This is a genomic window from Shewanella sp. BJSY2023SW005 (assembly GCF_047314585.1).
GTDB lineage: Bacteria > Pseudomonadota > Gammaproteobacteria > Enterobacterales > Shewanellaceae > Shewanella > Shewanella algae.
Window position 1 is genome coordinate 1 of record NZ_JBKORJ010000048.1, and the last position, 56,888, is coordinate 56,888.

Here is a 56,888-nt window from a genome sequence, read left to right on the forward strand (position 1 = left end):
CAGGGCGGGATCCCACTTTAAATTGAACTTTTACGGTTGGTCATGATCTGATCTGCCTTGCCCTTAATCCACAGATGACCATGACCCTTTTGAAACAACTAGAACAGATTACCGATCCCCGTAAGGACATCAATCTAAAGCATAATTTAGTGGATGTGGTGTTCCTGACACTCAGTGCTATCCTCAGCGGTGCGACTGGGTGGAAGTCCATTCAGGAATTCGGAGAAGAACAGCTAGATTGGCTCCGTCTGTACCGAAAATTTGAAAATGGCATCCCTAAAAGGCATTGTATCAGTAATATAATCAAAGCATTGGACAGCGAACTGCTCCTTCAAGCCATATTTGGCTGGATCAATGAGCAACGGCAAACGGAAGGGAAAACCGTTATCGCGCTGGATGGAAAAACCCTGCGCGGGGCGTGGAGTGAGGATGCTAAGAATGCACTCCATGTTGTCAGCGCATTTGATGTCGGCAACGGCATTACACTTTACCAAGACAGTTCACATTCTAAAGGGAAAGAAGCTGAAGTCGCCCGCAACATGATTGATGCTATGGCACTGGATAATGCCGTTCTGACGCTGGATGCACTGCATTGTCAGGTGTCTACCATGAACAAAATTAAACAGGGGAACGGTGATTTCATTATTCAGCTCAAGTCGAACCAGCCGGGATTATTTGAAGCAGTCAAAACCAGCTTCAGTAAAGCGTATGAGCAGCCAGAACTGGCTATATTTGAGCAGTTCAACATGGGTCATGGCCGCAGGGAGCGCCGAACAGTCATGCAGATAGAAGCAGAATTATCAGCGGAACTTAAGAAAAAGTGGCCGCACATCACCTCATTTATCGAAGTTGCCAGTGAACGGACAGTCGATGGAATAACATCATGTTCTTCACGCTGGTATGTCAGTTCCTTACCGCTCAATGCCGAAGAGGCCGCGAGGACTATTCGAGAGCATTGGGGGGTAGAAAATCAGCTCCATTGGGTGCTGGATGTGGTCTTCCGCGAAGATGCGCTGAAGGTAACGGATCCTGATGGCGCAAAGCATCTCGCCCTATTTAACCGAGCGGCTCTGAGTGCGATAAGGCAGCACCAAGGCAAAAAAGACAGTCTGGCAGGTAAGCGCCGCCGTGCTGGTTGGAGTCCTACATTTCGCTCAGAGTTGTTATTTGGTTAAGATATAAGCAAAGTGGAATCCCGCCCTGACCAAGGGGTAACCCAAGGCGCTTAGTGTTTCGAGATAGAAGTCGCGTGTCTTGGGGTAATCTGTGGCATAGCTGCTGAGGTGATCTATCATTGGCATCCTTCCTTTGATTGTCATGGTTCAGTGAACCGGCACGAAGAGTTCGTCTTTGATGGTCAGTTTATCTTGCTGCAAGCGGTAGACTGAGTCGAGCATAAAAACAGCACTGCCTTGCCAGCAGAATCCACCACTTCCCGAAATGCGTAATTGCTTATCGCGGCCCAGAGCCAGAGTAGAGAAGCCGCAAAAATCGCCACTGCCAAGCTTGCCGTCGGCAAAGGCCAGTTTGTGGTGTTCAGTGGCGGTTATCAGTTCGACATAAGGCGGTATCTGATCGCCGGCGTCAAATTCGGTTTCCGCGTGCCCCGGAAACAGCCGCAAGCAGGCCTGGCCCATCTGCCAGCTTGAGGGAATAGCCAGCGCATCCGCAGCACCTGCGATTGGGCAAGTTTGTTGACTGAAACTGCCGAGCTTTTGCTCTCTGTTGCTTTTGCAGTTGGCGGCGTTGTATTGCAGGGCTGCCAACACGGATTCACCCCCGAGGCGATAAAAGTGGCTGCCCCAATTGAGTTCTTCATGTTCGGCCAGAGTTATGCACTCGTTGAGTTGACCACTGCGGGACAGACCCAGCAAGAGATCGCTTATCAGCCAGTAGTAGCGGCGAACATCTTCGATGGCCGGCTCGGTTGCACCTTTGATTTGGGGGAACAACTCATAGCCACATTCTTGATGAAAGGTGGCGAGCGCCGCCGTTGCCTGTTGATACTCGCCTTTGGCATAACCTTGCTGGAAATCACTCCTGGCCTTGGCCAGAGCCTGAGTGCTGCACTCGGCAGCGCTCAGAGAGGAAAAAGCCATGGGGAGCAGCAACAGCAAGAGTAAACGCATGGGTTAATTCCTTCTTCCCAGAATGCTCAGGATCCGCAGGAATAGGTTGATGATATCCATATAAAGCGCCGCGGCGCTGTCGATGGCGTTGTCGACCGTCTTTTCCTTGGCGTTGGCCTGGCCCCAGTCATAGCCAATGTAGCCACAGAAGATCAATACCACTATCCAGTCGAGAATGCCGTGATGGGTCTTGAAGATAAACAGTTCCACCAGTTCGACAATGATCACCAATAGCAGGGCTATGGTCAGGGCGCCGGCTATGCGGGCAAAGAAGGCAGGAAACAGGGTACCCAATATCATCATCGCCAGAGTAACGATAGTCGTTATCCGCAGCGCCTCCAACACCAGCGTCGGGTCATAGCCGCTGACGACCAGGTTAATTATCAGGCCGAAGGGAACAACAACCAGGTTATAACCGAGAAAGCTGACTGCAGGCTTGTCCGATGACTGGAACAGATAGATACCCGCCATACAGCAGCCAAAGTAGCCGATAAAGAACAACCAGATTGGAATAGTGGCGATGATTTCGGGGTCGATATTCAGCACCATCAGATAGTTGACCACAAAACCCCAGATCAGGGTCAGGCCGATGACCAGGTTGTATTTGCCGGCACTGATCTGGCCCTTATCGGTGCCGTAGTTGCGTCGCAGGCTGTTGTCCATAGCGGGAAATTTCCTTTTTGCAGATTTCAGGCGAGATTAAAGCGCCACACGATATAGAAAAACACCAAGCTCAACAAGGCGCTATCGCCCAAAACCCTGTGCGACATCTTCCAACCATCAAGCGCTTGTTGTGACCGAGACTTATGCTGGCCGTCTGTGTGTTTTGATAATGATTTGTAACTTAATGATTTTGAAATAAAAGTGCTTATTTTGCTTCATCTGTCCTTGTTTAAATCCAGACTTTCTTACTAGCCTGAACTGGAGAGATATCATGCGACACTCAATTGGAGCACTGGTTCTGGGTGCAGTGCTTGGCCTGACGGGGTGTAACTCAGACAACGACAATGGCACTCAAGCCGCAGCCGAGAGTTACACTCTGGTGGTCATGCCCGATACCCAGAAGTACTCCCGCTATAATCCCGAGCGCTACAACGCTCAAACTCAGTGGATTGCCGATAACTACAAGCAACAAAATATCGTCTTCACGGCGCATCTGGGGGATGTGGTCGACCTGCCTGACTCTGAGCAGGAATGGCTCAATGCCCGCGCGGCCATGAGTATTCTGGAAGCCAATCCAGCCACCCCATACAGCATATTGGCGGGCAACCATGATGTGCTGGCTTACCGTCAGTCCGGGGTCGATATCAATAGCAACTTCGACAACGACAGGACCTTGGCGGCAGAGCCTTTCCTCAAGCATTTCCCGGCGTCTTTGCAGCAAAACAACTTTGCCAGTTTCCAGGGGACAGATGCCACCGGCTTCAACAGTTATCACCTCTTCAAGGGCGGTGAGCGCGAGTATCTGTTGCTGGCGCTCGACTGGCGTACCTCGGCGGCCAGCATAGCCTGGGCACAGTCGGTATTGGATGCTCACCCGGAAACACCGACCATACTCACCACCCATCAGCTGTTGAATGTGGCCGATGATGGCAGCAGCGCCATATTTACCGACCATGGCGCCATGCTGTGGGACAAGTTGATCAAAGACAATGACCAGATCTTCCTCACCTTTAACGGCCATCACCATGGCGAGGCCAAGATGGTGGCCAAGAACCGCTATGGCCGCGATGTGGTCATGATCTTGGTGGACTATCAATCGGGATTCTGGGGTGGCAACGGTATGCTGCAACTGGTGAGTTTCGATGAAGCCAATAAGCGGTTGCAGTTTCGTTCATTCTCACCTTGGGTAGCGGCCATCCCGGAGGCAGAGAGGCAGCCGCAGGATGTGTTGCAACGCTGGGAGTTTGAACAGCCCCTGGACTTTGAAAAGCGTTTTGCCAAGCTGAATCAGGAAGTGGAAACCGAAGGTCCGGGTAAGCTTGAAGGAACACTCGCCTACTGGATATTCGATGCCGAGCATAAGTTAACCAGTACAGACCCGACCAAGGTGCAGTTTATGGATCTTTCCGGGCGCGGCAATACCTTGAGTCTCAAGGCCAAGGCGGGCAGCAGTGGCACTCAGGAGCAATTGTTTGAACTGCTCGGTGAAGCTCCTGGCTTCGGCCACGCCACTGGGGCGGCTCGTTTCAAGGGCGGCAACACCCAGGGCGGCTATTACCTCTCCAGCCAGGCACCGACGTTGGTTTCTGCCGATCGCCAGGCGGGTGTTCTGCCGCAGTACACCATAGAGATGATAGTGCGTCTGGCACCAGAGTGGCAGGCATCGGAAAATGCCTGGGGCGCCGTCTTTGCCCATAAACCCAGCCAGAGCCAGGTGTGTGAACACCATAAGCTGGATTGTGGCGGCGGTGATCCTTCACTGGCGTTGACCGCCTCCAGTCTCAAGGAATTCCAGTGGATCTCCACCTCCAGCAATGGCGTGGGGCCCAGCAACTGGTCATGGGAAGTGGACAGGGATTATTGGTATCACGTGGCCATAGTCAACGACGGCCAATACGCCACCATGTATGTGGACAACTCCAGGGTAATGCGTACCGCCGAAGCCGAGCAGCATGGGCTGGTGAGTATTCCCGGCGGCGAATGGATGGTGGGCGCCTCCAGTTGGGACGGCGAGGTGGCCGATCTGTTTCGTGGTGATATTGCCGAGATCCGGATTGTCGACAGGGTATTGCCTGAGTCTGACTGGCTTAACGCCAAGTAAAAAAATGCTGAAAATCAAAGAGGCTGCCCAGGCAGCCTCTTGTTATTGCAGCCTCAACCGCAGACGGGGCAGTTGGGGGTTTGCGGCAGCTTCATCTCGCGAAACTCCATGGTCATGGCATCGACCATCAGCAAACGACCATAGAGCGGCTTACCAATACCACTTATCACCTTGATGGCTTCCACCGCTTGCAGGCAGCCCATCATACCGACGACCGGCGCCAGAATACCCGACTCGACACAGCTGAGTTGCTGCTCGCCGAACAGACTGCTGAAACAGTGATAGCAAGGCATCTGTTGCTGATAACCGAAGACGGAGATCACCCCTTCCATACGGATTGCGGCAGCGGACACAAAGGGCACCTTATGCCGAAAACAGCTGCGATTGAGCTGTTCGCGCACCGCAACATTGTCGGTGCAGTCCAGCACCAGATGGTGCTCGGCAACCAGTTGATCCAATTCGGGATCATCCAACACACCATTGATGGTTTCTATCTGAACATGTGGATTGAGCGCACTCAGGCTCTCTTTGGCCGATTCCACCTTGGGCTGGCCTATATTGCCATCCTGGTGCAGTACCTGGCGCTGCAGGTTGGACAGTTCGACAGTGTCGAAGTCCACCAGGGTCAACTTGCCGACCCCGGCAACCGTCAGATACTGACCGGCAGCGCAGCCCAGGCCACCGGCACCTATCATCAGCACCTTGGCCTGTTTGAGCTTCTCCTGGCCTTCAATGTCCATCGCCTTGATGGAGATCTGCCGGCTGTAGCGCAGCATCTCGGCATCTGTGAGTATCTCGTCGCTCATATCGGCCTCAGCACAGCACGCTGTTAAAGGGTTCTACCGTGACTCTGGTGCCCGCCGGGGTGTCGCCCTGCATCTGCTCCAGAATAATAAAACAGTTGGCCAGGCTCATGGAGGTCAGCATGCCCGAACCCTGTGAGCCGGTTACCGCCACTTCCAGTTCCCCGTCCTGATTGCGGCTCAGAATACCGCGCTGGTATTCCACCCGTCCGGGTTGTTTACGTATGGGGGCGGTCAATTTGGCATCCAGTAGTAGCGGGGTTGGTTGTGGCAGCCCCTGCAGTTTATGCAGCAAAGGCCACACCAGCTTGTAGAAGGTCACCATGGATGAAACCGGGTTGCCCGGCAGACCACAGAACACCGCCTTGCCTATATGGCCGAGGGCAAAGGGTTTGCCCGGCTTGATCGCCAGTTTCCAGAAGCTTATTTTGCCTTCCTCATCGAGGATCTGCTTGGTGAAGTCGGCCTCACCGACCGAGACCCCCCCTGAGGTGATCACCATATCGGCGCTGGCCGAGGCGTTGCGAAATGCCTGACGGATAGCCTCAGGATCATCTGCAATAACGCCGAGATCCTGCCACTCAACACCGGCACGGCTGAGCAGGCCCTGAATCGAGTAGCGGTTGGAGTCGTAGATCTGGCCGGGAGCCAACTCTGAACCCACGGGGCGTAATTCATCACCGGTGGAGAAGAAAGCGATTTTAACCTTGCGGATCACTCTAAGGCTGCTGATACCTATGGTGGCCATCACCCCCATTTCGGCGGCACCTATCAGAGTGCCGGCCCTGAGGACCTTGGTGCCGGCCAGCAGCTCTTCGCCGCGGCCACGCACATTGTCTCCGGCCTGCTTGCAAGGTTCTATGGTGATCAGCTCGCCATTGGCCTCGGTTTTCTCCTGCATTTGCACCGTGTCGAAACCCGCAGGCACAGGAGCGCCAGTCATGATGCGGACACAGCCGCCTGGCTGATACTGGCCTTCAAAAGGATGGCCGGCAAAGGAACTGCCCAGTAATTTCAGGCTGGCCTTCTCGGGTAAGTCGGCATAACGATAGGCATAGCCGTCCATCGCCGAGTTATCGAACGGCGGCAGGTCTATGCTGCTGGCCAAGTCTTCTGCCAGTACCCGTCCCAGAGAATCCGACAGTTGCACGGTTTCGGTATCTTCCAACGGGGTGACCTGCTCGAGTAGCAGGGGCAGAGCGAGATCCGGGTGCATCAGCCCTGGATGGGCACAGACGTCTTGCGGCTTGGACATAGAGCAACCTTATTTGAGCTATTACTGAACCTGGTTGGCTATTATGCCACGCTGAAAGTGGATGACTATGATCTGCATGCCAGTTTTCGTGCCCTGGGCGCAGGCTTTTCCTTTTACAGTCAGCGGATTGCGGCAAATAACAAATGATAATTCAAGTTAAATGAAAAGTGTTTTCATTATAAATCATTGCGTTAGGTAAAGATTCTTGCATTTGTTGTGCCCCTTGATAACAATAGCGCCCATGAAACAGATACCAGAAACGAGAGGCAAGGATATGTTGGCACAAGCCATGATTGATAAGTTGAACGAGCAGATCAATATGGAGTTTTTCTCCTCTAACCTGTATCTGCAGATGAGCGCCTGGTGTGAAGACAAAGGCTTTGAAGGTGCGGCCAAGTTCCTGCGGGATCACGCCGATGAAGAGATGCAGCATATGCGTCGTCTGTTCACCTATGTCAGTGAAACCGGCGGCATGCCTCTGCTGGGCGCCATTGAAGCTCCCAAGGCCAATTTTGAATCCCTGTTGTCCCTGTTCGAGTACACTTACGAGCACGAGCAGCTGATCACCAGCAAGATCAATGCCTTGGCTCATACAGCCTTCACGACTCAAGACTATTCCACTTTCAACTTCCTGCAGTGGTATGTGGCCGAGCAGCACGAAGAAGAGAAGCTGTTCAAGTCGATTGTCGACAAGATCCGCCTGGTGGGCGAGGATGGCAAGGCGCTGTTCCTGGTGGACAAGGATCTGATGCAACTGGCGAGCGAAGGTGGCGAGACTGTGATGAATGCACAGATGGCCTAAGGCCACCTGGTTTTAAAAGAGAGCAGCCTTAAGGCTGCTTTTTTATGCCAGAAGCTGACGGATAAAGGACCCTCCCTGGATGAGGATCGGGGTCAGGCTCTTGGCAGACAGAGGTCTTGAAAGCAGGTAGCCCTGACCAAAATCACAGCCCATGGACTTGAGCAAGATCCATTGCGCGCGGGTCTCTATGCCCTCGGCCACCAGTTGCAAGTCCAGGCTCTTGCCCATCATGACTATCGCTCGCACCAGGCTGGCATCTGCCTCATTCACCAAGGCGTTATCGACAAAGCTCTTGTCGATTTTAATCACAGAGATAGGGAACTTGCGCAGATAGCTCAAGGAGGAGAAGCCGGTTCCGAAGTCATCCATGTGGATTGCCACGCCGAGTTGGCGAATGCTGTTGAGCACCTCCAGACAATGGGGGCTGTCGTCCAGCAGCATGGACTCGGTGATCTCTATATGCAGTCTCTCGGGCGCTATGCCGTGACGCTTGATGGCTTCGGCCAGCAAGGTGTCGAAGCTTACCCCACTGACGTTGATGCACTGGCGGCTGGAGACGTTGATCGCCATATCCAGTTTTATTCCTTCGGCATGCCATTGGCTGAGGTCTTTCAGTGCTTGTTCCAGAACCCATTCGCCTATCGGCTCTATCAGGCCATTATTCTCCGCAATGGGAATGAATTTCTCCGGTGAAACCCAGCCGTATTCGGGGTCATTCCAGCGCAGCAGCGCCTCGACTGAGGTGATTTGGCCGGTTTCCATAGAGACTATGGGTTGATAATGCAGACAAAATTCCTGATGTAGCACGGCGCTTCTGAGACGTTGCTCCAGTTGCAAACGCTCCAGCATGCTGGCGTTCATGCTGGGGGTGAAATACTGGTAGTTGTCACGGCCATTGTCCTTGGCGCTGTACATGGCGGTTTCCGTGTTGCGGGTCAGGGCATCTATGTCATCGCCGTCTTCGGGATAGACACCTATACCAAAGCTGACCGAGATCAGGGTGTTCTGGCCATCGATATCGAAGCTGCTGCCGAATAGGGCTTTAACCCTGTCGGCCACGGCTGTCAGGGCGGCATCGTTCTTGTAGTGCGGCAGGATCACGGCAAATTCATCACCCCCTATGCGGGCAACAAACTTTTGTTCATCCGGTAGTGACTCCAGCCTTCTCGCCACCTGTTGCAACAAGAGATCGCCGCGTTTGTGGCCCAGCACATCATTGATATATTTGAGCCTGTCGAGATCGATCAGCAGAATCGCCAGTTTGTGACCATGAATATGGGCCTGCAACAGCTCGTGGTGCAGCCTCTCGCTGAACATCTTGCGATTGGGCAACTTGGTCAAAATATCGAAATGGGCCTGATACCAGATGTCCTGCTCGTATTTTTTACGGTGGCTGATATCGACAAACAAACCTATGTGTTTGAGTATGTTGTTGTTATCGTCACGCACCAGGGTGATAGCCAAAAACTCAGGATAGATCTCGCCGTCTTTACGCCTGTTCCAGATCTCGCCTTCCCATTTGTTATTGGTCAGCAGGCTGTCCCACATCTGGCTGAAGAAGCTCTTGTCGTGGCGATAGGAGTTGAGTATTGAAGGATTCTTGCCCTTGACCTCTTCCAGGCTGTAACCGGTAATGCGGCTAAATGCCGGGTTGACCAGCTCAATACGGTTATCGGCATCTGTGATGACAATCCCCTCGCCGGAATAGTCGAATACTGCCGCGGCCTGTTTCAGTTGTTGATAGGATTTTTGCCTTTCGCTGAGCATTTGTCCCAGTGCCTTGGCCATGTCGGCCAATTCATCCTTGCCCTCGACCTTGATATCCAGATCCAGATTGGGATCCTTGGTCATCAAGCGCATGTTGTTGGCGATGGCATAGATACGTCTGAGCAGATTGTGACTCAGGGCCCGGCCAAGAAACAACAGCAGGCCGATAGTGATGGCGGCCGACAGCAGATAGAGGGCGATAAGGCGCAGTGACTGACCGCGTTGGGCGTTGGAAAGATTGAGAATATCATCGGAAACACTGTCTGCTATGGCATCCATCTGGCGGATCCTTTCGCTGGCCAACTGCCACCAGACTTCGGGAGTTACCGGGGGCTTGGGTTGGCTCAGGGCCTTCAGGGCATCAAGCATCTCATCGTCGGAAATCTGCACCAGGGGGTCTATCTCTTCCACCTTGGCGCCCCGGCTTTGCATGGCCGCTATCAACTGCATCTTGTGGCGATATTCGTTGAGCTTGTCCCTTATCTGGGCAATGGCCTGTTGCTGATTGGCACTCAGAGCCTTGCTCGATTTCAATTTTTCGAGGATCTGCTCCAGTGATTCCAGCTTGGCGTTAAAGCCTTGTTGGTATTGGCCATCGCCACGCAGCAGGAAATTTTTGAACTCATGCAGCAGGCCACCATACCCCAGCAAAGAGGCAAACTTGTGCGCCTGACGCGTGATGGCATCTTGCTGACGCAGCTGCTCCCTGACATTGTTCAATGCCTGACTCTTGCTGTCCTGCAGCATAGCCTCCAGGCGTTGTTTGTGTTCCACAATGGCGCTGGCGCGGAATAGATCTATGCTCTGATCCTGCTCTGTTATCAAGGCCAACAGCCGCTCATAACTGTCGGTGTCGAACTGACGCTTCAGCAACATGCCGTTGATCAGGCCGCGCTCACGCACCGCCAACTCCTGAATCCGCAACAGTGCGGCTAGGTCGGCATAGGCTCTGGCCTGCTGCACATTGCTCGACAGGGATTGCAGATTGGCAATGCCCAGCAAGAGTTCGTAGTTGAAATCGGAATAGAAATTCAGCGAGGCGCTCTCATCACGGCTCAAGAGTTCGCGCCGGTTGTTTTCCAGCGCCTGCTTGCCGAGCCGCAGAGCCTCCAGTTTGGTCTGCAATAGATGTTGGGCCGCAGGAGAGAGTTGTCTGGAAAGCTGTAACAGATGGGGAGAGTTTTGCAGGGCAGTTATCTGTGCCGATACCCGCTGCTGCTGCACCTGCAGACTGTCGGCAAAGCATTCACCATTACAGGCGATATAGGCGGCGCTGAGGCCTCTTTCCTGCTGTAGCTCATAGATGAGATCGGCCAGGCGCCGACCCACCTCGACAGCATGATAACTTTGGCTGGCCAAACGGTAGTTGTGCAGCAGTTCAAACAGGCGCACGCAACCCAGTAGACTAAGAACCAAAACAGACACTAAGGCAAACAAGAGTAATTTGCGCTTTAGGCTCAGTTGGCTTAACACCTATGGCTCTCCTTGAAATTCTACTGGCAAAGACCTGCCTGCAATCTACTCGAATACAGGCCATAAGGCTTGATAAGTAACATATTGCCTATCAGGGGGCGACCCGTTGTTCAAGGATTTCTAATCTAGGTCACGAAAATAAACCTTAAAAAGTGGAGGGTTAATGTGAGCCTTGTCGCAACAAAGTTTACCTGTTTGTTTAAAACAAAAGCGGCTATAAAGCCGCTTTTGATCAAATAGTTAAAGAACGCTTGTTTATTAGCCAGCGTTGGCCAGCAGAGATTCGCGATAGCTGACAATATCCTCGATGGAAAGAACTGGCAGGTCGTGTTTGTCACCAAAGGCAATGATTTGTGGCAGTCTGGCCATGGTGCCATCCGGATTGGTTACTTCGCACAGCACTCCGGCGGGTTTTAGGCCAGCCAGTTGCATCAAGTCCACAGTGCCCTCGGTGTGACCGCGGCGGGTCATCACACCACCGGGCTGAGCCCGCAGTGGATAGACGTGTCCTGGGCGGGCCAGGTCTTCCGGTTTGGCGTTGTCTGCAATGGCGGTCTTGATAGTCGTCACCCGGTCGGCAGCGGAAACGCCTGTAGTGACTCCGACTTTGGCCTCAATGCTCACGGTAAAGGCGGTGCCGAACTGGCTGGAGTTGTTTTCCACCATGGGCGGCAACTGCAGCGCCTTGATTTTCTCGTCGGTAAGGCAGAGACAGACAATGCCGCTGCATTCGCGGATCAGCATCGCCATCTGGGCGTTGGTCAGGCTCTCGGCGGCGAAGATAAGATCGCCTTCGTTTTCTCTGTCTTCATCGTCGACCACCAAAACACCGCGGCCTTGACGCAATGCTTCCAGGGCGGTTTCGACTCTTTCAATCGGGGTGCCAAAAGGCGCTAATAATGACTGATTCATGGTAAAAATCCTTAAATTACGGCTTGGGTTTTCCAGAATCAGGGCAAAGAAAGGAATAGTGGGCCTCTCTGCCGCTGGCAGAGATGTATCACTAAGCGGATCGCCTCGCGGCAATCTGATTCTCTTTCATCCGGACTGAGCCATCTAAATGGCAACACCGTCGGCTCTGGAATAGTCACGCTAGGTCGTGATGACACCAGATCTGCAGACCCCGCCAGAATCTGGCGGGCGCTCGCGGGCTTTCATGTCGCTGACACGATTTACCGCCGGTGGGGAATTTCACCCCGCCCTGAGAATTGACCTGTCACTTGTATGTGGCAGGCGGCAACAGCATGCGCCTGTTACATACAAATGACAAGCGACAGGGTCACATTTTCTGCGGGTGAAGGGGGAGCCTTTGAGCTTCGGACTCGGGCGCCAGGGCTTGCCGTTGGCGTCGGTCGGCGTCACTATATGCAGGCGGCCTGTAGTCGAGGGAGTAGGCCGCTGATATTAACGCTAAGGAAGAGTGATGAGTCGAGCAGGATCCCTGATGTTGGTTTTAGGCACAGCCTTGTGGCTGTGCGGATGCAGTGGAATGAATTCAGAAAATAAGCTGGTGGCACCGGTTGCCGAAAAACGTCCTCACACCATGAGTCTTCACGGTGTGACCAGGACAGACGACTATTATTGGCTGCGTGACGATGAACGTAAGGCCCCGGACGTTATCGACTATCTGGAGCGGGAAAACGCCTATACCGCCGCGCGTCTTAAGCCTTGGGAACCGCTGAAACAGAAACTGTTTAAAGAGCTGACCTCCAGGCTGGAGCAGGATGAAAGCAGCTTGCCATATCGCTGGCATAACTATTGGTATTATCGCCGTTTCGAGGCCGGGCTGGAGTATCCGGTGATCGCCAGAAGCCGTGAGCTCAATGGTGAAGAGCAGTTGCTGCTTGATGTTAACCGGCGCGCCGAGGGGCAGGAGTTTTATGCTCTGGGCGGAGTGTCTGTCAGCCCGGATGAGCAGATACTGGCCTTTGCCGAGGATACCCTCAGCCGCCGTATTTACAGCGTCTATTTTAAAGATCTTGCCACCGGTGAACTGCTTGCCGACAAGCTGACGGGCGTCGATGGCCGGGTGGTCTGGAGCAATGACAACCGTTATGTGTTCTATATCGCCAAAGACCCACAGACCCTGCTGGGATACCAGGTTTTCCGGCACAAGCTGGGAAGTCCCCAGGGCGAGGATGTGCTGGTTTATGAAGAGCAGGACGATACCTTCTATATCTCCCTCGGCAAGAGTCTGGATGAATCCCTGATTGTATTGCACCACGAGAGCACCACGACCAGTGAAGTTTCCCTGCTTGATGCCAACGCCCCGCTCGGCGAATTCCGGGCGTTTCTGCCGCGGGAAGAGGGCCACGAATACAGCATCGCCAAGCGTGGAGATGAATTCTTCATCCTCAGCAACTGGCAGGCGACCAATTTCAGGCTGATGAAAACCACGGCTGCCGATGCCGGCGACAAGCGCAAGTGGCAGCAGGTACTGGCCCATGATCCCGAGGTGCGCCTCGAAGACCTGTTATTGCTGGACGATTATCTGATAGTACAGAGCCGCAGCCAGGGGCTGAGCCATATCAAGGTCTATCCCCATACAGATCTCAGCCGGGGCTATGAATTGACCTTTGATGACCCGGCCTATGTGGTTGGTCTGGATATCAATCCCAGCCAGCACAGTCGCGAACTGAGGTTATATTACTCGAGCCCGACTACCCCCGAGAGTATTTACAGCTATCAACTGGATAAGCCGGGCGAGCGCAAACTACTCAAGCAGGAAAAGGTATTGGGGGACTTCGAGCCCGGCAACTATCAGGCCGAGCGCTTGCTGATCCCGGCCCGTGATGGTGCCCAGGTGCCCGTGACTCTGGTGTATCGCAAGGACAAGTTCCGTAAAGACGGCAGTAATCCACTTTATCAGTACGGTTATGGTGCCTACGGCCATATCATAGAGCCGGACTTCGACGCCTCTATTCTAAGCCTGCTGGATCGCGGCGTGGTCTATGCCATTGCCCATGTCCGGGGCGGAGAGATGCTCGGCAGGCCTTGGTATGATGATGGCAGGCTGTTTAATAAACGAAACAGTTTCAATGACTTTGAAGACACTACCCGGGCACTTTTGGATCTGGGTTATGCTGCACCCGGCAAAGTGGTTGCCGCCGGTGGTAGTGCCGGTGGTTTATTGATGGGCGCCGTGGTCAATCAGGCTCCGGGTCTTTACCTGGCGGTGGCCGCCCATGTGCCCTTTGTGGATATAGTAACCACCATGCTCGATGAGTCGATTCCGCTGACGACCAATGAATATGATGAGTGGGGCAACCCCAATGACAAGCCCTACTTTGACTATATGCTGAGTTACTCGCCCTATGACAACATTCGCCATCAGGCCTACCCGCATCTGTTGGTGACTACAGGGCTGCACGACTCCCAGGTACAGTATTTTGAGCCAGCCAAGTGGGTGGCCAAACTCAGGGACTACAAGACGGACGACAATCTGCTGTTATTACAGACGGATATGGAAGCCGGCCATGGCGGCAAGAGCGGACGTTTCCGGCAATTTGAAGATACCGCGCTGGAATATGCCTTCTTCCTCGGCCTGTTGGGACTGGAATGAGTGGTGATAACTGGCAGCTGTATATCCTGCGCTGCGCCGGGGGCGAACTGTACACAGGGATCACCAAGGATGTGACCCGGCGCCTGCAGGAGCATCAGAGTGGCGGCCCCAAAGCCGCCAAATATCTGCGTGGTCGCGGGCCTTTGCAACTCGTTTATCGTGAAGAGATTGGCAGCCACGGTGATGCCTTGCGGCGGGAAATGGCGGTAAAAAAGCTGAGCAAGCGCGCCAAACTGAGTTTGATTGCGAAGTCAGCGGCTATGCCGGGGTGAGTGACCTTAAAAAAGAAAAAGGAGCAGGAGCGCCAATGGTCAGGCCATTACAGCGGGCGCTTCCTGCGGTCGGGAAGAGGGTCCCCAAGGAGGGGCCTATGGCCCATCAGGAAGATAGTGACAAAGAGCCGCGGTCGGCGAGTTCCACAACGCCAGTCGACGACTGTTTCTCTTATCAGCTAAAGCAGAAAACATGCCAAAACATAATGCATTGTTTATGTTTGCTATTTTTGCAACTATCTTCCAGCAAGTGTCCGCAGTAGTGTCCTCTTTCCTTAAAAAGTGACCGATTTGGCTATTCGGGTGTCCGCCGGACACTCGGTACAATCAGGGACTGAGCCTCAGTTTGTAAGCGCCCGGAGATCGCCGGCGAATAAACCAACATCAGGCAGAATATCTGGAGATGAGATAGATGAAAGGGATGGATCATGAAAAAGAGTACCAAAGGCTGAATCAGCAGGCCTGGAATGAGCGTACCAAGTTACATCTGCAGTCAGAGTTTTATGACGTTAAGGGGTTTCTCAGTGGTCGCAGTTCGTTGCGGGAAATAGAGCTGGCGGAACTATCGGTCAAGGGCAAGTCCTTGCTGCATCTCCAGTGTCACTTTGGCTTGGATACTCTCTCCTGGGCCAGAGAAGGGGCCGCCAGTGTCGCAGGCCTGGATTTGTCTGACGAGGCCATTACCAGCGCCCGCCAACTGGCGGAGCAAGCCGCTATCGACGCCGAGTTTGTTTGTGGCGACCTCTATCAGGCGCCGGCTTTGTTGCAGCGCCAATTCGATCTCGTGTATGTCTCTTATGGCGCGCTGGTTTGGTTGCCGGATCTACATCGCTGGGCAGAAACTGTGAGCGCTTGCCTTAAGCCGGGCGGTGAACTCTACCTGGCCGAGTTCCATCCATTGCAGGCATTGTTTGACGGTTATGACTACTTCCACACAGGTAAGGCCGATGTGGAGTTGGAGGGCAGCTATACCGAGAATGCTCAGGAAGCACAGCATACCACGGTTTGTTGGTCACACTCCCTGGCTGATGTCATCAGCGCCTTGTTGGCCAATGGTTTGCAGTTGCGGGCTTTTCGCGAGTATGACTTCAGTCCCTATGACTGTTTCGAGGGCTTGCAGGAGGATACGCCGGGGCGTTTCAGGTTATATCATCAAGGCAAAGCCATTCCCTTGGTCTACAGTTTGAGAGCGGTCAAGGAAGGCTAAAGAAACAGGGCCTAAAGGCCCTGTTTAAACTGTATTTTATCTCAGGCGTGAGAATCGTTTGGTTTGCTGAACTTACCAGGCCAGCTCAAGGATTTCACGGCTGCTGTCCAGACCGAGATCGCCGGTTTCAGATAAGGCGGTCATGCCGTGAGCTTCCAGTGCGGCAACGACATCGGCGATACGCTCTTGCGGCACATCATAGTCGCGCAGACGAGTCTTGAGGCCAACCTGTTCAAAGAAGGCCTGAGTGGCTGCAATAGCTTGCTCGATACGGCTGTCTTCATCACCCGAAGTGATATCCCAAACCCGCTCGGCATATTGCAGCAGTTTGGCGCGTTTCTGTTCCTTGCGCACCCGCCAGACAGAGGGCAGGACTACGGCCAGCGTTTGCGCATGATCTATGCCGAACATGGCAGTCAGCTCGTGGCCTATCATATGAGTGGTCCAGTCTGCCGGTACGCCGCTGCCTATCATGCCGTTGAGCGCCGAGGTGGCACTCCACACCAGGTTGGCGCGGGCATTATAGTTCTCCGGCTCGGCCACGGTGACAGGGCCCACTTCAATCAGGGTCTTCAGTATGCCTTCGGCCATTCTGTCCTGAACTCTGGCATCCACGGGGAAGGTGACGTATTGCTCGACCACGTGCACGAAAGAGTCAACTACGCCGTTGGCGACCTGGATCTTCGGCAGACTGAAGGTCAGGCTGGGATCCAGCACGGAGAATACCGGGAAACTCTGTGGATGAGTCACGGGAAACTTGCCACCCTGATGGCTGACCACGGCAAAGGCATTCATTTCTGAACCTGTGGCCGGCAGTGTCGCTACCGTACCGACAGGCAGTACCTCTGTGACGGGAACCGGGTTGAAACCGTGATGCAGCAAGCTGCTGCTGTCGCCATCGAATTTTGCCGCCAGGGCAATAAACTTGGTGCCGTCCATCACTGAACCGCCACCGACGGCCAACAGAAAGTCGATGGATTCGCGCCGCGCCAGCTCGGCAGCCCTGGCCAGGGTGTCATATTTAGGGTTGGCTTCAATGCCACCGAATTCAAATACAACACGGTCGCCCAGCGCGGTTATGACCTTGTCCAGAGTGCCGAAGCGTTTGACACTGCCACCGCCGTAAGTCACCAGCACTCTGGCATTGGCCGGTACCAGTTGATCCAGTTCTGCCAGTCTGTCTTTACCAAATACTATGTGGGTAGGGTTGCGATAGTCGAAATTGAGCATGATATTTCTCTCTTCTACAGCCGAAAAACTATGGTTGCCATCTTAGTCCCCTCTGCTTGGATTGAAATACACATTGCTGGAGCATTTATGCCTATTCCTGCCTAGTTTGGTTAATTGGGGCTTGAATATGGCTATTTTGATGCTTTTTTCTGTAATGGTGCTAGTATCCAAACCCTGATGATTGGAGAGTGTTATGAGTGATATTGCAGCCTTAATGGCGGTCCTGGCGGTGGATGAAGGGGTGAACAGCACCAGCCTGCCAGGGGTGCATCTGTTTCGCAGTTCGGCCTATGGCAGCCGTGGCCCCATGTGTTATTCCCAAGGGATCATGATAGTCGGCCAGGGGCGTAAACGTGTCTATCTCGAAGATAAGATCTATGACTATGATCCGCAGAACACCTTGGTGATGACAGTGCCTATGCCGGTGGAGTGTGAAACCTTTGCTTCCGAGGAAGAACCGGTATTGGTACTCATGGTGGATATAGATCTGCAGCAACTGAACCAGTTGATCCGCATGATGGATCAACACCACAAGGTGCCCAAGGATCTCGATGATGCCCGTCAGAGCGGCTTCTTTGTTGCCGCCAACAGCGAAGACATGCTCTGCTGTGTCGAGCGTTTGCTGCTGGCTCTGCAGTCGCCGTTGGAAGCCGAGGTCTTGGGTCAGGCCATGGTGCAGGAGTTGCTGTTTCGGGTATTGGCTTCCGACAATGCGGCGCCTTTATATGCGCTGGCACTCAGTCATACCCGTTTATCCCGAGTAGAGAAGGCGCTCAAATATCTGCATCAGAACTATCGTGAAAGTGTGGAGGTAGAGCAGCTGGCCGAGTTGGTCAACATGAGCCCCTCGGCATTTCATCGCTGTTTCAAGGAGGTCACGGCCTCATCGCCCATTCAGTACTTGAAGAAGATCCGCCTCAATAAGGCCAAAGAGTTACTGCAAAGACAGCGCCTCAAGGTGAAGGAAGCGGCACTGGAAGTGGGCTATGAGAGCCCGGCCCAATTCAGCCGGGAGTTCAAGCGTTACTTCGACCAGAGTCCGGGAGAAGCTGCCAAGCTCTAAGGCTGACTCCAGAAGGTTTTGCGAACCGAGACCTCACCCGTATCCGGCTGATACTCCATGATCAGTGTCGGTTCATTTTGCTGGATAAAATACACTGAGCGGTAGATGCATGTATTGGGCGTTTGCTTATAGGTATAGGCCACGTCGACAGTGGTTGTAGGCAGATTGGCATCTTCTACATAGGCTATGCTGAGGTCGGTATCAGTGAGGCCATGCCACAACTGTTCGCAGGCGTTGAAAATGTGAGTGTCTTTGCCTGCAGTGGCATAGGGCCAGCCGTTGACACTGGAATCAACACTGCCATCACCAAAGCTGGCCAGATTGTCGATGGCGCCCTGATACCCCTTGGCCAGATAGCCACTGTGATAGAGTTTTACCGCAGATTCAAAGGCGGCATACTGGCCCCTGAACACCTGCTCCGTGGCGTCGTCGCGCAGATTGAGGAACTTGGGCGCGGCCACCACTGCCAGGATCCCGAGGATAATAATCACCACTACAAGTTCAATTAGGGTAAAGCCCTGATACTGCTTTGCTTTCATTACATCGCCCGGTTTATAGAATAGAGATATTGCCAACTGAATCGTCGCTAGCGCGGCAGTCTAGCCAAGCCTCTGACGTCTGGCAAGCTGAGAGTGGCAGCGGATATAGGGAAGGCCGCAGCCATGGAATCCTTAATGGTATTTTGCCTCGGTGCATAAATCCAAAAATATTAAAGCTTAAGATATTGTTTTACATGAAACTATAGCTTTGTTCACACTCCGGTGACCTAAAGCATGGCAATCTTCGACTAGGCTGGTTGAGCCTGTGGCGGGATGACGGGCTAATATTGATACAGAAACTATCAGGGAGGAAAACAGATGAAATGGATTGGGATCTTGTGTGGCTTGCTGGTGTCACTGCCGGTAGCCGCGGCCGAAGGGGAATACTTCTCTGAGGAGATAGTTCAGCAAGGCACTTTAGCCAATGAAACCCTGCTCAGGGATGCCATGCCGGGAGTGGCTGCCGAAGTGGCTCGTCGCGGCTGCGAGGTGCCGGAGCAGTTTTTTGCCTTTGTGCTGGCGATGCCCAAAGGCAAAGTCGGTGAGCGCTACTGGCATGAACGCTGGATAGTCGAGGGTTGTGAGCGTGAGTACCCGGTGGATATCGAATTTCGTGAAGATGGTGTCAACGCCGCCTACTGGACCATCAAGAATAAAGGCTGAACCGCTGGGTTAGCGGTTCTGGCAATCATCTCAGAAAAGACAGACCCAGGCCTTGGCCTGGGTCTGTCTTCAAAGGTTTAATACAGCTCAGGCGGCTTCTGGGTTATTTTGCGGCAACTGCGCCCGAATCTCTTCGAGACGCTGCTCATACCAGGCGGTTTCGGCCTCGGTAAAGCTTTGCAACAGTTCCTGTTGCTGCAGTACCTGATCACCCAACAAACCGAACTGGTTATGTTCTTCCAGTTCCAGCTGCAGCCATACGGCGGCATCTACCCTTTGGTCCAGTTCGAGGTAAGTTTCATACAGCTCTTCATAGGCCAGAGTTTCTCCGCCGAAGGCGGCCTTCTCCAGCCAGGGCAGCGCTTGTTGTAGTTCCTTGTATTCTCCCTTATCCGCATACAGCAGAGCCTGGCCCTTGAGGAGATCCAATCTGGCCTGGGCCAGGCTGTCTATGGGGTGTAGCACCAGATATTCCTGCTTGAGTGCTTCGGCCTGCTGTTTTTCCGATTGGCTCAGACGTACCGCCAGTGACTCTTTGGCCGCGATATACTCGGCTTCGTCCCCCATGGAAGCAAACTCGAAATGCATCAGTGCCAGCGGCAACTGGCGATTGACGCCCAGCCCTTGTTCATAGAGTTTACCGAGTTGAAAATGGGCACTAAGATCCCAAGCCTGTGCCAGGGGTTCGAGTATTGCCTTGGCACGCAGATGATCCTGACTGTCGCGGGAGTGTTCGAGCAGGAAGCCGGCCAACACTGGATCTGCCACGCTATCATCTTCATCGGCCGCGGCTTTTTCCAACCACTCTCTGGCCTTGTGCAGATCTTGAGGTAATTGGTCACCGCGCAGGTAGCGCTGTCCCAGCATCAACTGAAAGTAACTGCTGTCCTGAGCCTGCTCTATCAACAGCTGCTCGGCCTGGCGTTTATCCACCGGGCCACCTAGGCCTTGCAACATCATTTCCGCCAGATGACCGGCGCTGGCCGCTTCACCCAGCTGGTGTGCCTTGGTGAGCCAGAATCTGGCCTGCTGCAAATCGGCTTCCCCTTGCCTGGGCTCCTGCAGCAATATCCCCAGATGAAAGCAGGCTTCGGGATCATCCTTGGCGGCGGCCAACTCGAGCCATTTCATCGCCTTACTGCCGTCCTTATCGAGTATCGGGTTACGGGAATAGACCCGTCCCAGTTGGCTCTGGCTCTCAGTATCACCGGCTTCGGCTCTGGGGAGTAAGTTTTGCTCCAGCAGCTGAATATTGTCACCAAAAGCAGGGTGTTGGCGCAGCTCCAACATCAGGTCATGGAGCTTGGCAAATTCATTGTCCAATGACGAGGCCTTGGCGGCCCAATGCATCGCCTTGTCGGCATCGTTGGGCACCATCTCCAGCTCGGGACGGGTATAGAACTCATAGAGCATTTGGGCGGCGGCGGGATGATCTTTATTGGCGGCCTGTTCCAGCAGCGCTATGCCTTCATCGACGCTATTTCTGCCAATCAGTCTCAAGCCTTCATTGGCCATGGCATCAGGGTCGCCGCTTTTTACCGCATGGGCTCGTTGCCACTTTTTCAGGGCGATAAAGAAGGCCACAAACGCGATAATGATCAGTATCAGTTTCATTGTTTTCCTTAACCTTGGGAATTTGGCGCGGACACAGTAAACGCTGTCATGGCGTTTTTTGCAACAGCTATTAAAAGACCGCGGCGGTGCGCGGTCTTTGGAGTGAGAGAGTTGAACGGCGCCAGTATATCCCAGAACTGTTCTGGCTTATAAAAACGGCATAAGGCTTCCTCGTTAGAAACTCCAGGTCATCCCCAGCCAATAGCGGCGGCCGTCCTCGATATAGCCGTATTCTTCCTGGGTAATCTCTTTGTCCAGTAGATTATAGATACCGGCGCTGAGTTTGAGGTTTTCCATCAGCTGCAGGTTGGCCCCTATATCCACCAGAGTGTAAGAGGGGGCCACCAGAGTCGACGAAGAGGGGCCCGTGGTGGGTTGGCTCTCTTCACCCCGGTAGTGCACTCTGGCCCAACTGCCCCAGCGGTCGTTGATTTGCCAGTTCAGGGAGGTTTGCAGCAGGTGCTTGGGCAATTGATTCAATGGACTGCCCTGATAGCGCCCTGTCTTTTGCTCTGAGTCCGTATAGGTGTAGTTGGCCGAAAGCTGGATGTCATCATTGATGTCATAGTTGAAATCCAGCTCGAACCCCTGAGTTACCGCTTCATCCACATTCACGTAAGTGGTGGGATCGGAGCCAAACTGGTTCGGACCGTCGGTACACTGACTCTCGGGGCAGGGTACTCGGGTAATTTTGTCTTCAAACTCGTTATAGAAGACGGTCAGGGCCGTGGTGATATTGTCGCCGAAGCCTGTGTGCAGCCCCAGCTCGTAGTTGATTGAAGTCTCGGGTTTGAGATCCGGGTTACCATACATATTGCCACCGCGGCTGACCTGGCCCCAATCCGGCACAGTTTGTCTCAGGCTTGGGGCCCTGAAGCCGGTGGAAACACCACCTTTGAGCGTTGTGCTGTCGGTCAGATCCCAGACTCCGTAGATACGGGGGCTGAAGTGTTCGCCAAAGTTTTCGTCATCATCCATGCGTAAACCGGCCGTCAGGGCAAAGGTGTCGCTCATGCGCCATTCGTTTTCGGCAAATACCGACCATTGGCGTCTGCTGATGTCACTACGGTCACCTATCTGGTTACCTGTCTTGTCGCTGAGATCCTGGTAGTTGAAGGCGGCCCCAAAGGTGGTGGTATGACTATCACCAAAGCCGGTGACCAGACTGGTCTGGGCATCAGTGTTCTTGATGGTCATCTCTCGGCTTTTGTTTTCGAACTCTTCATATTTGACCCAGGTATTACTCGTGCCTATTTCCCAGCGGCCCGTGTGTGCCAAGGAGTATTTGCGGCTCTCATATTCGGTGGTGGAGGACGCCGGGCAGCCGTAACGACCGCAGGATTCACCGGGAGCGAGCGGGGCGACGGTTTTGCCCAGGGTGCTGTCCAACTCTTGAACGGCACTGCTGACTTCCAAAATGATGTCGTGGTCGTCACTCGGGGTCAGCGAGAAACGGGCACTGAGATTGTTGGCATCTCGACCGCGGTAACCGCCGGTTATCTGGTCTTCTTCACGCTTGGTGTACTGGCCATAAAGTTGTAACCCCAGCCAGTCAGGGATCAGGGCACCGCTGACAAAGAAGTTGCCCTGATAGATATTGCCGGATTCGCTGTGTTCCTGAACTGTGCTGTCCAGTCTGAGTTCTCCCTGCCAGTTTTCCGGAACCTTGCGGGTGATGATATTGATCACCCCGCCTATGGCGTCAGAACCATACAGGGATGACATGGGGCCGCGCACCACTTCGATTCTGTCTATTGCCGACAGTGGCGGAGTCCAGGCGCCTTCGACTCCCGGGCCATCGCTATTGGTGCGAGTCTCCCGGGATGACTGGCGCATGCCGTCCACCAGGATCAGTGTGTATTGGCTTCCCATGCCCCTCAGGCTAATGTCACGGCGATCGCTGCCACCGGTAACCACGACACCGGGAACATCCAACATGGCATCGGTAATATCGCGATAGAAACGGCTATCCAGCTGTTCTCGGGTAAGTACGCTGATAGAGGCGGGAGCATCCTTGAGTTGTTGCTCGTAGCCGGAGGCGGTAACCACTATGACTTCCATGTCTTGGGGCGCTTCATCGGCCTGTGCTGCAGGTATGAGGAAGAGTGCGGCAATGGCGCTGGCCAGAGGGCTGATTCGACACAAAGACATCGGCTTTAAACTCCTGAATGCATAAATGCAAATTTGGTAAATGAGAATGATTTTCAATGGCGAGAATTTACGCCGATGATACAATCCTCTCAAGCGCATTTTTCTGGAAACACAGTTAAGGAATGCTTTATGGCGACCGCCGTAACTGAGATGTTTTTGCTGTTGTGATGGGGCTTAAAGATGAATAGGCAGATGGTCAAGGCGATGCTGGTATTTGCCACCACAGTTGAGAAAGGCACCATGAATGCCGCCGCCAGGCAGTTATGCATGAGTACATCTGCCGTTAGCCAGCAGATCTTCAAGCTGGAGCAGCAACTTGGGCTTGGGCTACTTAATCGTAGCACCAGGGCGTTGACACCGACCGAGGCAGGTAAGCTCTTTTACCAGAGCTGTGTACAGATGATTGCTCTTGCCGATGAGACAGAGCTGCAGTTGAGTCGTTTGAAGGACGGTCCGGCCGGTGAGTTGCGCATAGCCGCCCCTGTTGGCTTTGGTGGCGGTCTTCTCTGTGAGCCGCTAAGGCGTCTGTTGGAAGCGCATCCCGGCATTCAATTGTCGCTGCAGCTGCAGGATGAGACTGTGGATCTGGTGGGTAGTGGCATAGATCTGGCCATCTGTATCGGGCCTTTGGCCGATTCGGCGCTGGTGGCTCATCATCTGGCCGATTGGCAGATGCTCTTGTGCGTGGCACCGGACTTTCTGTGTAGGCGAGGGAACTCAATGCCCATGCATCCTGGTGAATTGCAGAACTGGGAGCGTCTGTGCCATAAGGGGAGTATGGTGCAGGACAGTATGTTGAGTCATACCGTCAGTGGTGAGCAGCTGTCTTTGGCGCCAGGGCGTCTGGCGGTCAACAATATGCAGAGTCTGATCCGCTTTACCTTGGATGGTTTGGGTTATGCGGCCTTGCCGGAGCCTGAAGTGCGGCAGTTTTTGCAGCAGGGCACTTTGTTGCCTCTATTGCCTGACTGGCAACTGCCGCAGTACAGCGTTTACGCTCTGACCGCGGGACGAGAGGCGCAGGCGCCAAAGATCCGCGAAGCCATAGCAACCCTGAGTGCCTGTTTTGCAGAAGATGGTCCACTGGTTGCCGCTTGACTCAGGATTGTCATTGCCAGTTGGGGAAATGGCTACAGGCCAAGACGGATTATTGCTTTACCAGCGGCTGTCGTTTTCACAGGGGCGGCCATCATTGTCGCCATCCATCTTGGTGTTGGGGCAGTAACGGTTGAAGTACTCGGCTTCGGCTCTGGAGGTCATCTGGCTGCAATACTGGCGTCCATCGCAGTGGAAGCCGGCGTCCATCTCTACAGGCTTACTGGCATAGCGCGGGGCGGTTTGAGCCGCTTCGCGGATGCTGTTGCTTATGGTGTCTTGGTGAATGTCGGTCAGCTGCTGCGGTTCATTGCCGCTGAGTTTTACCCAACTCAGGTAACAGGCATAACCAAAAATAAAATAAAAAACAAAGCGTTTCATCTTTTTCCCTTAAGTATTTCGGCATCCTTGGCCAAATTGAAGTTGGCTTTGCATCTTTGAGTGGCTAAACCGCCCAAGGTGAAATTTTGCGTCGCTATTGCAGCCTGTTCCGGGGAAAAATTCAACTTAAATTTGACTTGTGTCACCCTATTACCGGGTGCAATGCAGTTTACTCTTCCGCCAAGGCCTGTAGCCTGTGCATTTCATCCTGCACCTGTTGCACATATTGGTCCCAGTAGCCCAACTGTCGAAATTCTTCCAGACAGCAGCGATAGAGCTTGAGTTTGTGCTTGTTGGCCAACTGCGGCAGTAAGCAGATTTCTCCTTGATTGCTAGCATCCATTCCTTTTACTCCTGTCAGGCGATACTGCGTGGCTTCCTGCCACTGCAGATAAGTTACTTTTTAATCAGTTGCCTGATGGTGCCGACTCGACTGATATCGGCGGCATTTGGACCCGGCCAAGCAGGGGCAAGCCCTATGCCACCAGGGGTTGCCAAGGGTGAGTTGACAATCAATTTGAATGTTTTTGGCGGATTTCTTAATGAAAAATCAGCATAAGCTTAAGTAATTCAAGGCAAATTTCTTACTGCTAAAGTACGGGTATTTCAAGAGTGGCTTCCCCTGTGGGCCTTGCTTGGCTATGCTGCGCTATTGGCTGTATTGGGGGAATCATAATGGTCACAGAGTTTTCGCAACTGCAAGGCACGGCTTTGGTGCTGGAGGGCGGTGGCCTGCGCGCCATTTATACCGCCGGGGTGCTGGATGCTTTCCTGGAAGCCGGAGTCATGTTTGATTATCAGGTAGGGGTTTCCGCTGGAGCCATCTACCCGGCTTCGTACCTTTCCAGACAGAAAGGGCGTAACCTGTTAATTCAGCAGCGTTATCTTGCAGATAAGCGCTACATGGGCATGAGGCATCTGCTGAAGACGGGCAATTATGTCAATACTGACTTCACCTATAGACGTATGGCTCACGAGTTGCTGCCGTTCGATTTTGAGACCTTCCTGTCCTCGGGGGCCGAATTCAAAATAGGTGCTTTCAACTGCCTTTCCGGTGAAACCGACTTCTTTGGCATGAGTGATTTTGGTGGCCACGACGAGCTGTTGCAGATACTGATTGCCTCAAGCAGCCTGCCTTTTATCTCCAAACCCGTCGCCATCAATGGGGTGCCTTATCTTGATGGTGGCATTGCGGCTCCTATCCCGCTGCAGCAAGCCAGAGCTGACGGCTATCAAAAACAGCTGGTTATCCTGACCCAGGCCGCGGATTACAGTAAGTCAGCCTTTAAGTTTAAATGGTTGGCACAAAAGGCCTATCGGCGTTACCCCAAGGTTGCCGAGGCTTTGCTGAGGCGCCATCAGGTGTACAACCAGGCACAACAACAATTACAACAGGCGGTTGCTGAAGGGAGTGCCATGGTGATCCAACCCAAGATGGCGCTGGACTTGTCGAGGCTGGAGCGCGACATCAACAAGGTAGAGGCTGTGTATCATTTAGGGCTGGCCGATGGCCGTGAAGCGCTACCGGCTGTACAGGAGTTCTGTTGTTTTGGTGAAAAGCAAAGGGCTGGATAGCGAATGGAGCCAATTACAAGCACCAACCTGACACTGCGCCGCTTAAGAGCGTCAGATCTTGCCGCCTTCAGCCGTTATCGGCAGGAGCCGCAGGTGGCTCGTTATCAAAGCTGGGACACCTTCAGTCTCGAACAAGCCAAGACCTTGTATGAAGCCATTCCAAAAGCTTGGGCGCTGAGCGGTCATTGGTATCAACTGGCTATTGAGCTTACCGACGGCACTCTGGCCGGCGATCTGGCCTTGCACTTCATTGATGAGCAGCAAGTGGAGTTGGGATTCAGCCTGGATCCACTCTGCCAGGGGCAGGGTATCGCCAGGGAAGCGGTATTCGCCGTGCTGGATTACCTGTTTCGGGAGCTTGGCAGGCACAGGGTGATTGCAATTACTGACACGGAGAATCGCCCTGCCTGGCGCTTGCTTGAGGCCTTGGGCTTTCGCCGCGAAGGGCATTTTATCGACAATATTTTCTTTAAGGGACGCTGGGGCTGTGAGTATCAATATGCCCTGTTGGCAAAGGAGTGGTTATCCAAATGAAACAGCAAGTTGAAGTTCTGGAGCAAACCGCCGCTGTGGAGGACTTTATCCGTTTGCGGCAGATTACCGGACTGAGCCCTAGGCCGAGAGCCGGTGTCGAAAAGGCGCTGCCCAGCAGCCTCTATGGTGTGCAACTTGTTTTCGAGGGTGAGTGTATCGCCATGGCCAGGGTGGTGGGGGACGGAGCAATTAATTTTGAAGTGGTGGATGTGGCTGTCGATCCCCGCTGGCAGGGACAAGGCTTGGGGCGTTTGTTGATGCAAAAGGTGATGGACTATCTGAAAGCTCACGCCTTCGAGGGTGCCTATATCACCTTGATGGCCGATGTGCCGCAACTGTACCTCAAATTTGGTTTCAGTTTCAGTTCACCGGCCAGTGAGGGCATGTATCTTGTCTGGCCGCCCAAGGCCGAGTTGAGTGCCTGAGTCCGGCCAAGGATCCTGAGCCTCAGCAGCGGCTCAGGGACGCAGTGCCGGCATCCGGCCACGGGTTGGTCGCACACTGGACAACAGCATATAGATACAAGTTGTGGTCAGACACAAGCCCAGATACATGGGCAGACCCTGCTGTTGCTGGAAGCCGTTGGCCACCAGAGGCCCGATAACAGAACCCACTGAGTAGCTGAGCAGCATAAGTTCGGTTGCCGCCACTATCTTGCTGCTGTCGAGGCTGTCACAGGCCAGCGTAATAGCGATAGGGTAGAGGGCGAAGGCGGCAGCCCCCAGCAGCAACAGGTTGAAGCCCATCACCAAAGTGCTGTGACTCAGCAGAATACCCACAACCCCGGCGGCGCCCAACAAACAGAAAAACGCCATCAAGAGAGTCTTGCTGAATCTGGGAGACAACCAACTGACCAGGGGTTGCACCAACATGGCTCCCAGGATCACTATGGCCATCAGTTTGCCCGTCAGCTGGTGGTCACCTGTCTGCTCGCTGAGAAACACAGGCATCAGGCCATAGATGGGGCCCAATACCAAACCTGCAACCAGACAGCCCATGATGGCAGGGCGACTGACATGCCTGACTTCTTTGAAGCTAATCTTCTGATGCTGTATTTTTTGTGGCTGACAGCGCTTGGCCAGCAGTGGCGGCAATACGGCCAACACCAGTACTATAGCCACCAAAATATGCGGCATGGCACCATCGACACCCAACTGTCCCACACCCAGTTGTCCCAGGGCGTTACCGCCATAGAGTGAGCCTGTATAGAAGCCCAAACGCTTGGCTCTCTGCTTGGCGGTGTCGGCTATCAACAACCAGGACTCCACCACTACGAAGATGCCGGCCACGGCAATCCCGGCAATAAAGCGCGCCGCCAGCCAAAACTGGCCATTAACCACCAAGGGCATGCCAGCCACTGTCGCCGCCAACAGCAATAGAAACAGGATGAAGGCACCTCTGTGTCCCAGGCGTGCCACGACAGGTGAAATACAAGTTGCCCCGAGCAACAGGCCGAAATAGAAAATACTCGCCAGCCAAGCCGCCAGATCTGTCGCTAAGCCAAAACCGTCCAATGCCAGTGGCAGCAGACTCATATGATAGCCGGAAGCCAGAGCAAACAGGGTCAAACCCGCAACAGGTACCCAGGCACTGTTGTTGTGAGCGGTGGCGTGAGGTTGGGACAACTCAGACTCCAAATAGAAAAACGACCTTTTAAACGGAGATCAGTTTAAAAAGTCTGAATGGTGAAATTTTCCGCGAATATAGGAGTCTGTAGCGCTCGGGTAAAGTGAGTTTATTTTGTTGTCTTGGAAAGAAAATTTCACCAAAGTCTGGATGTTTAATAGTCTGTTTTAACTTTGAATAAATGTAAATAAAAACTCGCTTGAACGGCAATTTTTGCTGAGTTAAAACGGTGTTTTTAGCCGTTTGGCAATATCACCTCTTGTGGCCTTTGTTGTTGGCTGCGCTGCATTTAGTGTTTGCCCTGGGGTAAGATGGGGTCATTCGTTTCTGTGGACTATTTCTATGGCCAAGATTTTGCTCGTTGCCAACCTTAACTGTGACCGAATCTTATTGCTGGATAAACCCTTGCGTACCGGAGGTAGATTCCATTATCAGGATGGTGGCCAACGCTTGGGTGGTGGTGGCGCCAACACTGGCATAGGGCTGGAATGGGCCGGTCATAATGTGGCTCTGGTCAGTCAGGTTGGGCGAGACGAGATGGGCGATTGGCTGCTGGCCGAAGCCAGTACCCAAGGGCTGGATTGTCGCAGGGTGCAGCGGCGAGCAGGCAATACCTGTGAAATGTTGTTGGTGATGACCCCGGATGGCGAGCGCACCATTATCCGGCCGCAGCGGCCGATATTTGAATTGCCGGCGCCGCCCAAGTGGTCGCAGTGGGATGCGCTCTATATCAACTCCTCTGCCGAAGGGGCGGTCAGTTGGGCGCGAACCGCGCTGGAACACACTCTGGTGGTGGCACAATTGGCCAAAGATGACAGGCCAAGACCCTGCCATGTATTGCTGTCTTCGATAACCGATATGCAAGGGCGCAGCGAGCTCAGCCCCTGGCAGTTTGGGCGTCAGATAGCCGGTGATGCACTTAAATACTTTATTGTGACTCAAGGCGAGCAGGGCGCGGTGTTATACCAGGAGAGTGGTGAGACGCTGATAGCGGCGGTTCCGGCGAAAGTGGTGGATACCACGGGGGCCGGTGATGCCTTTGCCGCCGGGCTTATCCATGGTTTGGTATCGGGAATGGCAGTGGAACAGGCCATGAAGGAAGCCGCTCAGTGGGCGGCTTTCGCGGTTGCCTCGGAAACCTCGATTCCGGGAGACGCCTTACGTCAGTACCTGCAAGCACAGCAGAATTGAGCTTGTCATAAAAATCCCGCATCAGTGTCATGCCGCCGTCATCAAGTGGGCTTAATCTTGCTGGCGATCTTTGGTTAGAGCTCAAGGGCTCTTCGGGTTTCTCCCTTCTTGTTTATTTATGTGCTAACTGGCTTGCCCTGCTCTTGAAGCAGGGCTTTTTTAATCCTGTTGCCCAAGGTTCGAGGCGATTGTCATCCCGCTGTCGCCTCTGTGTCATGAATGCGTCACCTAATAGCCCCAATATGTGCAGCGAGTCTTCTTTATGGCGCTGTGATTCGCCCGCTGATTCCCAACTGGTTTGCTGGTGCCCCGTTTCTTAACGGGGCTTTTTTTATCTGTTTTGGCAGCTTGTTGCCGGTCTGGGTAACCAGATATCGAAACTTGGGCCACCGTTTGCTGTGTCGCTGACGCTAATGTCCCCACAGTGCTGGCGAATGCTCAGGGTGCTGCGAACCACGCCTTGCATCCAGGCCCGTAAGCCGACGCAGAGCACACATGGGACTTGTTCACACCTTCCTAAGCCCCAATATGTGCAGCGAGTCTTCTTTATGGCGCTGTGATTCGCCCGCTGATTCCCAACTGGTTTGCTGGTGCCCCGTTTCTTAACGGGGCTTTTTTTATCTGTTTTGGCAGCTTGTTGCCGGTCTGGGTAACCAGATATCGAAACTCGGGCCACCGCTTGCTGTGTCGCTGACGCTAATGTCCCCACAGTGCTGGCGAATGATCTGGGCACTGATGGCCAATCCCAGGCCGTGACCGCCGCTGCCGCGATCCCGTGATTTGTCTATGCGAACGAAGGGATCAAAAATGCGCTGTTTATCTTCATCCTGGATCCCTGGGCCATCGTTGGCAATATGCAGCCAGATCCTGTCAGTGTCGCCGCTGAGCCTTATGCTGACGCTTTGGCTGGCATAGCGGTAGCCGTTGCGGATGATATTGCTGACAGCTCTATGCCAGAGGCGCAGATCTACCATGGCCTCCAGTGGTTCTACCTTGGTGAGTTCAAGGGCGATATCGGTTTCAAACTGCAGGTGGGCAATCAACTCCTGCAGCGCGGTATCCAATGATTGGCAGCTCAATTGTAATGGCGCCTGACGTCGCTCCATTCTGGCGTATTGCAGCAACTCGTCCACCATGGTGCCGAGTTCATCCAGGTCCTGATGTATGCCTTCCAGATAAGACATTTGCTCCGGGCGCACGCCGGAATCGTCCAGCATGTCCAGATTGCAACGGATCCTGAATATAGGTGTACGCACTTCATGGGCAACGGCATTGGTGAGTTGTTTGTTGCTGTCGATGAGTTTGGCTATCTTGTCAGCCATTTGATTGAATGACTGGTTCAGGTGTCCCACCTTGTGCCAAACACCTGTCTTGGCCCGTACTTTGAAATCTCCATTGGCAAAGGCACTGTGAACCCTTTCCAAGCGGCGCAGACGCCGGGCCAACAGGTAGAGCAGTACAAAGTTGATAAAAGCCAACACGGGAAACAGCACCCAGAGGGCAACGGATTCTTTGAAATAGTATTCCTGCCAGAAAGGAGCGGACTCATCACGGCTGATGGCATACACCTTATCTGAACCCTGGAACATGATATAGGAGATATCCTCTTCCATGTCTTTGACGTAATGCCGGTTGTCTCTCAGGATCTGTTTTTCTTCAGCCGACAGCTCGGCCGAGTCCAAAGAGATGACCCTCAGCTGTTTGTGCACGTTGCCTAGCACCTGCTCAAGTGAGGCCTCGGCACTGGCAACACCCTTGGCGGCCGAGATTTCAGACAACAGCTGGCTCAGTGACATATTGGTGCGGTCCAGATAGTCGCTTTCCCACTCATCGGAGGAAAAGAAGTCCAACTGAAAGACAAAAATGATGGAGGTGAAAAACAGAAACACCAGCACCAGATAGGAGAAGATAAACAGGCGCTTCATTACCACCTATCCGGCACAAATAGATAACCCTTGCCCCTTACTGTGATTATCTTGCGTGGCAAGCTGGGGTTGTCGCCTAATTTTTTACGCAAAATCACTACCTTGTTATCTATGCTGCGGTCTATTCCGTCGTACTCTATGCCGCGGGTTTCTTTGACCAGAAACTCCCGCGACAGTATTTCATCCGGATGTGAGCTCAGCAGCCACAACAGGTCGAATTCGGCTGCGGTGAGGTTGACCTCTGTCTGACTGACGGCGCAGAACTTGCGGGCATTGTCCAGATAGAGTTCACCAAACTGACGTTCACGGTTGCTCTCTGTGACCGCGCTTTCCTGCCGTCTCAGTAACATGCGGATCCTGGCCAGCAGTACCCTGGGCTGAATAGGTTTATTGACAAAGTCATCGGCGCCCATCTCCAGAGCTGCCACTTGATCCATGTCATCTTCACTGGCGGTGAGGATCAGTATCTTGCCTTGGTATTGGGCCCGGATTTCACGGCAGATACTCAAGCCATCGTTTCCCGGCAACATAAGATCCAGGATCACCAGCTCAGGTTGACGCTCGAGGATCTGCTGGCAGGCACAGTTGCCATTGTCTATCCGCTCTACATCGAAATGTTGGTTCCTGAGGTAATTGGTCAGAAGGTCACTGATCTTATTGTCGTCTTCTACGAGTGTTATGCGAGTGTTTGCCATTTCCTGCCGATAAGCTTGTGGATCAAGATAAAGCAAAATTAGCACCCCGATTACATAAGTGACAATTTGATTGGCATAAAGGGGGACTCAGTCACCCCTTTACCAGTGACCATTCAGTCTTTAACGCTGACATTACTGAGAATATAGCTGACTTCATAAACCCGGGTACCTGGATTTTCCGGCTTCTGGTTCAGGCCGGTGACTTCCACTATCACTGAGGTTTCCCTCTCAATTGAGTTGGAGCCCCAGAGCCAGCTATTGTCATTGCGACCCACACCAAAAGTATTCACCGCATCCCTGTTGGTTTGTTCGCTGTCCAGGGTGAAGAAGGCAAATCCCCCTTGCTGGCTCAACTCTGCCGCTTTGCGCAGAATGTATTTGCGGGCCAGGGCCCTGTCAGTGTTGTTATTGCCGACAAAACTTATTTGCCAGGCATTTGAGGCAATTTGGGTTGTCTCAAAGCCTTTGCCAAAGGTCCAGAAGGATTTCTGGGTGTCATAAGGGGTAGCACAGCCACTGACAACTATGGCTAAGCCTGCGGCAAGCAAGAGGTTTTTAAGCGATTTCATCCAAGGACCTCAGATTCAGAAGTAATAAGTCAGTGCCAGGTTGGCGTTCCACTGCTGTTTGCCATCAACAATCGGCGAGTCGGCAATGGCGGAATCCAGGTAGCTGTAGTTGCTGCTTTGGCTGAGTTCGAGATGTTCTCCCAGAGGCACAATCAGCTTGTAACCTGCGTTGTAGGTGAAGGCTTTGCCCGGTTGGTAGGCCTTATGCTGCTTATTGGCTTCAGCCTTGCTGACTCCGAAGTAGTACTGGGTAAAGTCACTGCTCAGGTAGCTGACGCCGGCGTAGGGAACGACACTACCCCAGCCCAGGTTTAGTGGTACGGCGTAACGGACCTGGCCGATAAAGCCGTTGTATCTGTTGGTTACGTCATGTTGTACCGAGGTGGACAGAGTACCGAATCCCAGTTGGGTATCCAGGTTGATACCCAGATCGCCACTCAGTTTACGTTCATGGATGCCGCCAAGCGCTGCCGCGTCTGAGTCTTTCAAGGCAATACCCGGACTACCCAGGTACACACTCAGGTTGAACAGATCTTTATCATTGCCGAAGAAACGGTAGTTGATATTGGCCAGTGAGGCGTTGAAGTCCTTGCCGTTATAACCCAGGTTACCGAAGGGACGCAGCTTGGAATCGACGCCTTGATAGAGTTCGCTGCCCTGATAGGCACCGGCAGAGACAAAGAAACTGTTTTCATGGCTGTAAATCTGGCCATTACGGATATAAACGTCAGTGTTGTCCGCCAAGGCGGCACTGCTTACTGCAGCCCCAACAAGGGCCAGGGCGCTGAATCTGAATGCTTTCATATTACTTCTCCTGAATACATAAGAAATCCCTGGTATTGTCCTCGGCGTCACGGCCATACAATAGCGCCGCTTTGTATGGAAATGTCCGTGATCTGTCCCGTAAGCTTGGAGTATGATCGGGCTTTGGCACCCGAAGGGAGACGTAACGTGACCAAGTGTTTGATTGACAAGATTTCTGGGCTGTATGCCGGTGATGAGCTGACATTCAGGGACAAGCTGGCAAGCGGGATAGATAACAAATCCCAGATGGAGACGCTGGAGGTTTTCGACGCCAGGGTTGCGGGTGATGCCCAGGCGGATCCCAAACATCATGGTGGCCCGGATAGGGTACTGCATCATTTTCCTCGCGAGCACTATGGCCACTACCGGCGCATGGGGCTGATAACCGCGGGGCAGGATGCGCCGGCCATGGGAGAAAACATCAGCAGTGTTGGCCTGACCGAGGCGGATATTCATATCGGCGATATCCTCAGCTTTGGCGAAGTCGAGCTGCAGGTCACCCAACCACGTTCCCCCTGTTTTAAGCTCAATCACCAATATGGCCAGCGGGACTTTGCCCTTGCCATGCAGCAAACGGGTATGTCAGGTTGGTTCTATCGGGTGCTGAAGCCTGGCATCATAAGCTGTCAGGATGCCCTGATACTGAAACAAAGGCGTACCGATATCAGTGTTGCCGAGGCGATGAAGCTGTATTTTTGCCCCGAATTTGATGCGGCCGCCTATGACAGGCTGCTCAGTTGTGAAGGTTTGGCGGCCAGCTGGGTTGGCAGCTTGCAGCGCCGACTGGAGCGGGGCAGCATAGAAGACTGGCAGATGCGCCTCTATGGCCCGGATAGTTTGGCTTTGAACTGAAAAAAGTTAGGAAACAACATGGAAAAGCAGGAAAGAGACATGGGAATGTTGGTGCACCTGGCGAGCTTTGCCGGTTACCTGATCCCTTTCGGCACTATCTTGGGGCCGTTGATCGTTTGGTTGATGAAACGGGAAGAGTTTGAATTTGTCGACGTTTGCGGCCGTAATTGCCTGAACTTCAAAATCAGTATGATCATTTACACCATCATCAGCCTGATCCTGATCTTTGTTGGCATAGGTTTGGTGCTGGTGGCTGTACTGGCAATTTTCGATGTGGTGGTGACCATAGTCGCAGCGGTCAAGGCCAGTGAGGGCGTGGAATACAAGTACCCCTTGGCAATCAAATTCCTGTGATCCCGGGCCATCCATAGGATGGCCTTGTTGCTGACAGCGGAGGAGCAATGCGAGCCTTTTTATCCGGTATCAATAACTTTTGGGTCGGTCTGGTGTTCGGGTTGTCACTGCCGCTGTTGTTAATCGTGCTGACGCTGAGCGTGACCCTTTATCAACTCACTGACTTTGCCAATGATGTTGCCATAACTCCTCTGTATCAGCGTGGAGAGCAGACTTTGGCGCGGGTCGACCAGCTGCTGGTGACTCTGGATCAACGACTCAGTGATGACGACCCAGGTTTATTGGCACCATTGAAGCAAATAGAGTTGTTGCCTGAGCTCAAGTTGTTGGCTCTCAGCGTTGCCAAGTTACAGGTTGAAGAGAACCAACCGGCTCTCTCTGCTGTGAAGGCTGAGCTGGCGACTCAACTCGATGCTTCCCTTAAGCAAAGGTTTGCGACAGCCGAGGCTGAAGCCCTGAGCCAGCATTTGCAGCAAATGCTGGAAATATTGGCCAAGGGTAAAGAGGCGCCTTTGCCGCCTCAATCCTGAGTGTTTGCCGAGGTTTCTGTAGCCAGTTGACTCAGTGCTCTTTGGCGGTAATCCAGCAAGGCAAACACCCCGAATAGAAAGGCGTTGAGATAGTCTTTAGCCTTGAGCGGCAACAACTGACAAAATATCGTGTGAAATATCAGCACCTGCAGCCCATGCATCATGGCGGTTACCCCGAGAAGTATGGTGAGTATCACGCCGATATTGCCTTCAAACGGGCTGAACAGGTTGAAAAACATCAACACCCAGGCCAATAGGGTCGCCAGTTTTCCCAACACTAATACGGCTTTCATGACTCTACTCCTCCTGGGAAACGATACAGACGGTAGCTGACCTGGCCGGCCTGCTTCTCTTTCAATGCCTCCCAGTCGGCCGGTATCGGCAACTGCTGCAATTCTGATTCCACTTCGAGATAGATAAGGGCGCCTGGGTTGAGCCATTGATGCCGGGCCAGCAGGGTTAGGGTTTGCTCGGCCAGTCCCTTGCGAAAAGGGGGATCGATAAACACGATATCGAAACGGCGATCGGCAGGGCGCGCCAAACCGGCCAATACATCGCCGTTGATGACCTCGGCACTGTCGCATTTTAGGGTTTGCAGATTCTGCTGCAGTTGCTGAGCGGCGGTTTTTTGCAGCTCATAGACTCTGGCAAAAGCGGCATAGCGGGACAGGGCTTCCAAGGCAAGTGCGCCACTGCCACCGAAACAGTCCAACACCGAGCTGCCACTGAGTTCACCTGCCAGCCAGTTAAATAGTGTTTCCCGCACTCTGTCTGTGGTTGGCCTCAGGCCTTCCAGATCCTGGATGGGTAATTTTCTCGAGCGCCATTGGCCTGCGATAATACGAACCTGACCGCTGCCCGGTCTATTTTTGGCCATCTTGCCCCCGTGATTTTGCCTGAAGAAAGAAAGTGGTAGACTATGCCACCTTAAAGCGTCGCTATTTTATAACAAACTCAGCCGAAAAGGTGAGATGAAGCTAAAGCCCTTTATCGCTCGGGAATGCCCATAACAGGCCCCGCTGCTCCAGGGAAATAGTTGCGACCTCAAGCGGGAGCCCGGCTCCTGAAGATCCCCCACGATGTTGAGCACTGGTAGCACTGATGGCAAAGAAAGGTTTTTTTTCCTGGTTTCGTAAAGACAAAAGTAATGACGAAGCCGAGCAGGCGGCCAAACTCGCCGAACAACAAGCCGCAGAAGCCGCGGCCGAGACCGAACGTTTAGCTGCTGAAAAGGCGCAGACCGAACAAGCCGAAGCTGATCGTCTGGCGACTGAAAAGGCACAGGCTGAACAGGCCGAAGCTGAGCGTCTGGCGGCTGAAAAGGCGCAGGCCGAGCGGGCTGAAGCCGAACGTCTGGCTGCTGAAAAGGCCCAGGCCGAGCAGGCAGAAGCAGCACGTCTGGCTGCTGAAAAGGCACAGGCAGAGCAAGCCGAAGCTGAACGTCTGGCTGCTGAAAAAGCGCAGGCAGAACAGGCCGAAGCCGAGCGTATTGCTGCTGAAAAGGCACAGGCTGAACAGGCAGAAGCCGAGCGTATTGCTGCTGAAAAGGCGCAGGCTGAACAGGCCGAAGCCGAACGTCTGGCTGCTGAAAAAGCGCAGGCAGAACAGGCAGAAGCCGAGCGTATTGCTGCTGAAAAGGCGCAGGCAGAACAGGCCGAAGCCGAGCGTCTGGCGGCCGAAAAGGCGCAGGCAGAACAGGCCGAAGCCGAGCGTCTGGCTGCTGAAAAAGCGCAGGCAGAACAGGCCGAAGCCGAGCGTCTGGCCGCTGAAAAAAACCAGGCCGAACAGGCTGCTGATGAAGAAGCTCAACCTGAGCCACAGGCAAAACCTGTTAAAGAGGGTTTCTTTGCCCGCCTCAAACGGGGGCTGATGCGCACCAGCGAAAATATCGGTAGCGGTTTTATCGGGCTGTTTCGCGGTAAAAAGATTGATGATGACCTATTTGAAGAGCTGGAAGAGCAACTGCTTATTGCCGACGTTGGGGTGGAAACCACCAGTCGGTTGATCTCCAGCCTGATAGATCATGCTTCACGCAAGCAGCTCAAGGACGCCGAAGCCTTATATGAATTGCTGCAGCAGGAGATGCTGGCGACACTGGAGCCTGTGAATGTGCCTCTGGTTCCGGACAATGCCGCCGGGCCTTTCGTTATATTAATGGTGGGTGTCAACGGCGTTGGCAAGACCACTACCATAGGCAAGTTGGCCAAACAGTATCAGCGCGAAGGCAAGTCTGTCATGCTGGCAGCCGGTGATACCTTCCGCGCCGCTGCGGTTGAGCAGCTGCAGGTTTGGGGCCAGCGCAACGATATTCCTGTGATTGCCCAGCATACAGGTGCCGATAGCGCCTCTGTGCTGTTTGATGCCCTGCAGGCCGCCAAGGCCAGAAATGTCGATGTGTTGATTGCCGATACCGCAGGTCGTTTGCAGAACAAGAGCCATCTGATGGAAGAGCTGAAGAAGGTGGTTCGGGTGATGAAGAAACTGGATCCGGACGCTCCCCATGAAGTGATGCTGACCCTGGATGCCAGCACGGGCCAGAATGCCATCAGTCAGGCGCAGTTGTTCCAGGAAGCCGTCGGGGTTACCGGTATCAGTATCAGCAAGCTGGATGGTACCGCCAAAGGCGGAGTTATCTTTGCCATTGCCGATAAATTTGGTATTCCTATTCGTTACATAGGCGTGGGAGAGCAGATAGACGATCTGCGTACCTTCAATGCCAAAGACTTTATCGAAGCCCTGTTCAGTCAGGAGAAGGCGGATAACTGATATATGATTCGATTTGAGCAGGTCAGCAAAATTTACGCCGGGGGCCAAAAGGCACTGTCTGATGTGAGTTTTCATCTTCAGCGGGGTGAAATGGCCTTTCTTACCGGGCATTCCGGGGCCGGTAAGAGTACCTTGCTCAAATTGATCACAGTTATCGAGCGCGCCAGTGCCGGCCGGGTATGGATCAACGGCCATGATATCGCCGGTATCAAGCGCGGCCATGTGCCTTACCTGCGCCGCGATATCGGGATGATTTTCCAAAGCCACCATCTGTTGATGGACCGCAGCGTGTTTGACAATGTGGCGCTGCCCTTGGTTATCGAAGGTTTTACCCTGGGGGAGATCCGCAAGCGGGTAGCCGGTGCTCTGGATATGGTGGGTCTCTATGGTAAAGAGCGCCATAACCCCATCATGCTTTCGGGCGGTGAGCAGCAGCGGGTAGGCATTGCCAGGGCGATAGTCAACAAACCCCCTCTATTGCTGGCCGATGAACCTACGGGTAACCTGGACCCCAAGCTGTCCATGGATATTCTCAGGCTGTTTGAAACCTTCAACGATGCGGGCACCAGCGTGCTGATTGCCACCCATGATCTCGGTCTTATCGCCAGAATGAAATACCGCACCCTGACCCTGAAGCAGGGGCGGATGATAGGTGGTGAAGAACTGGGGACTAGCCCCATGAGCGCTAAGGAATAAGCTATGTCTGCCCAGCCTTCATTGACCCGCAGTAAACTCCCGCTTTCCGGCCGGATAGTGATGTTCTTTATCCGCCATATACAGCATGCCATGGCCAGCATGGGTGAGTTGTGGCGCAACCCTATCTCATCGCTGATGACCATGGCTGTGCTGGGTGTCAGCCTGAGTTTGCCGGCCGCCTTGCAGGTGCTGGTAAAAAATGCCGAAACCATTACCCAATCCTGGAGCAGCGCGGCACAGATCTCCTTGTTTATTGAGGGGAACCGCTCAGAGCAGAGTATTCAGAGCCTGCTGGCACGGATAAAGGTCTACCCGGAAATCGACGAGGTCGACTATATCAATCGTGACGAGGCACTGGCGGAGTTCCAACAGCTGTCTGGTTTCGGCGAGGCGCTCTCCTATCTGGAAAGCAACCCTTTACCGGCGGTGATCAGCGTGATCCCCACCGAAAAGTATTCCAGCCCCGCAGGCGCCAGAGAGCTTTTGACCAAGCTGGAGCGTGAGCCTGAGGTGAGCTTTGGCCGTCTGGATATCGAGTGGCTGGAGCGCTTACAGGCGCTGGTGCGCTTGTTGGAACGTACCGTGCTGGCGTTGGCGGCACTGCTGATCCTGGCAGTGGTGCTGGTCATAGGCAACACGATTCGCTTGGCTATCATGAATCGGCGCAGTGAAATTGAGGTCATGAAGCTGGTCGGGGCCACGGAAGCCTTTATTCAGCGGCCCTTTCTCTACACCGGCATCTGGTATGGTGTTATCGGCGGTATACTCGCCTGGGTGATAATCAACCTCTTGGTCTGGTATCTGGATGGGGCGTTGGCCTCGCTTTTGGGCCTGTATGGCAGCCAACTTGAGATGCAGTCCCTGACCTTTGTTGAGCTGCTGCAGATGATGGCACTGGCGTCATTTTTGGGTTGGCTGGGGTCTTTCCTGTCGGTGCGCCAACACCTGCGAGCCATAGAGCCTCACTGATGTAAAAATGAACTTATCTTCACTTGCATTGTCCTATTTTCGGGGTAAAAATAACCCCGGATGTTGGATACGGCGTTGACAATATATGTCAATTGACCGATAGTGCATCGGCTCATCAGCGTTTTTTTCGACCCGAAATGAGCATCAAAGCAGTAAGAAACAGGAGCGTGAATGACTGATCAAACGCAATCAATGGCACTGATGGTTCCCCAGGGGAGCAGCAGTCTCGAGGCCTATATCCATTCGGTAAACAGCATGACCATGCTGGACGCCGAGCAGGAGTATGAGCTGGCGAAGCGTTTGCAGGAAACCGGTGATCTGCAGGCGGCTAAGCAACTGATTATGTCGCACTTACGTTTTGTGGTGCATATTGCCCGCGGCTATGCGGGTTATGGTCTGCCACAGGCAGACCTGATCCAGGAAGGCAACATAGGCCTGATGAAGGCGGTCAAACGTTTCGACCCTGATGTGGGTGTGCGTTTGGTGTCTTTCGCCGTGCACTGGATCAAGGCAGAAATTCATGAATATGTGCTGAAGAACTGGCGCATAGTCAAAGTCGCCACCACCAAGGCACAGCGTAAGTTGTTCTTCAACCTGCGTAAGGCCAAGAAACGCCTGGGTTGGTTCAGCGATGAAGAGGTCACTATGGTGGCCGAAAATCTTGGCGTATCCAAACAGGATGTGACCGAGATGGAGTCGCGAATGGCGGCGCAGGATCCGGCCTTCGACCTGACCAATGATCACGATGATGATCATGACTTTGCCCCGGCGCTTTATCTGGAAGACCACTCTTCCGACTTGGCGGCCCAGGTAGAAAATGACAACTGGGAATCCAATGCCCAGAACAAGCTGTTGTCGGCGATCAAGACCTTGGATGAACGCAGCCAGCACATTCTGCGGGCCCGTTGGTTGGACGATGAAAAGACCACACTGCAGGAGCTGGCCGATACCTATCAGGTGTCTGCCGAGCGGATCCGTCAGTTAGAGAAAAACGCCATGAACAAACTCAAGGCTTGTATGGACGTATAACGCAGTCAGCAAACTATTCAGTAAAACCCGCCTTCTGGCGGGTTTTTTGTTTTCGGCCGAGGATGTGCCGGGTAAACCATACAAATTATATGGTTAAGAAATGCTTAACGGATTAGATATATACTCCTTGTTCGAGTATAAAAATTAGTCAGCGTATGATGTGAGAGTAAGTCTACTGTAATGCTTGTACCAATATGGAGATAACACCTATGACCGGAAGTAAGCCCTTGGGCAAATGTCCAGTAATGCACGGCGCCAACACATCCATAGAGCAAGACATCATGAAGTGGTGGCCCAAGTCGCTCAAGCTCGACATCCTCAGCCAGCACGACAGCAAGACCAATCCCATGGATCCCGATTTCAACTATGCCGAAGCGTTTGCCAAATTGGACTATGCCGGCCTGAAAGCCGATCTTAGGGCACTGATGACCACGAGCCAGGACTGGTGGCCGGCAGATTGGGGCCACTATGGCGCCATGATGGTGCGCATGGCCTGGCATGCGGCCGGTTCTTACCGCATTGAAGATGGCCGCGGTGGTGCAGGTACCGGCAATCAGCGTTTTGCCCCTCTCAATAGTTGGCCGGATAACGTCAACACAGACAAGGCTCGGCGTCTGCTATGGCCTATCAAGAAGAAGTACGGTAACAAGATTTCCTGGGCAGACCTGATCATTCTCGCCGGTACAGTCGCTTATGAAACCATGGGGCTGAAAACTTTCGGCTTTGCCGCCGGACGGGAAGATATCTGGCATCCGGAAAAGGATACCTATTGGGGCTCGGAGGAGGAGTGGATGGCCACCAGTGATGGCCCCAACAGCCGCTATTCCGGGGAGCGCGAGTTGGAAAACCCATTGGCAGCCGTGATGATGGGGCTTATTTACGTCAACCCTGAAGGGGTTGATGGCAATCCGGATCCGCTGAAGACGGCCAAGGACATGCGGGAAACTTTCAAACGCATGGCAATGAATGATGAAGAAACCGTGGCGCTGACCGCAGGTGGCCACACTGTGGGTAAGTGTCACGGCAATGGCCGCGCCGAAAATCTCAGCCCGGAGCCGGAAGCGGCCGGCTTGGAAGAGCAGGGACTGGGCTGGCTAAACCACAAGAGCCGGGGCATTGGCCGCGATACTGTGGTCAGTGGCATTGAAGGGGCTTGGACAACCCATCCTACCCAGTGGGATAACGGTTTCTTCAAGATGCTGTTGCAGCATGAGTGGGAGCTGAAAAAGAGTCCAGCCGGTGCCTGGCAGTGGGAGCCTGTGGATATCAAAGAGCAAGACAAGCCTGTGGATGTGGAAGACCCGTCCATACGCCACAATCCCATAATGACAGATGCCGATATGGCGCTGAAGGTCGACCCTGAATATCGTAAGATTGCCGAGCGTTTTGCCCAGGATCAGCAGTATTTCAGTGAGGTGTTTGCCAGGGCTTGGTTCAAGCTGACCCACAGAGACCTGGGGCCAAGAAGTCGCTATCTTGGGCCGGATGTGCCGACAGAAGAGCTTATCTGGCAAGACCCAATCCCTAAAGTCGACTACAGCCTGACAGCCAAGGATGTCGCCGACCTCAAGACAGAGATCCTGGCCTCCGGGCTGAGTGTGGCCGAGTTGGTGGCTACCGCCTGGGACAGCGCTCGCACCTTCCGCGGCTCTGACTACCGTGGTGGCGCCAACGGCGCGCGTATCCGTCTGCAGCCGTGCTGCGACTGGCATGGCAATGAGCCGAAGCGGCTGCAAAAAGTACTCAAGGTGTTGGAGGCTATCCAGTCAGGTTGCGGCAAAGAGATCAGCCTGGCCGACCTGATAGTGCTTGCGGGCAGCGCCGCAGTTGAGAAGGCCGCGAGGGATGCCGGGGTCAATATCGAGGTGCCATTCCTGCCGGGGCGTGGGGATGCAACCCAAGAGATGACGGATGTGGAATCGTTCGCCGTGCTTGAGCCTTTGCATGATGGCTTCAGAAATTATCTGCAGGCCGATTATCGGGTGACTCCCGAGCAACTCTTGCTGGATCGCAGCCAACTTATGGGGCTCACGGCCCCTGAAATGACAGTGCTCATAGGTGGTATGCGGGTGCTGGGTGCCAACTTCGAGGGGGCATTACAGGGCGTGTTTACCGATAGGGTCGGTGTTTTATCCAATGACTTCTTTGTCAATCTCACCGACATGCGCTATCAGTGGCGACCGGTTGCCGAAAACCTCTACGAGATTGTTGAGCGTCACAGCGGCGCGGTTAAGTGGACCGCAACCCGGGTGGACTTGGTGCTTGGCTCCAACTCGATTCTGCGTTCTTATGCGGAAGTCTATGCCCAGGATGACAACGGCGAAAAGTTTGTTCGGGACTTCGTCAAGGCCTGGGTCAAGGTGATGAATGCCGATCGCTTTTAACTGAGAGCCAATAGACAGTATATGCCCGAGAGACATCTGGGGGTTGGAGTAGTGCAGCGTATGTAGCTGTATAATTCCAACCCCAGTTTTTTTGGCGTTGTACGGACTTAAAAAGGCTGCAACCTGACGTCAGGGTGGAAATCTGCCGCAGGGAGCAGAAAACGCCGGTTGCAGTAAAACTATGAGTCAGCAAGACTCTAGCCGCAGGAAAGGGTTGGTTGCCTCAAATGAGGTGGGACTTATTGTGGATTTTTGGCTTGGCCTTAAATAGAGGCTTTTTCCCAAAGCTATTGGCGAATTTGCGACGTTTACCAGGCGAAATGGTTAAAGCCTGCGGGGATGGCAGCAGAATTGTGACTCAGGTTCTGGCATAATGCAGCGCTAATTTTTAAGTGTTCTTCTTCAAGGAATGAAATGAAGCAGTATCTTTCCCTCTTCGGCCTGTTATGGCTTTTGTCCGCATGCACCCCCAATTCCCATGTTGAATTTGACCCCAAAAAAGGCGATCAAGTTGATTACTGGGTACAGGCCAAAGCCACTATAGATATAGGTGGACGTCAATTTACTCAGGACAGCAACTCCCTGATGCGTTATGAGGTGATTGAGACCTCGCCGGCGCTAAAGCTGGAGCTGGTACCTAAGTATATGGCTATGTCAGGCGGCGGCCGGCCTTTCAGTAGCTTTGGCGCTACCGATGACAACCCCGAGCTGCAGAAGATGTTTTCCAAAGGCTTTGAAGTCACTCTGGATAACGACTCAGGAAAACTGCTGGGGTTTAAGGCCAAGGACGATGAAACCTGGCAAAAAATATTGGCACGCTCTGGCCCTGAGCTAATCAAACTTTTGGCCCCGGGAATGGATGCTCCCGGCGTGTTGCAGGAGATCCCTGCCAAAGAGGGTAGTAAGCTGACTCTTGAGGGGTTCAACGGCCAGCAAGCCGAATTACTGGTCACCAAAGTGACTCCCGAAACCGTAGACACTGAGTTGACGGCCGAAAGCGATGAGAGCCGCCTGTATGGGCATATGCGCTTGGCTCGCGATAGCGGCTGGTTGCAGAAAATGGTGTTGGTGCTGGAAACTAAAGTCGAACTCAGGGGCCGACAAGGCAGCGACCATATGTTGCTTGTCATGGAGCGTAAAGATCTGCTCGATCAAGTAGGTGATCTGAGCAATCGAATTGCCCCCGATTCTCTGGATAACTGGATTCCCATAGTGACCGCGCCGCCCAAACCTGTTGACGGGCAGGAGATCAGCGCCGAAGCCCTATTCCAATACGGCAAAGGGGCATATAGCGTCGAATCTAAACATCTCCAATTGGAGTTATTGCTCGCCGAGCATGAAAAAGAAGTACTGGGAGAGATCACTTATCGAGACTTCAAGGCATTGGACGCCGAAGATAAACCTATTGAAATGGAGTTTGCCGCTTTAGGCCAATTTGGCCCCTATCAGCAAAATGACAAGCTAGTCACCAGTACCGCCATTGCACCTCTGGGCTGGAACCAGCGAAACCAGTTTGAAAAAATATCCTCCTTCAGCGCCATGGCAGATTTTATGCCACTCGAACTGGTATCGATTTCCGGCCAATGGCAGTCGGGACAAAAGCAGCAACTGGCGTTTGACGGCGGTATTGTCACCATTACACCGATAGCGCAGCAGCCAGATGAATATCAGCTGCATTTCAGCGGCACAGATGGCTATTTGTTGCCATTTTTTGATGGGCTTGAAGGTGAATACCGTTACCAGACGCCAGAAATCGGCCCCAAATGGCTCAATAGTTTGGATCGCAGCATACTATTTAGCGGCGAGAATGGGTTTAGGGTGAAGTTGACCAACCAGCCATCAGAGGTGACCTTCTTTGCTGTTAAGAAGCAGCAACAAGTGAGCTTCAGCCGCGAGGTTAGCTGGGTAAGCCGCGAGGCCTTTGCTGCCGATTACACCCTGCCTCCAATGGATAAGAATTACCTTTACAATGACACCGGCGAAGACTCTGCCGATTTTGACCCTATGAGTTTCTCGACCCAGGACGATACGCCGCAAGGTGCCAAGTTGACCCTGCCACAGGACTGGGCCGGTGTCTGCCAATTGCAGATAGAAGGCGATTTTAAACAAGGGCCGTCATCCTTGGTGTGGAAAGCGAAGTATGACAAATGGAAGCCTGCGCAACTCCAGTACCAACTGAGTACAGAAGATGGTCTTCGCCGTTATTTCTATGGCCTGGAAATACCCAGTCATCTGCATTGTGATGGACGCCCGGTATGGCAGCCAATTGACTATACCCCGAGTGAGCGCGCCTGGCTGGTGCCTCTCGAAGTATTCGGTGAGCTGGATCTGCAGCAATCCACGCGGCAGTTCCTTCAGCAGTACCATCTCTATAGTGCCGACGGAGTACAACTGCCTTTGCTGGATATACACGCTCACTATCTCAATACAGACCATGCGTCCCTGAGCGAAGCCGTTATGGAAGACAAATACCTAAGGGTTGCCGATAGAGTGGAGCGTATCAGCAAACTCGAATATCAGGGCGAACCCCTGGACATTCGTTGGGTCAACAGTTTCCCGCCACTGCCTTAAGGACAAGAAAATGCGTGTATTGATATTACTTTGTTGCCTGATGAGCTGGATGGCAAGCGCCGAGACAGTGTGGTTGAATGATGATTGGCAAGTGGTCGACTGTGAGCAACAGGCCAGTTTTTATGTCAAAGATCCTCAAACTCAGGATCAACACGGTTGGCAAACCACCATCTATTATGTCGGCTCGGATACCCCCAGATTCAAGGGCAGCTTTGCCAAGCCGGGTATTTTCCAAAATGCCCTAGGTAGTTACCAGTTCTTTCACAATAACGGCAAGCTGTCTTCCGACGGCAACTATAACAGTAACAGCGAGATGGAAGGCCCAATCCGCTTCTATGATGAAGACGGCATCCTGACCATGGAGGCCAGTTTTGTTGATGGTAAGCAGCGGGGCACTCAGAAAAACTTCTACAGTAACGGTCAGTTAGAGGAAGTCTATGAGCAATTGGGCGACAAACGCGTCGGTAAAGACAGCCACTATTACCAGGATGGCAGTCTGCAGGCGCAACACTCGCTGGTCAATGGGTTGCCGGAAGGGGAGCAACTGGAGTACTACCCCGGGGGGCAACTGCGTGAGCGCAGCCTGTATCTGGCGGGTAAACTGACCGGTGAGCGCAAACGTTATCACCGCAATGGCGAGCTGTCTTACATTGATACCTTTGGCCCTAAAGGCCAGCAGGGTAAAGCCTATGAATACTGGGATACAGGCGCCAAAGAGGCCGAGTATGTTTATGTGGATGGCCAGCGGCAGGGGCCGGCCAAACGTTGGCACAAGAATGGGCAACTCAGTTGGGAAGGCAGTTACCTGCAGAATCGAGAACATGGGGAAAGCCGTCACTACGATGCACAGGGGCAACTGACTCGAGTTGAACACTATCAGCAGGGCAAGAAGGTGGGCGAGCAGCAAACCTTTTATGCCAATAGCTCGCAGCTGCAGCATTTAGAGCGCTTTGACAATCAAGGCCGATTGGTCTTTGAGCAAAAATTTGCCATTGACGGCAGCAAGACCATGGAATTCAGCGCCCGTTTTGTCAAAGACAAGCAGATCCTCGACAGGCAATACTTTAAAGAGGGCAAGCTTAGCTCAAGAATGCAGCAGGATATGACCCGGGTGTGGACTCTGTTTCAGAAGTTTGATGCCAGTGGGGTTGTCATTGAACTCGAGGAGAAACTGAAAGGTAAGCGCGAGGGGCTGACTCTACAAAGTTATCAAGGGATTTGGGACGATGAGCCCTATATAGAAACCAGTTACTACAACGAAGGTAAGCTCCATGGTGCCTATGAGAAGAAACTGGTTAGCGGCAAACTGTTGGAGCAAGGCGAATACGCCAATGACAAAAAGGTGGGTACCTGGACCTACCTGGATGCCGGTAATCGCAGCACTGAAGAGTATGACAGCCAAGGGCGTCTGCATGGTGAGGTGAAAAAAATCCAGGTGCATGATGGTCAATTGTTGCAACTGGCACATTACCGGCACGGGCAGCTTGAAGGCGAATACCAGACCTACAATGAAAAAGGCGAGTTGCAAGCCAAAGGAAATTATAGTCAGGACAAACGGCATGGCCAGTGGCAGTACCAGGAGCCCTATGAAACCCAAGTGTCCCTCTGGCAAGGAGAGTACCATCACGGCAAAAAAGTCGGCACTTGGCTGGCCCACTCTGCAGCAGGTTATGAACTGGGGCGGGAGCAGTATGACGCCAAGGGGCAGGAACAAGGCAGCTTTTACTATTTCACCGAAGACGGCTTATTGAAAAAGGTCGCCCGTTATCAGGACGGGAAAGAACATGGTGATACCGTGTCTTACATCATGGGTAAACCCTACTATATCCAGATGTTCAAACACGGCGAGTTCTTGGGGAGTCGTGATGTCGATGACGATGAGTCGTCGAAGGGAGAGGGCGACTGCGATAACTCTACCTCATCGCTGCTGTTTGGTTGCTAATGGATATTTTATTGTTTAAAGAGTGAATCCGCTCATTGGTCAGGCGGTATTCCGCCGCCATAAATCTATGTTTAAGGCCGCATCTGCGGCCTTTTTTATGTTTAGGTAAGCCTGATCAGAAAATTCCGATGACAACAAGGATGTTTCTTAACGACCTTGTTTTCATGTCCCTATACAGTGCAACCAAGATCTCTTGGGGGACTGCTTATGGATTTCAGAACATACAGAGAGTTAGCACTGACAGCCGAGCCAGGCTGGGGCATCGCGTTTTTGAAACAAAATAAGTATGAAATTTACCATCAGACTCTTTACTGGCTGATGGATGCCGGTTTTCCTGTTCCACTAAGAGAACTGCGCATCGAACGCTTGGCCGGCTGCGACATTATCTGTTGCCGTATTCTCCCTTCTCGCCTGGAAAGATTTCTTGAAAAACAGGAAATCGCTCTTTACAAGAGCGACAAAGAAGCTCGCTGGGTATTACCCAATCCGATATCAGCCCCCCAATATCGACGTTGGCAGGCGTCAGTACTCTTGAACTCTCTCAAATGCCTTTGAGCTGCAACTTCGCTAAGTCATTATTATCTTCTTTGCTCTGACAACCGGTGATTTAAGTGCTTTCATCATCTAAACATAGTTTGAAAAAGTAGTAACAAATCTCATTGAGAAAAATATGATGCACCTTGTGAAAGTTGATGCTTGAAGTGGCTGCGAACATATGACTCAAGAAGGCATAAGTAGCAACCGTTCATTTGAATCGTTATTAGGTTTTCTAGAAATACTTTAGTTAGTTATATTTCAACTAGTACAATTCAGTTACTACAAATAGTAAATTCTTCATTGTTCAACCCGAAACCTATGCTCCGCAATGTTACCTAATTGTTATCGCTGCGTTTCATGAGTGTGTTATCAGCCTATTGACAAGGCTCCAACACTGTAAATGTTAATAGATATTTAATGATACATATCTTTACATTTAGTTGCTTGGTTATTATGATGTGAAATCTCAAGGACGAAAAAAGACTCAGGATTTAGATGTCGAGCCAATTTATCTCTGGTATTCATTGCCTTTCATTGATTGCCCGCTTTCACCATATCCCAGCGGATCCTAATTCATTAATTCGAGAATTTAAATGCAGTAAAGCTAATAAAGAAACTCCATCATTAGCTAATATTAATTTAATTCGAGCTGCTAGAAGTCTAAGCCTAAAAGCCAAGTTTATAAACGACACCCCTGATAAATTATCTGAACATGTGCTGCCGGCTGTAGGGCGTCATGTGGATGGTCACTTTTTTATTATTGCAAAAGTATCTGATGATAAAGTACTTGTACAAGATTTATCGAAATCTAATTCAGGTCTGGTCACTTACTCAAAAAGCGAAATAAATGAAATTTGGACTGGTGAATTACTTTTGCTGTCAAAACGGAGTTCATTGCTAAGCGGCGTGATGACAGATAGTGCTAAATTCGGATTCTCTTGGTTTGTTCCTGCGTTACTGAAATATAGAGGGTATTTCAGTGATGTCTTTATAGCATCATTTTTCATTCAGTTAGTTGGACTAGCTTCTCCTATCTTCTTTCAAGTTGTTATCGATAAAGTATTAGTACACAAAGGGATGGTCTGTCATTTCTGCGTCAGGCAAGGACTAGGTTTAAAATTCGTGCCGTAGCGCTCTATAGTGATGTGGATAGAGAGCTGCGCCGGGCTGTATCACAGATGATCAAACTATTGGGGTTTCAATACTTAGGGGATTTGGCCAAGTCTCCCACAATTGAAAACCTGAGCTCAATGATTTGCCGTTATCGCGAGTTGAACGAACCTCGTCAGCAAACGCTTGAGCCTGAAAGACAAACAGACTGGGTATCTTTGAATTTCAAAGACTTCAAGGATGCAGTTATGGATCAGCAGTTTGTCGGCTTTTACCAGCCTAAGTTCCACGTATCTGATTTGCAGATTGAAGGCGCCGAAGTTTTGGCGCGCTGGAATCATCCCGTATTTGGTCTCTTGAGTCCGGCACTGTTTATTGAACCTTTGATCCGCTATGGGCTGCTGGATGAAATGTTTCTGCAGCTATTTCGCCAGGGGATAAGGCTGCAAAAGCAATTGCTGGAACAAGATTATCGCTTGTCGCTGGCCTATAACCTGGATATCTCTCAACTGAACTCCACTGAGCTGGTATATCAGATCTCCAAGTTGATCCGTGACTACAAGTTGCCACCGAAATTGGTCACCATAGAGATCACCGAGTCCGGGCTTATTTCGGCGCCGGCCCTCAATATGGAAAACCTGATCCGTTTACGTATGTTGGGCTGCGAGCTGGCCATTGATGACTTTGGTGCTGCTTATTCATCTATGGCTCGCCTGTGCGAACTGCCTTTTTCGCAAATGAAACTGGATGCCTGTTTTGTGGCTGGCCTGGATAGCGAGCCTAGATGCAAGGCAGCGATTTCCAGTGTAATTGCATTATCTGACTCGCTCGACATGCAGTTGGTGATTGAAGGTATTGAGACCGAGGCCCAGCTCAGATTGCTGCAAAATCTTGGCTGCAACCTGGGGCAGGGATTCTACTTTTCCAAGCCCTTGAGTGAAGCCGATTTTTGCAAGCGTTTTTTGAATAGCCAGACCCTAAGGCTTCGCGGCTGAACTGACAGTCGCAATAAGCTGTTTACGCTGCACCTTGAGTCCCTCTGCAACCTCTTGCGGCCAGGGGTAATAGTGCCTCGGGCGTTTAAAGCGGGCCAGCTTGTCTGCTAGGAAGTCGGTCAACTCGGCTTCACTCGGTACTTCTATGCTTCGATAACGCAAAATGGCGGCCGGTAGTAAACCAAACTCGGGGTTATCTTCACCAAAGACGATGGCATCCAGGATGGCAGGATGCCTTTTCAGCGCCGCTTCTACCTCTTCCGGTTGAATATTCTCGCCGCCGCAGATAAACATATTGTCGACCCGCCCCTGAATATGCAGTAGCCCATTCTGGCTCCAAAAGCCTTTGTCCTTGGTGCAGAACCAACCGTCTTGGGTCTCTTTAACTATGCTGCCATCCGGCTGCAGGTAGCCCATAAACAGGGTCTCGCCCCTGACCCAGATAACTCCTTGTTCTATTTTGAGTTCGCGCCCGGGTAACAGGCGGCCACTACTGCCGTCGCTGCGGGCCATTCCCGTGGTGATCTGCGAGCCCATCTCTGTCATGCCGTAACTGGTAAAAGCTTTCACCTTCAAGGAGGATAGCCGGTCAAGCAGGCCTTGGCCTATGGCGCCGCCGCCGAGTAGCAGGCACTTTACCCCAATAAGGCTTTCGGGGCTGTCGTCCAACAGGCGTTGCAACTGGGTGGCCACCAATGAGAGATGAGTGATGGCATCACGCTTTAACTGCGCCGCCATAGTCAGCTTATTATCCGGCAGTACCACGGCCGCCGCAGCCAAGGCGCAGCGATTGAGGATTGCCAGACCACCGATATGGAACAGCGGCAACGAGAGTAACCAGGCATCATCACTTGCCAAGGGGATCAACTGCCGACTGCCATTGGCGTTGGCGATATGGTTGTTAAGGCAGTGGATTGCGGCCTTGGGGCTGCCACTGGAGCCCGAGGTAAGAATGATATTGAGCGGCGTATCGGCCGAGACAGTGGCTATCTCGGCAGGGGTAGCATTCGATTCGAGAATGGCAAAATCCGCCTGCACTCGGGTGATAACCCGCGTTTGCCAAAGCTCATTCCGGGCGTTATCCGGACACCAGATAAAGCGGATATGTAAACGTTCAAGCAGCTCCTGGAGCTGACTATCCGGAAACTTGGGTGACAGCGGGCAAAAGAGTAGCCCCAGATCCAGACAAGCCCAATACAGCAACATCAGCTCACGGCAGTTGGCGGCCACACAGGCCAATTTATCCCCGCGCTGCAACCCCAAGGCTCGAAGCTCGGCGCCGAGCGCCAACACCTGCCGGCTTACTGCCTGATAACTATGGCTGATACCGCCCTCTACCAAGGCGATGGCATCTGGAGTCTGTTGGCCACTGAGGTGAAGGGGCGAGTAGGTCATGCGCTTTCCTGTTAATGAGATTGCTGGTTACAGAGGCTGTCAGAGCTTGGCAGTTACAGACAGGGCCACTGACCCAAGAGTTCCAGCTCAGCAAAGTCCAGACAAGGTTTGTGCCCTTGGCCGACAATAATATCGCGTCCGAAAGGCGCCTGAGTATCCAGTCCGGGGGCTTCGTTGGGGGTTAAGAGGGCTCTGACCGCCTCCAGATCGGTAATTCCCAGAGAAGATTCCAGGCTGGAGCTCAATAGGGCACGCACGCCGGCCGCTTCGGCCTGTTCGATCAGGGTTTGCAGTCTGGTTAAGCTGCCGAGCAACATGGGTTTAAGCACCAGCGCGGTCAGGCCGCTCGCGAAGTCATTGCAGTCAGGTACAAACTCACTTTGCAGCAGACTTTCATCCAGGGCATAGCGTATCCCTGTGGCCTTGAACAGGGCCGGGTTATCGTCGGCGCGGCGGCAGGGTTCCTCAATATATTCAATGCTGGCCTTGGGCAGACAAGCACAAAAATCCACTGCTTGTTGATACTCAAAGCCCTGATTGGCATCCAGCCTGAGTTTGAGATGAGGTTTGGCGGCCAATACAACATGGATCAGTCTGAGCTCCTGCTCCATGCTGGTCTGGGCGACCTTGATCTTGGCTCTGAGAACCGTATCGGGAAGCGCCGCCAGCCTTTGTTGCAGCAGCGCCAGTGGCTCTTCTTCCCTGTGATAGATGAGTGGAATGGTTTCAAAGGCCGGCCAACGCTGTGGCAGTTGTCCTTTGAGTTTGGCATCGAGCAGACTTAGCCCCCAGGCGAGTGAGGGATACTGACAGGCATCGGCCGCCTGACTCAACTCCAGCTCTTTGGCTGCCAGTGCTGGCATCAGCGCCAAGGCTGCTTCTGTCACCTCCGCCAGCGATTCACGGCTGAAACCCAGCAGTGGCTCGCCGTTGGCATCCAGGCCGCTCAGAGGAGCGACTTCTACAAAATGTTCTTCATTGCCGTAACAGGCCTTGATAACCAGCCCGGATCTCTGCTCGATTCTTTGCTTACCCACAGGTAGTGAGGTTTCCAGCGGCAGCCTATAGCGGGCCAGTGACAGTGAGTCTGGATGCATCATTCACCCCTTGAAATCGCGTTCAGGGCGCCTTTGAGCGCCGTGGCAAAAGCGCCGGGTTGGGCCTGATGGCTATTATGGCCCGCATCGGCAATGGTATGCAGCTTGAATCCGGCTTGTGGCTGCCAGGCCTTGGCGAGAGCGCTAAACTTGGCATCCTGCTCTCCTAGGTAGTAGTGGCTTGGGCAGGCAAGCTTGGCCGGCACCTGGCGCAGATCCTGTTGCAGTGCCAGTGAGGTGGCCTGGTAACAGTTGATTAGGCCAAGCGGCTGCTGATGGCGGCGTTTTTCGATTAAACGTTCACGCTCGGCGCTTGATAGGTCGGCAAATACCGCTTGCTGATACCAGAGGGCCAGCACTTGTTCAATCGGCATAGTGTTAAAACGTTCGGCCCACAGCTTATCGGCCATCGCCCTCTGCTGACGTTCATCATGGGATAACAGGCCCGGGTGACAGGACTCAAGATGCAGGCTCAGCAGCGCCTCGGGCCAGGTTTGAGCCAGATGCAGTGCGATACGGCCACCAAGCGAGTATCCCAATAAATGAAAGCGTGGGATGCCTGCCTTGAGCAGTGTATGACGCAGCAAGGCAACACAGTCACTGAAGCCTGGACTCGCTATCGAGATATCACCGCTGCGGCCATGGCCCGGGAGATCGACCGCAATACAGTAGTAGTCCTGACTCAGGTGCGGCAGCAACTCGCGCCAATCATAGCTGCTGCCGAGAAAACCGTGCAGCAGCACCAAAGGTGGCTGGGTTGCTGAACCCTGAGTCGTTGTGGCTAACATCAGCTTTGCTTTACCCATTGGCCTATGCTGGCTATCTGGTCGCTGGCCTGGGTTTGGCCGATGCAAACCTCAATAACCGAGGCGCCGCTATAGTTGAGCGCTTCACTGTAGGCATCCATAAAGCCCTGGAAGTCTTCTACCCTATTGTAGGGCAGGCCAAACATGGCCGCGCCATAACCAAACTCCAGCCCGTGGCTTAATCGGTAATAGTGAGCCCTTACTTGCTCGTCCGGTACCGGCAGGATATTGAAGATATTGCCGCCATCATTGTTGAGTATCACTATCACCAATGGCCCCTGAGCTTGGCGTGCAAGCGCCAGAGAGTTGAGGTCGTGCAGCGCCGATAGATCGCCGAGCACCAAGGTGGTGGCCTGGCCCTTGTGGTTGGCGACGCCGCAGGCACTGGCCAGCAGGCCATCTATCCCCGAAGCGCCGCGGTTGGTATAGGTGATGGCGGCGCAGCAACTGATGGGCGCGAACATATCATAAAGTCGCACCGGCAAACTGTTACCGATAAAAAGCTGCTGCTCGCCGGTGCGGATTGCCGCTATGGCCCTGATCACCTGGGCCTCACCGAACTCGCCGTTATCGATTTGGCGTACAAAGAGCTCATTGAGCGCCTCATTCTGGGCGGTGAGCTCCAGCGCCCAATTGGCGGAGGACGAGCGTGGCCACTCAAGCGCGGCTATCTGCTGTAGCTCTGCCAGCCAGATCTGCTTGGGTTTATGGCTGGGATCCAGGCGCATCTGCTGCGGCAATACTTGCCAATATTGGTGCCAGTTCTGCTGTTCCAGATAACTTATCAAGCGTTTCGACAGTAGGCGTCCACCAAACACCAGTGCCCGGTCGGCCTGTTGCAGCAGGGCTCGGCCCTTGGGGTTGAGCAGCAGTTGGTCGACATTGCCTATCGCGGCAGGATGTTGGCGCAGCTGAGACTGGGCATCTGTCAGCAGCGGCCAACCGAGTTTGCTGGCCAGTTCGACCAACTTTTGTGGATTATCGGCACTATCTAGGGTGCCGGCAATGATAACACCCTTGCCGTGAACAAAACGCGCCATGGTATCCCAACTGGGGACTTGTCCCATGCCTACAGCTGCATATTGGTTATAGGGTGTGCTTGCCTGTTGCCAGATCGCCAAAGGTTGCAGGTAGTGCTCTATGGCCTGGCTTCTGGGGGCATCCAGGCTGCTTGGGTACAGCGGCTCACGATACATACAATTGATGTGGACCGGCATGCTTTGGTTGGCCACGGCTTCATCAATCTGAGTCAGCAGTGCCTGAGGGGCTATGGCCAGATCCGGTGTCGGCAGGTTCAACTGCTTGGCATATTGGCCGAAAATCGCCGGTTGGAGTATGGCTTGGTTGGCGCCGCAAGCTATCAGCTCAGGCGGTCTGTCGCCGGAGAGCACGACCAAGGGGACTTGAGTCAACCAGGCCTCAACGATGGCCGGATACAGGTTGGCAACGGCCGTACCCGAGGTGGTGATAATGGCCACCGGAGCCCGACTGGCCTTGGCGAGCCCGAGCGCCATAAAGCCCAGTCCACGCTCATCGAAGTGCAGGTGTTGTTTTAGTTTGTCCTGGCGGGCGGCTGCCAGCGTCAGGGGCGTGGAGCGCGAGCCCGGCGCCATGCACACATGCTGAGCCCCAAGGCGTGCCAGTTCTTCAAGTATGAGGGAACCCCAAAGGAGATTGAGTTCGGCGTGAGAATTGATTTGCATAAACAGCTTACCCAGTATCGAATGCTCATTAGTGTACCGCTTTTGGCAGCGCTATTGTATGAACTCTTGGGCAAATCTGTCTGTATACCTCAAGGCGAAAGATCGGCTGAGATCGGGTTCAGATTGATGTGGCAAGCCTACAGCAAGGTTCCGCTCACCAAACGCAGTTGTGAGCGAATCCATTCCAGATCCGGGTCTTGCTGGCCGCTGGGGCTGAGCAGTGTCAGAGTCAGTGGCTCAGTGACATTGAACAGCCGGGTTGTTTCCATTTCTGACAGTTTGCAAAGGTGTAGCAGGGGTTCTTCGCCCAGCAGATCGAATACTGCCTTATAGGACACCAAAGCCACCGCCTGTGAGGCTTCCAGATAGGCACTCAGGGAGGAGATGCCGGTGATGGTCATCTCGACATTCAAATCCAGATTGTTGATCCGGCAGTAGTCTTCAAATGGGCTCAGGCTGTTGGGCCCAAGGCCCAGGTCTGTATTGATATAGGGATACTCGGCTATGGTTTCCAGTGTCAGTTCACGGGACAACAGCGGATGATTCTTGTTGCAGATAAGGTAAAGGCTATCCAGCTTTCTCAAGGCTTCTATCTGTAACTTATTGCCGATTGCCAGCAAATCCTGCGGGTAATGGCAACTGCAAAGCCCGGCACTGATGTTGCCGTCTATTATTCCTTGCAATGAGTTGCAGCCCCAGGAGTTCAAATTGATATGCAACTGCTTGTTCTGTTGTTTAATGGCCTGCATCAAGGCTTTTGGGTAGGCGTAGGATATCAGCCCGGGGGTGACCAGCTCGAAGTTTTTGTTTCCTGCCAAGGTTGGGTTTCCAAGATGATTGAAGCCCTTGGCACAGTCGACTATTTCTTTGGCAATAGGGTAAACCTTAGCTGCAAATTCATTTGGAATAAGGCCATACTTCTTTCTTAAAAATAGCTCGTTACCAAAAATAGATCTGGCAGTTTTTAAACAACGGCTTATTTTTGGTGCGGGTACATTTAGAATTTTTGAAACATGTGTTGCAGACTTGTTCTCATATAAGCTAACAAGAATGGAAAGACTAAGAATATCCAGTTTTTCAAAGTCAATATGGTTCATCTGCAATACTCCTTTAGTGGTACCCTCGATATCTATATTAACCAGTTTTTTCAGAAAAAATAATTTTATTCGAAGCTATTTTTGATTCTGTATTCTAGATCACTAAATGCTGGGTTTTAGGTTAATTAAAGGTTGTATGTGAGAGGGATTCTCATTACGCCTGCATATTTCAAATAGTGAAATAGTGTATTTTCAAATATCGTTTTATCTAAATTCGATTTCTTATTTTTAGCAGTTTATTTTCTAGAAAACAGCAATGTAGTCAGTGTCTTATGTTTTGTTTTTTAAGTCTTTCTCCGGATGGTTATTTGATGATGATCAAAATTTATATTGCTGTAGATAGTAATAATTCAACTGCGCAATAAG

General features: G+C 52.9%; 51 protein-coding genes and 1 riboswitch. Of the genes, 26 read left to right on the forward strand and 25 right to left on the reverse strand.

From position 1 onward, the window contains the following. Nucleotides 1-80 precede the first annotated feature (80 nt). A complete protein-coding gene (locus ACMHXI_RS14340) occupies nt 81-1,175 on the forward strand; it encodes an ISAs1 family transposase (RefSeq protein WP_109248997.1) in 1,095 nt (364 codons plus the stop codon). On the opposite strand, the gene ACMHXI_RS14345 is transcribed toward ACMHXI_RS14340, so the two are convergent. Genes ACMHXI_RS14345 through ACMHXI_RS14355 form a run of 3 tightly spaced genes read right to left on the reverse strand, consistent with a single transcriptional unit; the run spans nt 1,164 to nt 2,792 of the window. Continuing rightward, nucleotides 1,164-1,295, reverse strand: a complete 132-nt coding sequence (locus ACMHXI_RS14345) for a hypothetical protein (protein WP_413735275.1) — start codon at nt 1,293-1,295, stop codon at nt 1,164-1,166. The genes ACMHXI_RS14340 and ACMHXI_RS14345 overlap by 12 nt on opposite strands. A gap of 27 nt (nt 1,296-1,322) precedes the next feature. After that, entirely contained in the window at nt 1,323-2,129 is an 807-nt protein-coding gene (locus tag ACMHXI_RS14350; RefSeq protein ID WP_345850941.1) for a hypothetical protein, read from the reverse strand. A gap of 3 nt (nt 2,130-2,132) precedes the next feature. Next, complete coding sequence (locus ACMHXI_RS14355; RefSeq protein WP_025009202.1) at nt 2,133-2,792, reverse strand: Bax inhibitor-1 family protein; 660 nt, start codon at nt 2,790-2,792, stop codon at nt 2,133-2,135. Between the two features lie 271 nt (nt 2,793-3,063). On the opposite strand from ACMHXI_RS14355, the gene ACMHXI_RS14360 reads away from it, so the two are divergent. After that, entirely contained in the window at nt 3,064-4,893 is a 1,830-nt protein-coding gene (locus tag ACMHXI_RS14360; RefSeq protein WP_208185237.1) for a LamG-like jellyroll fold domain-containing protein, read from the forward strand. Nucleotides 4,894-4,946: 53 nt separating this feature from the next. On the opposite strand, the gene moeB is transcribed toward ACMHXI_RS14360, so the two are convergent. Together moeB and moeA are read right to left on the reverse strand one after the other, a co-directional pair. Then, nucleotides 4,947-5,699 carry a molybdopterin-synthase adenylyltransferase MoeB gene (gene moeB / locus ACMHXI_RS14365; RefSeq protein WP_208185236.1) on the reverse strand — a complete coding sequence of 251 codons (753 nt, stop codon included), beginning with the start codon at nt 5,697-5,699 and terminating at the stop codon, nt 4,947-4,949. 7 nt (nt 5,700-5,706) lie between these two features. Further along, nucleotides 5,707-6,951 (reverse strand): molybdopterin molybdotransferase MoeA, encoded by a 1,245-nt coding sequence (gene moeA, locus ACMHXI_RS14370; protein ID WP_109247477.1) that lies wholly within the window; start codon nt 6,949-6,951, stop codon nt 5,707-5,709. Between the two features lie 274 nt (nt 6,952-7,225). Here moeA and ftnA point away from each other — a divergent pair, with 274 nt between their 5' ends. Further along, nucleotides 7,226-7,753 (forward strand): non-heme ferritin, encoded by a 528-nt coding sequence (gene ftnA, locus ACMHXI_RS14375; protein WP_028780740.1) that lies wholly within the window; start codon nt 7,226-7,228, stop codon nt 7,751-7,753. Between the two features lie 42 nt (nt 7,754-7,795). On the opposite strand, the gene ACMHXI_RS14380 is transcribed toward ftnA, so the two are convergent. After that, on the reverse strand, nt 7,796-10,993 hold the full coding sequence (locus tag ACMHXI_RS14380; protein ID WP_413735278.1) for an EAL domain-containing protein: 3,198 nt from the start codon (nt 10,991-10,993) through the stop codon (nt 7,796-7,798). 258 nt (nt 10,994-11,251) lie between these two features. Continuing rightward, nucleotides 11,252-11,905: a 3,4-dihydroxy-2-butanone-4-phosphate synthase gene (ribB, locus tag ACMHXI_RS14385; RefSeq protein WP_025009206.1), complete on the reverse strand. Its 654-nt coding sequence runs from the start codon at nt 11,903-11,905 to the stop codon at nt 11,252-11,254. 114 nt (nt 11,906-12,019) lie between these two features. After that, nucleotides 12,020-12,206: riboswitch (FMN riboswitch) on the reverse strand. A gap of 210 nt (nt 12,207-12,416) precedes the next feature. On the opposite strand from ribB, the gene ACMHXI_RS14390 reads away from it, so the two are divergent. The 3 genes from ACMHXI_RS14390 to ACMHXI_RS14400 all read left to right on the forward strand — a co-directional run bounded on the left by ACMHXI_RS14390 (nt 12,417) and on the right by ACMHXI_RS14400 (nt 16,034). Next, the gene (locus ACMHXI_RS14390; protein WP_413735280.1) at nt 12,417-14,555 is read left to right on the forward strand and encodes a S9 family peptidase; all 2,139 of its coding nucleotides are present in this window, start codon (nt 12,417-12,419) and stop codon (nt 14,553-14,555) included. Then, nucleotides 14,552-14,827 (forward strand): GIY-YIG nuclease family protein, encoded by a 276-nt coding sequence (locus ACMHXI_RS14395; protein WP_025889227.1) that lies wholly within the window; start codon nt 14,552-14,554, stop codon nt 14,825-14,827. Before ACMHXI_RS14390 ends, ACMHXI_RS14395 begins: the two co-directional genes overlap by 4 nt. Nucleotides 14,828-15,239: 412 nt before the next feature. Further along, nucleotides 15,240-16,034 carry a class I SAM-dependent methyltransferase gene (locus ACMHXI_RS14400; RefSeq protein ID WP_413735282.1) on the forward strand — a complete coding sequence of 265 codons (795 nt, stop codon included), beginning with the start codon at nt 15,240-15,242 and terminating at the stop codon, nt 16,032-16,034. A 72-nt stretch (nt 16,035-16,106) separates the two neighbouring features. Here ACMHXI_RS14400 and ACMHXI_RS14405 read toward each other — a convergent pair whose 3' ends face one another. Then, a complete protein-coding gene (locus tag ACMHXI_RS14405; protein ID WP_071237355.1) occupies nt 16,107-17,264 on the reverse strand; it encodes an iron-containing alcohol dehydrogenase in 1,158 nt (385 codons plus the stop codon). Nucleotides 17,265-17,457: 193 nt separating this feature from the next. Here ACMHXI_RS14405 and ACMHXI_RS14410 point away from each other — a divergent pair, with 193 nt between their 5' ends. Beyond that, nucleotides 17,458-18,327, forward strand: coding sequence for an AraC family transcriptional regulator (locus ACMHXI_RS14410; RefSeq protein WP_115389467.1), 870 nt, complete (start codon nt 17,458-17,460; stop codon nt 18,325-18,327). On the opposite strand, the gene ACMHXI_RS14415 is transcribed toward ACMHXI_RS14410, so the two are convergent. After that, nucleotides 18,324-18,866: a type II secretion system protein gene (locus ACMHXI_RS14415; protein WP_028780749.1), complete on the reverse strand. Its 543-nt coding sequence runs from the start codon at nt 18,864-18,866 to the stop codon at nt 18,324-18,326. The two genes, ACMHXI_RS14410 and ACMHXI_RS14415, sit on opposite strands and share 4 nt — an antisense overlap. Before the next feature lie 318 nt (nt 18,867-19,184). Here ACMHXI_RS14415 and ACMHXI_RS14420 point away from each other — a divergent pair, with 318 nt between their 5' ends. Next, nucleotides 19,185-19,529, forward strand: coding sequence for a hypothetical protein (locus ACMHXI_RS14420; protein WP_025009220.1), 345 nt, complete (start codon nt 19,185-19,187; stop codon nt 19,527-19,529). Nucleotides 19,530-19,616: 87 nt separating this feature from the next. On the opposite strand, the gene ACMHXI_RS14425 is transcribed toward ACMHXI_RS14420, so the two are convergent. Both ACMHXI_RS14425 and ACMHXI_RS14430 read right to left on the reverse strand, forming a co-directional pair. After that, nucleotides 19,617-21,143 carry a tetratricopeptide repeat protein gene (locus ACMHXI_RS14425; protein WP_208123941.1) on the reverse strand — a complete coding sequence of 509 codons (1,527 nt, stop codon included), beginning with the start codon at nt 21,141-21,143 and terminating at the stop codon, nt 19,617-19,619. Between the two features lie 174 nt (nt 21,144-21,317). Beyond that, the gene (locus tag ACMHXI_RS14430; protein ID WP_101059597.1) at nt 21,318-23,294 is read right to left on the reverse strand and encodes a ligand-gated channel protein; all 1,977 of its coding nucleotides are present in this window, start codon (nt 23,292-23,294) and stop codon (nt 21,318-21,320) included. Nucleotides 23,295-23,474: 180 nt separating this feature from the next. Here ACMHXI_RS14430 and ACMHXI_RS14435 point away from each other — a divergent pair, with 180 nt between their 5' ends. Then, nucleotides 23,475-24,392 carry a LysR family transcriptional regulator gene (locus ACMHXI_RS14435; RefSeq protein ID WP_413735286.1) on the forward strand — a complete coding sequence of 306 codons (918 nt, stop codon included), beginning with the start codon at nt 23,475-23,477 and terminating at the stop codon, nt 24,390-24,392. Between the two features lie 57 nt (nt 24,393-24,449). On the opposite strand, the gene ACMHXI_RS14440 is transcribed toward ACMHXI_RS14435, so the two are convergent. Together ACMHXI_RS14440 and ACMHXI_RS14445 are read right to left on the reverse strand one after the other, a co-directional pair. Next, a complete protein-coding gene (locus ACMHXI_RS14440; protein ID WP_025009224.1) occupies nt 24,450-24,770 on the reverse strand; it encodes an excalibur calcium-binding domain-containing protein in 321 nt (106 codons plus the stop codon). Between the two features lie 169 nt (nt 24,771-24,939). Continuing rightward, nucleotides 24,940-25,113 carry a hypothetical protein gene (locus tag ACMHXI_RS14445; protein ID WP_156018539.1) on the reverse strand — a complete coding sequence of 58 codons (174 nt, stop codon included), beginning with the start codon at nt 25,111-25,113 and terminating at the stop codon, nt 24,940-24,942. A 353-nt stretch (nt 25,114-25,466) separates the two neighbouring features. Here ACMHXI_RS14445 and ACMHXI_RS14450 point away from each other — a divergent pair, with 353 nt between their 5' ends. From ACMHXI_RS14450 to ACMHXI_RS14460, 3 genes are read left to right on the forward strand one after another with little or no spacing between them, the layout of a single operon-like run. After that, nucleotides 25,467-26,345: a patatin family protein gene (locus ACMHXI_RS14450; RefSeq protein ID WP_101059704.1), complete on the forward strand. Its 879-nt coding sequence runs from the start codon at nt 25,467-25,469 to the stop codon at nt 26,343-26,345. Between the two features lie 3 nt (nt 26,346-26,348). Next, complete coding sequence (locus ACMHXI_RS14455) at nt 26,349-26,879, forward strand: GNAT family N-acetyltransferase (RefSeq protein WP_107005815.1); 531 nt, start codon at nt 26,349-26,351, stop codon at nt 26,877-26,879. Then, nucleotides 26,876-27,304: a GNAT family N-acetyltransferase gene (locus ACMHXI_RS14460; protein WP_028780755.1), complete on the forward strand. Its 429-nt coding sequence runs from the start codon at nt 26,876-26,878 to the stop codon at nt 27,302-27,304. The genes ACMHXI_RS14455 and ACMHXI_RS14460 overlap by 4 nt, the downstream gene beginning before the upstream one ends. Before the next feature lie 33 nt (nt 27,305-27,337). On the opposite strand, the gene ACMHXI_RS14465 is transcribed toward ACMHXI_RS14460, so the two are convergent. After that, nucleotides 27,338-28,504 carry an MFS transporter gene (locus ACMHXI_RS14465; RefSeq protein ID WP_025009228.1) on the reverse strand — a complete coding sequence of 389 codons (1,167 nt, stop codon included), beginning with the start codon at nt 28,502-28,504 and terminating at the stop codon, nt 27,338-27,340. A gap of 343 nt (nt 28,505-28,847) precedes the next feature. On the opposite strand from ACMHXI_RS14465, the gene ACMHXI_RS14470 reads away from it, so the two are divergent. Continuing rightward, the gene (locus ACMHXI_RS14470) at nt 28,848-29,696 is read left to right on the forward strand and encodes a PfkB family carbohydrate kinase (RefSeq protein WP_208123938.1); all 849 of its coding nucleotides are present in this window, start codon (nt 28,848-28,850) and stop codon (nt 29,694-29,696) included. A gap of 617 nt (nt 29,697-30,313) precedes the next feature. Here ACMHXI_RS14470 and ACMHXI_RS14475 read toward each other — a convergent pair. The 4 genes from ACMHXI_RS14475 to ACMHXI_RS14490 form a co-directional block, all read right to left on the reverse strand. After that, nucleotides 30,314-31,621, reverse strand: a complete 1,308-nt coding sequence (locus ACMHXI_RS14475; RefSeq protein ID WP_109247484.1) for an ATP-binding protein — start codon at nt 31,619-31,621, stop codon at nt 30,314-30,316. Beyond that, a complete protein-coding gene (locus ACMHXI_RS14480) occupies nt 31,621-32,316 on the reverse strand; it encodes a response regulator (RefSeq protein ID WP_413735291.1) in 696 nt (231 codons plus the stop codon). Before ACMHXI_RS14480 ends, ACMHXI_RS14475 begins: the two co-directional genes overlap by 1 nt. Nucleotides 32,317-32,429: 113 nt before the next feature. Further along, nucleotides 32,430-32,885, reverse strand: coding sequence for a CC0125/CC1285 family lipoprotein (locus ACMHXI_RS14485; protein ID WP_044735471.1), 456 nt, complete (start codon nt 32,883-32,885; stop codon nt 32,430-32,432). A 15-nt stretch (nt 32,886-32,900) separates the two neighbouring features. Further along, a complete protein-coding gene (locus ACMHXI_RS14490) occupies nt 32,901-33,689 on the reverse strand; it encodes a MipA/OmpV family protein (protein ID WP_044735470.1) in 789 nt (262 codons plus the stop codon). 147 nt (nt 33,690-33,836) lie between these two features. Here ACMHXI_RS14490 and ACMHXI_RS14495 point away from each other — a divergent pair, with 147 nt between their 5' ends. Genes ACMHXI_RS14495 through ACMHXI_RS14505 form a run of 3 tightly spaced genes read left to right on the forward strand, consistent with a single transcriptional unit; the run spans nt 33,837 to nt 35,425 of the window. Then, nucleotides 33,837-34,541, forward strand: coding sequence for an MOSC domain-containing protein (locus ACMHXI_RS14495; RefSeq protein WP_234519150.1), 705 nt, complete (start codon nt 33,837-33,839; stop codon nt 34,539-34,541). An 18-nt stretch (nt 34,542-34,559) separates the two neighbouring features. Then, nucleotides 34,560-34,895, forward strand: coding sequence for a DUF4870 domain-containing protein (locus ACMHXI_RS14500; protein ID WP_037436274.1), 336 nt, complete (start codon nt 34,560-34,562; stop codon nt 34,893-34,895). Between the two features lie 47 nt (nt 34,896-34,942). Next, nucleotides 34,943-35,425, forward strand: a complete 483-nt coding sequence (locus ACMHXI_RS14505) for a hypothetical protein (RefSeq protein WP_208123937.1) — start codon at nt 34,943-34,945, stop codon at nt 35,423-35,425. On the opposite strand, the gene ACMHXI_RS14510 is transcribed toward ACMHXI_RS14505, so the two are convergent. After that, nucleotides 35,416-35,718 carry a DUF1145 domain-containing protein gene (locus tag ACMHXI_RS14510; RefSeq protein WP_093983983.1) on the reverse strand — a complete coding sequence of 101 codons (303 nt, stop codon included), beginning with the start codon at nt 35,716-35,718 and terminating at the stop codon, nt 35,416-35,418. The genes ACMHXI_RS14505 and ACMHXI_RS14510 overlap by 10 nt on opposite strands. Further along, nucleotides 35,715-36,302, reverse strand: a complete 588-nt coding sequence (gene rsmD, locus ACMHXI_RS14515) for a 16S rRNA (guanine(966)-N(2))-methyltransferase RsmD (RefSeq protein ID WP_025888876.1) — start codon at nt 36,300-36,302, stop codon at nt 35,715-35,717. The genes ACMHXI_RS14510 and rsmD overlap by 4 nt, the downstream gene beginning before the upstream one ends. Before the next feature lie 224 nt (nt 36,303-36,526). Between rsmD and ftsY the strand changes: the two genes are divergently transcribed. The 10 genes from ftsY to ACMHXI_RS14565 all read left to right on the forward strand — a co-directional run bounded on the left by ftsY (nt 36,527) and on the right by ACMHXI_RS14565 (nt 50,424). Beyond that, nucleotides 36,527-38,191 carry a signal recognition particle-docking protein FtsY gene (gene ftsY, locus ACMHXI_RS14520; protein ID WP_208123936.1) on the forward strand — a complete coding sequence of 555 codons (1,665 nt, stop codon included), beginning with the start codon at nt 36,527-36,529 and terminating at the stop codon, nt 38,189-38,191. Nucleotides 38,192-38,194: 3 nt separating this feature from the next. Next, the gene (ftsE, locus tag ACMHXI_RS14525; RefSeq protein ID WP_025012145.1) at nt 38,195-38,887 is read left to right on the forward strand and encodes a cell division ATP-binding protein FtsE; all 693 of its coding nucleotides are present in this window, start codon (nt 38,195-38,197) and stop codon (nt 38,885-38,887) included. Nucleotides 38,888-38,890: 3 nt separating this feature from the next. Beyond that, complete coding sequence (gene ftsX, locus ACMHXI_RS14530) at nt 38,891-39,856, forward strand: permease-like cell division protein FtsX (protein WP_025012146.1); 966 nt, start codon at nt 38,891-38,893, stop codon at nt 39,854-39,856. A 171-nt stretch (nt 39,857-40,027) separates the two neighbouring features. Beyond that, nucleotides 40,028-40,885, forward strand: a complete 858-nt coding sequence (gene rpoH, locus ACMHXI_RS14535) for an RNA polymerase sigma factor RpoH (protein WP_028780766.1) — start codon at nt 40,028-40,030, stop codon at nt 40,883-40,885. 209 nt (nt 40,886-41,094) lie between these two features. Next, entirely contained in the window at nt 41,095-43,269 is a 2,175-nt protein-coding gene (gene katG, locus ACMHXI_RS14540; protein ID WP_208143322.1) for a catalase/peroxidase HPI, read from the forward strand. Nucleotides 43,270-43,683: 414 nt separating this feature from the next. After that, nucleotides 43,684-45,840 (forward strand): hypothetical protein, encoded by a 2,157-nt coding sequence (locus ACMHXI_RS14545; protein WP_208143321.1) that lies wholly within the window; start codon nt 43,684-43,686, stop codon nt 45,838-45,840. A gap of 10 nt (nt 45,841-45,850) precedes the next feature. After that, the gene (locus ACMHXI_RS14550) at nt 45,851-47,782 is read left to right on the forward strand and encodes a toxin-antitoxin system YwqK family antitoxin (RefSeq protein ID WP_413735296.1); all 1,932 of its coding nucleotides are present in this window, start codon (nt 45,851-45,853) and stop codon (nt 47,780-47,782) included. A 207-nt stretch (nt 47,783-47,989) separates the two neighbouring features. Continuing rightward, nucleotides 47,990-48,337, forward strand: coding sequence for a hypothetical protein (locus tag ACMHXI_RS14555; RefSeq protein WP_208143319.1), 348 nt, complete (start codon nt 47,990-47,992; stop codon nt 48,335-48,337). Nucleotides 48,338-48,814: 477 nt separating this feature from the next. Further along, nucleotides 48,815-49,450, forward strand: a complete 636-nt coding sequence (locus tag ACMHXI_RS14560) for a cysteine peptidase family C39 domain-containing protein (RefSeq protein ID WP_413735298.1) — start codon at nt 48,815-48,817, stop codon at nt 49,448-49,450. A 119-nt stretch (nt 49,451-49,569) separates the two neighbouring features. Continuing rightward, entirely contained in the window at nt 49,570-50,424 is an 855-nt protein-coding gene (locus tag ACMHXI_RS14565) for an EAL domain-containing protein (protein WP_413735314.1), read from the forward strand. Here the strand turns inward: ACMHXI_RS14565 and menE are convergent. The 5 genes from menE to ACMHXI_RS14590 all read right to left on the reverse strand — a co-directional run bounded on the left by menE (nt 50,407) and on the right by ACMHXI_RS14590 (nt 56,243). Continuing rightward, the gene (menE, locus tag ACMHXI_RS14570) at nt 50,407-51,819 is read right to left on the reverse strand and encodes an o-succinylbenzoate--CoA ligase (protein WP_208143317.1); all 1,413 of its coding nucleotides are present in this window, start codon (nt 51,817-51,819) and stop codon (nt 50,407-50,409) included. The genes ACMHXI_RS14565 and menE overlap by 18 nt on opposite strands. A 53-nt stretch (nt 51,820-51,872) precedes the next feature. Continuing rightward, a complete protein-coding gene (gene menC / locus ACMHXI_RS14575; protein WP_208143348.1) occupies nt 51,873-52,916 on the reverse strand; it encodes an o-succinylbenzoate synthase in 1,044 nt (347 codons plus the stop codon). Continuing rightward, nucleotides 52,916-53,704 carry a 2-succinyl-6-hydroxy-2,4-cyclohexadiene-1-carboxylate synthase gene (gene menH, locus ACMHXI_RS14580; protein WP_146508936.1) on the reverse strand — a complete coding sequence of 263 codons (789 nt, stop codon included), beginning with the start codon at nt 53,702-53,704 and terminating at the stop codon, nt 52,916-52,918. The genes menC and menH overlap by 1 nt, the downstream gene beginning before the upstream one ends. After that, a complete protein-coding gene (gene menD, locus ACMHXI_RS14585) occupies nt 53,704-55,425 on the reverse strand; it encodes a 2-succinyl-5-enolpyruvyl-6-hydroxy-3-cyclohexene-1-carboxylic-acid synthase (RefSeq protein WP_208143316.1) in 1,722 nt (573 codons plus the stop codon). Before menD ends, menH begins: the two co-directional genes overlap by 1 nt. A 137-nt stretch (nt 55,426-55,562) precedes the next feature. Then, complete coding sequence (locus ACMHXI_RS14590; protein WP_413735301.1) at nt 55,563-56,243, reverse strand: LysR family transcriptional regulator substrate-binding protein; 681 nt, start codon at nt 56,241-56,243, stop codon at nt 55,563-55,565. Nucleotides 56,244-56,888 lie beyond the last annotated feature (645 nt).

Excerpts from the sequence above, each read along its gene's own strand:
- ACMHXI_RS14340 (WP_109248997.1), top strand. The coding sequence starts at position 81 with ATGACCCTTTTGAAACAACTAGAACAGATTACCGATCCCCGTAAGGAC.
- ACMHXI_RS14345 (WP_413735275.1), bottom strand. The coding sequence starts at position 1,295 with ATGATAGATCACCTCAGCAGCTATGCCACAGATTACCCCAAGACACGC.
- ACMHXI_RS14350 (WP_345850941.1), bottom strand. The coding sequence starts at position 2,129 with ATGCGTTTACTCTTGCTGTTGCTGCTCCCCATGGCTTTTTCCTCTCTG.
- ACMHXI_RS14355 (WP_025009202.1), bottom strand. The coding sequence starts at position 2,792 with ATGGACAACAGCCTGCGACGCAACTACGGCACCGATAAGGGCCAGATC.
- ACMHXI_RS14360 (WP_208185237.1), top strand. The coding sequence starts at position 3,064 with ATGCGACACTCAATTGGAGCACTGGTTCTGGGTGCAGTGCTTGGCCTG.
- moeB (WP_208185236.1), bottom strand. The coding sequence starts at position 5,699 with ATGAGCGACGAGATACTCACAGATGCCGAGATGCTGCGCTACAGCCGG.
- moeA (WP_109247477.1), bottom strand. The coding sequence starts at position 6,951 with ATGTCCAAGCCGCAAGACGTCTGTGCCCATCCAGGGCTGATGCACCCG.
- ftnA (WP_028780740.1), top strand. The coding sequence starts at position 7,226 with ATGTTGGCACAAGCCATGATTGATAAGTTGAACGAGCAGATCAATATG.
- ribB (WP_025009206.1), bottom strand. The coding sequence starts at position 11,905 with ATGAATCAGTCATTATTAGCGCCTTTTGGCACCCCGATTGAAAGAGTC.
- ACMHXI_RS14390 (WP_413735280.1), top strand. The coding sequence starts at position 12,417 with ATGAGTCGAGCAGGATCCCTGATGTTGGTTTTAGGCACAGCCTTGTGG.
- ACMHXI_RS14395 (WP_025889227.1), top strand. The coding sequence starts at position 14,552 with ATGAGTGGTGATAACTGGCAGCTGTATATCCTGCGCTGCGCCGGGGGC.
- ACMHXI_RS14400 (WP_413735282.1), top strand. The coding sequence starts at position 15,240 with ATGAAAGGGATGGATCATGAAAAAGAGTACCAAAGGCTGAATCAGCAG.
- ACMHXI_RS14405 (WP_071237355.1), bottom strand. The coding sequence starts at position 17,264 with ATGCTCAATTTCGACTATCGCAACCCTACCCACATAGTATTTGGTAAA.
- ACMHXI_RS14410 (WP_115389467.1), top strand. The coding sequence starts at position 17,458 with ATGAGTGATATTGCAGCCTTAATGGCGGTCCTGGCGGTGGATGAAGGG.
- ACMHXI_RS14415 (WP_028780749.1), bottom strand. The coding sequence starts at position 18,866 with ATGAAAGCAAAGCAGTATCAGGGCTTTACCCTAATTGAACTTGTAGTG.
- ACMHXI_RS14420 (WP_025009220.1), top strand. The coding sequence starts at position 19,185 with ATGAAATGGATTGGGATCTTGTGTGGCTTGCTGGTGTCACTGCCGGTA.
- ACMHXI_RS14425 (WP_208123941.1), bottom strand. The coding sequence starts at position 21,143 with ATGAAACTGATACTGATCATTATCGCGTTTGTGGCCTTCTTTATCGCC.
- ACMHXI_RS14430 (WP_101059597.1), bottom strand. The coding sequence starts at position 23,294 with ATGTCTTTGTGTCGAATCAGCCCTCTGGCCAGCGCCATTGCCGCACTC.
- ACMHXI_RS14435 (WP_413735286.1), top strand. The coding sequence starts at position 23,475 with ATGAATAGGCAGATGGTCAAGGCGATGCTGGTATTTGCCACCACAGTT.
- ACMHXI_RS14440 (WP_025009224.1), bottom strand. The coding sequence starts at position 24,770 with ATGAAACGCTTTGTTTTTTATTTTATTTTTGGTTATGCCTGTTACCTG.
- ACMHXI_RS14445 (WP_156018539.1), bottom strand. The coding sequence starts at position 25,113 with ATGGATGCTAGCAATCAAGGAGAAATCTGCTTACTGCCGCAGTTGGCC.
- ACMHXI_RS14455 (WP_107005815.1), top strand. The coding sequence starts at position 26,349 with ATGGAGCCAATTACAAGCACCAACCTGACACTGCGCCGCTTAAGAGCG.
- ACMHXI_RS14460 (WP_028780755.1), top strand. The coding sequence starts at position 26,876 with ATGAAACAGCAAGTTGAAGTTCTGGAGCAAACCGCCGCTGTGGAGGAC.
- ACMHXI_RS14470 (WP_208123938.1), top strand. The coding sequence starts at position 28,848 with ATGGCCAAGATTTTGCTCGTTGCCAACCTTAACTGTGACCGAATCTTA.
- ACMHXI_RS14475 (WP_109247484.1), bottom strand. The coding sequence starts at position 31,621 with ATGAAGCGCCTGTTTATCTTCTCCTATCTGGTGCTGGTGTTTCTGTTT.
- ACMHXI_RS14480 (WP_413735291.1), bottom strand. The coding sequence starts at position 32,316 with ATGGCAAACACTCGCATAACACTCGTAGAAGACGACAATAAGATCAGT.
- ACMHXI_RS14485 (WP_044735471.1), bottom strand. The coding sequence starts at position 32,885 with ATGAAATCGCTTAAAAACCTCTTGCTTGCCGCAGGCTTAGCCATAGTT.
- ACMHXI_RS14490 (WP_044735470.1), bottom strand. The coding sequence starts at position 33,689 with ATGAAAGCATTCAGATTCAGCGCCCTGGCCCTTGTTGGGGCTGCAGTA.
- ACMHXI_RS14500 (WP_037436274.1), top strand. The coding sequence starts at position 34,560 with ATGGAAAAGCAGGAAAGAGACATGGGAATGTTGGTGCACCTGGCGAGC.
- ACMHXI_RS14505 (WP_208123937.1), top strand. The coding sequence starts at position 34,943 with ATGCGAGCCTTTTTATCCGGTATCAATAACTTTTGGGTCGGTCTGGTG.
- ACMHXI_RS14510 (WP_093983983.1), bottom strand. The coding sequence starts at position 35,718 with ATGAAAGCCGTATTAGTGTTGGGAAAACTGGCGACCCTATTGGCCTGG.
- rsmD (WP_025888876.1), bottom strand. The coding sequence starts at position 36,302 with ATGGCCAAAAATAGACCGGGCAGCGGTCAGGTTCGTATTATCGCAGGC.
- ftsY (WP_208123936.1), top strand. The coding sequence starts at position 36,527 with ATGGCAAAGAAAGGTTTTTTTTCCTGGTTTCGTAAAGACAAAAGTAAT.
- ftsE (WP_025012145.1), top strand. The coding sequence starts at position 38,195 with ATGATTCGATTTGAGCAGGTCAGCAAAATTTACGCCGGGGGCCAAAAG.
- ftsX (WP_025012146.1), top strand. The coding sequence starts at position 38,891 with ATGTCTGCCCAGCCTTCATTGACCCGCAGTAAACTCCCGCTTTCCGGC.
- rpoH (WP_028780766.1), top strand. The coding sequence starts at position 40,028 with ATGACTGATCAAACGCAATCAATGGCACTGATGGTTCCCCAGGGGAGC.
- katG (WP_208143322.1), top strand. The coding sequence starts at position 41,095 with ATGACCGGAAGTAAGCCCTTGGGCAAATGTCCAGTAATGCACGGCGCC.
- ACMHXI_RS14545 (WP_208143321.1), top strand. The coding sequence starts at position 43,684 with ATGAAGCAGTATCTTTCCCTCTTCGGCCTGTTATGGCTTTTGTCCGCA.
- ACMHXI_RS14550 (WP_413735296.1), top strand. The coding sequence starts at position 45,851 with ATGCGTGTATTGATATTACTTTGTTGCCTGATGAGCTGGATGGCAAGC.
- ACMHXI_RS14555 (WP_208143319.1), top strand. The coding sequence starts at position 47,990 with ATGGATTTCAGAACATACAGAGAGTTAGCACTGACAGCCGAGCCAGGC.
- ACMHXI_RS14560 (WP_413735298.1), top strand. The coding sequence starts at position 48,815 with ATGTCGAGCCAATTTATCTCTGGTATTCATTGCCTTTCATTGATTGCC.
- ACMHXI_RS14565 (WP_413735314.1), top strand. The coding sequence starts at position 49,570 with ATGATTTGCCGTTATCGCGAGTTGAACGAACCTCGTCAGCAAACGCTT.
- menE (WP_208143317.1), bottom strand. The coding sequence starts at position 51,819 with ATGACCTACTCGCCCCTTCACCTCAGTGGCCAACAGACTCCAGATGCC.
- menC (WP_208143348.1), bottom strand. The coding sequence starts at position 52,916 with ATGCATCCAGACTCACTGTCACTGGCCCGCTATAGGCTGCCGCTGGAA.
- menH (WP_146508936.1), bottom strand. The coding sequence starts at position 53,704 with ATGTTAGCCACAACGACTCAGGGTTCAGCAACCCAGCCACCTTTGGTG.
- menD (WP_208143316.1), bottom strand. The coding sequence starts at position 55,425 with ATGCAAATCAATTCTCACGCCGAACTCAATCTCCTTTGGGGTTCCCTC.